The organism is Nocardioides sp. WJ219 (assembly GCF_058559815.1).
In genome coordinates this window covers 55,508-112,709 of sequence record NZ_JBZUJV010000010.1, presented here as the reverse complement: position 1 = coordinate 112,709, position 57,202 = coordinate 55,508, and the positions used below count along the sequence as shown (strand labels likewise).

49 protein-coding genes (1 of these 49 only partly in view) are annotated in these 57,202 nt (G+C 73.6%); 34 read left to right on the top strand and 15 right to left on the bottom strand.

The features are described from left to right. Positions 1-53: 53 nt before the first annotated feature. Both AC4MBH_RS20040 and AC4MBH_RS20035 read left to right on the top strand, forming a co-directional pair. On the top strand, positions 54-1,874 hold the full coding sequence (locus tag AC4MBH_RS20040; protein WP_491797163.1) for a DUF6020 family protein: 1,821 nt from the start codon (positions 54-56) through the stop codon (positions 1,872-1,874). Between the two features lie 54 nt (positions 1,875-1,928). After that, positions 1,929-2,831: an NAD(P)-dependent oxidoreductase gene (locus AC4MBH_RS20035; protein ID WP_491797162.1), complete on the top strand. Its 903-nt coding sequence runs from the start codon at positions 1,929-1,931 to the stop codon at positions 2,829-2,831. A gap of 51 nt (positions 2,832-2,882) precedes the next feature. On the opposite strand, the gene AC4MBH_RS20030 is transcribed toward AC4MBH_RS20035, so the two are convergent. Further along, on the bottom strand, positions 2,883-3,683 hold the full coding sequence (locus AC4MBH_RS20030; protein ID WP_491797161.1) for an alpha/beta fold hydrolase: 801 nt from the start codon (positions 3,681-3,683) through the stop codon (positions 2,883-2,885). Positions 3,684-3,936: 253 nt separating this feature from the next. Between AC4MBH_RS20030 and rimO the strand changes: the two genes are divergently transcribed. From rimO to AC4MBH_RS20000, 6 genes are all read left to right on the top strand, one after another. Then, the gene (rimO, locus tag AC4MBH_RS20025; RefSeq protein ID WP_491797160.1) at positions 3,937-5,328 is read left to right on the top strand and encodes a 30S ribosomal protein S12 methylthiotransferase RimO; all 1,392 of its coding nucleotides are present in this window, start codon (positions 3,937-3,939) and stop codon (positions 5,326-5,328) included. Further along, positions 5,325-5,954: a CDP-diacylglycerol--glycerol-3-phosphate 3-phosphatidyltransferase gene (pgsA, locus tag AC4MBH_RS20020; protein ID WP_491797159.1), complete on the top strand. Its 630-nt coding sequence runs from the start codon at positions 5,325-5,327 to the stop codon at positions 5,952-5,954. Before rimO ends, pgsA begins: the two co-directional genes overlap by 4 nt. A 140-nt stretch (positions 5,955-6,094) precedes the next feature. Then, positions 6,095-12,112 carry an ExeM/NucH family extracellular endonuclease gene (locus AC4MBH_RS20015; RefSeq protein WP_491797158.1) on the top strand — a complete coding sequence of 2,006 codons (6,018 nt, stop codon included), beginning with the start codon at positions 6,095-6,097 and terminating at the stop codon, positions 12,110-12,112. 29 nt (positions 12,113-12,141) lie between these two features. Then, positions 12,142-12,603, top strand: coding sequence for a CinA family protein (locus AC4MBH_RS20010; RefSeq protein ID WP_491797157.1), 462 nt, complete (start codon positions 12,142-12,144; stop codon positions 12,601-12,603). Between the two features lie 147 nt (positions 12,604-12,750). Then, the gene (locus tag AC4MBH_RS20005) at positions 12,751-16,476 is read left to right on the top strand and encodes an ExeM/NucH family extracellular endonuclease (RefSeq protein WP_491797156.1); all 3,726 of its coding nucleotides are present in this window, start codon (positions 12,751-12,753) and stop codon (positions 16,474-16,476) included. A gap of 130 nt (positions 16,477-16,606) precedes the next feature. Beyond that, positions 16,607-16,912: a helix-turn-helix domain-containing protein gene (locus AC4MBH_RS20000; protein WP_491797155.1), complete on the top strand. Its 306-nt coding sequence runs from the start codon at positions 16,607-16,609 to the stop codon at positions 16,910-16,912. A 13-nt stretch (positions 16,913-16,925) separates the two neighbouring features. Here the strand turns inward: AC4MBH_RS20000 and AC4MBH_RS19995 are convergent, their stop codons facing one another. The 5 genes from AC4MBH_RS19995 to AC4MBH_RS19975 form a co-directional block, all read right to left on the bottom strand. Continuing rightward, positions 16,926-17,732, bottom strand: a complete 807-nt coding sequence (locus tag AC4MBH_RS19995) for a DNA-formamidopyrimidine glycosylase family protein (protein ID WP_491797154.1) — start codon at positions 17,730-17,732, stop codon at positions 16,926-16,928. Continuing rightward, complete coding sequence (locus AC4MBH_RS19990) at positions 17,719-22,248, bottom strand: ATP-dependent helicase (protein ID WP_491797153.1); 4,530 nt, start codon at positions 22,246-22,248, stop codon at positions 17,719-17,721. The genes AC4MBH_RS19995 and AC4MBH_RS19990 overlap by 14 nt, the downstream gene beginning before the upstream one ends. Before the next feature lie 281 nt (positions 22,249-22,529). Continuing rightward, positions 22,530-23,246 carry an NUDIX hydrolase gene (locus AC4MBH_RS19985; protein WP_491797152.1) on the bottom strand — a complete coding sequence of 239 codons (717 nt, stop codon included), beginning with the start codon at positions 23,244-23,246 and terminating at the stop codon, positions 22,530-22,532. Further along, complete coding sequence (locus AC4MBH_RS19980; RefSeq protein ID WP_491797151.1) at positions 23,243-23,815, bottom strand: isochorismatase family protein; 573 nt, start codon at positions 23,813-23,815, stop codon at positions 23,243-23,245. The genes AC4MBH_RS19985 and AC4MBH_RS19980 overlap by 4 nt, the downstream gene beginning before the upstream one ends. After that, positions 23,812-25,155 (bottom strand): nicotinate phosphoribosyltransferase, encoded by a 1,344-nt coding sequence (locus AC4MBH_RS19975; protein WP_491797150.1) that lies wholly within the window; start codon positions 25,153-25,155, stop codon positions 23,812-23,814. Before AC4MBH_RS19975 ends, AC4MBH_RS19980 begins: the two co-directional genes overlap by 4 nt. Before the next feature lie 59 nt (positions 25,156-25,214). Here AC4MBH_RS19975 and AC4MBH_RS19970 point away from each other — a divergent pair, with 59 nt between their 5' ends. Beyond that, positions 25,215-26,762: an HsdM family class I SAM-dependent methyltransferase gene (locus tag AC4MBH_RS19970; protein ID WP_491797149.1), complete on the top strand. Its 1,548-nt coding sequence runs from the start codon at positions 25,215-25,217 to the stop codon at positions 26,760-26,762. A 101-nt stretch (positions 26,763-26,863) separates the two neighbouring features. Further along, positions 26,864-27,319, top strand: a complete 456-nt coding sequence (locus tag AC4MBH_RS19965) for an HNH endonuclease (RefSeq protein WP_491797148.1) — start codon at positions 26,864-26,866, stop codon at positions 27,317-27,319. A 228-nt stretch (positions 27,320-27,547) separates the two neighbouring features. Here AC4MBH_RS19965 and AC4MBH_RS19960 read toward each other — a convergent pair whose 3' ends face one another. Beyond that, complete coding sequence (locus AC4MBH_RS19960) at positions 27,548-28,048, bottom strand: hypothetical protein (RefSeq protein WP_491797147.1); 501 nt, start codon at positions 28,046-28,048, stop codon at positions 27,548-27,550. Between the two features lie 84 nt (positions 28,049-28,132). Between AC4MBH_RS19960 and AC4MBH_RS19955 the strand changes: the two genes are divergently transcribed. The 7 genes from AC4MBH_RS19955 (at position 28,133) to AC4MBH_RS19925 (ending at position 33,143) form a co-directional block, all read left to right on the top strand. Then, positions 28,133-28,696 (top strand): DM13 domain-containing protein, encoded by a 564-nt coding sequence (locus tag AC4MBH_RS19955; protein ID WP_491797146.1) that lies wholly within the window; start codon positions 28,133-28,135, stop codon positions 28,694-28,696. A 94-nt stretch (positions 28,697-28,790) separates the two neighbouring features. After that, positions 28,791-29,915 carry a class I SAM-dependent methyltransferase gene (locus tag AC4MBH_RS19950; RefSeq protein WP_491797282.1) on the top strand — a complete coding sequence of 375 codons (1,125 nt, stop codon included), beginning with the start codon at positions 28,791-28,793 and terminating at the stop codon, positions 29,913-29,915. Beyond that, a complete protein-coding gene (locus tag AC4MBH_RS19945) occupies positions 29,912-30,106 on the top strand; it encodes a DUF3046 domain-containing protein (protein WP_491797145.1) in 195 nt (64 codons plus the stop codon). The genes AC4MBH_RS19950 and AC4MBH_RS19945 overlap by 4 nt, the downstream gene beginning before the upstream one ends. Before the next feature lie 36 nt (positions 30,107-30,142). Then, entirely contained in the window at positions 30,143-30,676 is a 534-nt protein-coding gene (locus tag AC4MBH_RS19940; RefSeq protein WP_491797144.1) for a hypothetical protein, read from the top strand. Positions 30,677-30,694: 18 nt separating this feature from the next. Next, entirely contained in the window at positions 30,695-31,495 is an 801-nt protein-coding gene (locus AC4MBH_RS19935; RefSeq protein ID WP_491797143.1) for an S-methyl-5'-thioadenosine phosphorylase, read from the top strand. A gap of 61 nt (positions 31,496-31,556) precedes the next feature. Further along, entirely contained in the window at positions 31,557-32,066 is a 510-nt protein-coding gene (locus AC4MBH_RS19930) for a hypothetical protein (protein WP_491797142.1), read from the top strand. Between the two features lie 24 nt (positions 32,067-32,090). Next, positions 32,091-33,143 (top strand): NAD-dependent epimerase/dehydratase family protein, encoded by a 1,053-nt coding sequence (locus AC4MBH_RS19925; protein ID WP_491797141.1) that lies wholly within the window; start codon positions 32,091-32,093, stop codon positions 33,141-33,143. 6 nt (positions 33,144-33,149) lie between these two features. On the opposite strand, the gene AC4MBH_RS19920 is transcribed toward AC4MBH_RS19925, so the two are convergent. Beyond that, entirely contained in the window at positions 33,150-34,517 is a 1,368-nt protein-coding gene (locus tag AC4MBH_RS19920) for a hypothetical protein (RefSeq protein WP_491797140.1), read from the bottom strand. A 93-nt stretch (positions 34,518-34,610) separates the two neighbouring features. On the opposite strand from AC4MBH_RS19920, the gene AC4MBH_RS19915 reads away from it, so the two are divergent. From AC4MBH_RS19915 to AC4MBH_RS19855, 13 genes are all read left to right on the top strand, one after another. Next, complete coding sequence (locus AC4MBH_RS19915; protein WP_491797139.1) at positions 34,611-35,270, top strand: glycosyltransferase family 2 protein; 660 nt, start codon at positions 34,611-34,613, stop codon at positions 35,268-35,270. Continuing rightward, entirely contained in the window at positions 35,267-35,920 is a 654-nt protein-coding gene (locus tag AC4MBH_RS19910) for a TIGR04282 family arsenosugar biosynthesis glycosyltransferase (RefSeq protein ID WP_491797138.1), read from the top strand. Before AC4MBH_RS19915 ends, AC4MBH_RS19910 begins: the two co-directional genes overlap by 4 nt. Next, positions 35,917-36,564 carry a methyltransferase domain-containing protein gene (locus AC4MBH_RS19905; protein WP_491797137.1) on the top strand — a complete coding sequence of 216 codons (648 nt, stop codon included), beginning with the start codon at positions 35,917-35,919 and terminating at the stop codon, positions 36,562-36,564. The genes AC4MBH_RS19910 and AC4MBH_RS19905 overlap by 4 nt, the downstream gene beginning before the upstream one ends. Continuing rightward, positions 36,561-37,727 carry a molybdopterin-dependent oxidoreductase gene (locus AC4MBH_RS19900; RefSeq protein WP_491797136.1) on the top strand — a complete coding sequence of 389 codons (1,167 nt, stop codon included), beginning with the start codon at positions 36,561-36,563 and terminating at the stop codon, positions 37,725-37,727. The genes AC4MBH_RS19905 and AC4MBH_RS19900 overlap by 4 nt, the downstream gene beginning before the upstream one ends. Next, positions 37,724-38,170 (top strand): hypothetical protein, encoded by a 447-nt coding sequence (locus AC4MBH_RS19895; protein ID WP_491797135.1) that lies wholly within the window; start codon positions 37,724-37,726, stop codon positions 38,168-38,170. Before AC4MBH_RS19900 ends, AC4MBH_RS19895 begins: the two co-directional genes overlap by 4 nt. A 5-nt stretch (positions 38,171-38,175) precedes the next feature. Next, complete coding sequence (locus AC4MBH_RS19890; RefSeq protein ID WP_491797134.1) at positions 38,176-38,886, top strand: response regulator transcription factor; 711 nt, start codon at positions 38,176-38,178, stop codon at positions 38,884-38,886. Beyond that, complete coding sequence (locus AC4MBH_RS19885; protein ID WP_491797133.1) at positions 38,883-40,028, top strand: sensor histidine kinase; 1,146 nt, start codon at positions 38,883-38,885, stop codon at positions 40,026-40,028. The genes AC4MBH_RS19890 and AC4MBH_RS19885 overlap by 4 nt, the downstream gene beginning before the upstream one ends. Before the next feature lie 210 nt (positions 40,029-40,238). After that, positions 40,239-41,291: a recombinase RecA gene (gene recA / locus AC4MBH_RS19880; RefSeq protein WP_491797132.1), complete on the top strand. Its 1,053-nt coding sequence runs from the start codon at positions 40,239-40,241 to the stop codon at positions 41,289-41,291. After that, entirely contained in the window at positions 41,275-41,946 is a 672-nt protein-coding gene (locus AC4MBH_RS19875; protein WP_491797131.1) for a regulatory protein RecX, read from the top strand. The genes recA and AC4MBH_RS19875 overlap by 17 nt, the downstream gene beginning before the upstream one ends. Positions 41,947-42,181: 235 nt before the next feature. Beyond that, complete coding sequence (locus AC4MBH_RS19870) at positions 42,182-42,679, top strand: hypothetical protein (protein WP_491797130.1); 498 nt, start codon at positions 42,182-42,184, stop codon at positions 42,677-42,679. 39 nt (positions 42,680-42,718) lie between these two features. Next, positions 42,719-43,567, top strand: coding sequence for a PPK2 family polyphosphate kinase (locus AC4MBH_RS19865; protein ID WP_491797129.1), 849 nt, complete (start codon positions 42,719-42,721; stop codon positions 43,565-43,567). Next, complete coding sequence (locus AC4MBH_RS19860; protein ID WP_491797128.1) at positions 43,564-44,337, top strand: HipA family kinase; 774 nt, start codon at positions 43,564-43,566, stop codon at positions 44,335-44,337. Before AC4MBH_RS19865 ends, AC4MBH_RS19860 begins: the two co-directional genes overlap by 4 nt. Then, entirely contained in the window at positions 44,334-44,714 is a 381-nt protein-coding gene (locus AC4MBH_RS19855; protein WP_491797127.1) for a DUF3037 domain-containing protein, read from the top strand. Before AC4MBH_RS19860 ends, AC4MBH_RS19855 begins: the two co-directional genes overlap by 4 nt. A gap of 248 nt (positions 44,715-44,962) precedes the next feature. On the opposite strand, the gene AC4MBH_RS19850 is transcribed toward AC4MBH_RS19855, so the two are convergent. Genes AC4MBH_RS19850 through AC4MBH_RS19835 form a run of 4 tightly spaced genes read right to left on the bottom strand, consistent with a single transcriptional unit; the run spans position 44,963 to position 48,387 of the window. Continuing rightward, complete coding sequence (locus AC4MBH_RS19850) at positions 44,963-45,736, bottom strand: sirohydrochlorin chelatase (RefSeq protein WP_491797126.1); 774 nt, start codon at positions 45,734-45,736, stop codon at positions 44,963-44,965. A gap of 34 nt (positions 45,737-45,770) precedes the next feature. Beyond that, the gene (locus AC4MBH_RS19845) at positions 45,771-46,517 is read right to left on the bottom strand and encodes a phosphoadenylyl-sulfate reductase (protein ID WP_491797125.1); all 747 of its coding nucleotides are present in this window, start codon (positions 46,515-46,517) and stop codon (positions 45,771-45,773) included. Next, a complete protein-coding gene (locus AC4MBH_RS19840; protein ID WP_491797124.1) occupies positions 46,514-46,672 on the bottom strand; it encodes a hypothetical protein in 159 nt (52 codons plus the stop codon). The genes AC4MBH_RS19845 and AC4MBH_RS19840 overlap by 4 nt, the downstream gene beginning before the upstream one ends. Beyond that, positions 46,669-48,387, bottom strand: a complete 1,719-nt coding sequence (locus tag AC4MBH_RS19835; protein WP_491797123.1) for a nitrite/sulfite reductase — start codon at positions 48,385-48,387, stop codon at positions 46,669-46,671. The genes AC4MBH_RS19840 and AC4MBH_RS19835 overlap by 4 nt, the downstream gene beginning before the upstream one ends. Before the next feature lie 363 nt (positions 48,388-48,750). On the opposite strand from AC4MBH_RS19835, the gene AC4MBH_RS19830 reads away from it, so the two are divergent. Then, positions 48,751-50,193 carry a glycine hydroxymethyltransferase gene (locus AC4MBH_RS19830; protein WP_491797122.1) on the top strand — a complete coding sequence of 481 codons (1,443 nt, stop codon included), beginning with the start codon at positions 48,751-48,753 and terminating at the stop codon, positions 50,191-50,193. Here the strand turns inward: AC4MBH_RS19830 and AC4MBH_RS19825 are convergent. Beyond that, positions 50,186-52,162, bottom strand: a complete 1,977-nt coding sequence (locus AC4MBH_RS19825; protein ID WP_491797121.1) for a sensor histidine kinase — start codon at positions 52,160-52,162, stop codon at positions 50,186-50,188. The two genes, AC4MBH_RS19830 and AC4MBH_RS19825, sit on opposite strands and share 8 nt — an antisense overlap. 170 nt (positions 52,163-52,332) lie before the next feature. Here AC4MBH_RS19825 and AC4MBH_RS19820 point away from each other — a divergent pair, with 170 nt between their 5' ends. Continuing rightward, complete coding sequence (locus AC4MBH_RS19820; RefSeq protein WP_491797120.1) at positions 52,333-53,301, top strand: YihY/virulence factor BrkB family protein; 969 nt, start codon at positions 52,333-52,335, stop codon at positions 53,299-53,301. After that, positions 53,294-54,397: a potassium channel family protein gene (locus AC4MBH_RS19815; protein ID WP_491797119.1), complete on the top strand. Its 1,104-nt coding sequence runs from the start codon at positions 53,294-53,296 to the stop codon at positions 54,395-54,397. The genes AC4MBH_RS19820 and AC4MBH_RS19815 overlap by 8 nt, the downstream gene beginning before the upstream one ends. 70 nt (positions 54,398-54,467) lie before the next feature. On the opposite strand, the gene AC4MBH_RS19810 is transcribed toward AC4MBH_RS19815, so the two are convergent. Beyond that, positions 54,468-56,285 (bottom strand): sensor histidine kinase, encoded by a 1,818-nt coding sequence (locus tag AC4MBH_RS19810; protein WP_491797118.1) that lies wholly within the window; start codon positions 56,283-56,285, stop codon positions 54,468-54,470. Between the two features lie 72 nt (positions 56,286-56,357). Next, positions 56,358-56,753 carry a DoxX family protein gene (locus AC4MBH_RS19805; RefSeq protein WP_491797117.1) on the bottom strand — a complete coding sequence of 132 codons (396 nt, stop codon included), beginning with the start codon at positions 56,751-56,753 and terminating at the stop codon, positions 56,358-56,360. Positions 56,754-57,091: 338 nt separating this feature from the next. On the opposite strand from AC4MBH_RS19805, the gene AC4MBH_RS19800 reads away from it, so the two are divergent. Beyond that, a protein-coding gene (locus AC4MBH_RS19800; RefSeq protein ID WP_491797116.1) for a thermonuclease family protein crosses the window boundary here: on the top strand, positions 57,092-57,202 show its beginning. It continues 609 nt past the right edge of the window; 111 of the gene's 720 nt are visible here — the first part of the coding sequence; the start codon lies at positions 57,092-57,094; its stop codon lies off the right edge, out of view.

Here is a 57,202-nt window from a genome sequence, read left to right as displayed (position 1 = left end):
CGCCACCCTCGGAGGTCAGGGGCGGTCCTGGCGGCGGAGCGGTGCTCCGCGGCGTGCTCGCTGCGTCGGCGACCTGGGCCTCCCGGGCGGTGGCGTGGCTGACCGTGGCGGCGATCGCCGCGGCCGCCACCGCCGGCCTGCTCGAGCACCGACGGACGTCCGACACGTCGCCGTACCTGATGGTGACGCGGGAGGTCCGCGCCCAGCCTGTCGTCGTGCTGGTGCTGTTCGCCGCCGTCCTGCTGGTGTACGCGGCCGCGTTCAGGTGGGCGGTCCGTCGGGTCGGGGGCTGGCGGGAGGCGGCGTCGGTGGTCCCCGCCCCACGCGTGCTGGCGCGGCTGCCGGTCTTCCTCGACCACGTCTTCGCCAGGTGGTACCGAGTCCTGGCGCTCCTGGCCCTGATGTGGCTGCCCTGGTACGTCACGTCGTTCCCGGGTCAGCCGAGCCCCGACGCCGCCAACATGATGACCGAGTTCCTGCAGGTCCGGTCCGACTTCGCCGGTCCTGCGCTCGGGACGCCGGAGACGACGGCGCCGTTCGAGGACTACCCGACCTCGGCGTACCTGGTGCCCGAGGGGGAGCGCCTGTGGTCCAACCACCACCCGTTCTTCGTGATGCTCCTCTTCGGCTCCTTCGCGTGGCTGAGCATCGAGCTGACCGGCGGCGTCGTGGCCGGCGTCGTCGCTCTCTCGGCTCTCTCCGCGCTGGTGGCGCTGGCGGGGTTCACCCGCGCGTTGTCCGTCCTGGGCCGTCTCGTCACCGACTGGCGCCACCGGGCCCTGGCGCTGGGACTCCTCGGCGCGACGCCGCTCATCCCGCTGTGGAGCATGTCGCTGCACAAGAACCAGCTCTTCGCCGCGGCGTTCGTGTGGTGGCTGGCGCTGCTGGCCCAGCACCTGCACGGGACCGAACCGGTGGGCCGCCGCTGGGTCGCCGAGACGTCCCTGGTCTCGTTGCTGATGGCGGCCAGCGTGCAGTTCGGCTGGATCGTGCTCGTCGCCCAGGCTGCGGCGCTGCTGCTCGTCGGACGGCGTCGGTGGGCGCCGCTCGTCGCCCTCGCGGTGCCGGCCCTGCTGGTGCAGGGCAGCGTCGCGGCGCTCACCGCCACCGGCACCCTCATCCCGTCCGACCCCGTCGAGACCCGGGCGGTGCAGATGCAGACGCTCGCCCTCGTCATCCGTGAGCACCCCGACGCGCTGACCGCCGAGGAACGCGACCAGCTGGCGCCGCTGTTCGACCTCGAGGAGATGGTCGCCGACTTCAACCCCCAGACCTTCGACCCGATGAAGTCCACCGGGCCGGTCAACGGGTACAAGGGTGGGACGTTCCGGTGGCGCACGGTGCGGCCGTCCGACTGGGACGGCTTCGACGGCCTCGTGGCCCGGGTGGCCGCGAGACACCCCGACACCGTGGTCGACTCGCTGTTCCTGAAGTCCTACCGCTACCTCGACCCGCTCGGCGAGGGGACCAACTTCTACCCGCCGTGGTCCCCGTACTACGAGCGGACGATCGGCGACCAGCAGGTCTCCCCGATCGACCTCAACGCTGCGATGCGTTCGCGCGTGCAGACCGTCGGCCACGACTGCTTCGGCTCGCCGCTGTGCCGTCCGACGATGTCGCACACGGTGAAGACCATCGCCGTCGTGGTGCTGCTCGTCGCCGGCATCGCCGCGCGTCGCCGCTTCGCCTGGCTCTGGGCGCTGCCGTTCGCCCTGCAGCTCGCGATCGCCGGCGCCTCTCCGCTCAGTGCCAGCGGTCGCTACGTGCTGCCGTTCACGTTCGCCCTGGCCGTCGTGCTCCTGCTGCTCGCGATCCCCGACCGGCAGCGTGCGGGCTCGCCCGCCGTGGCGGAGGAGAACGGGACCGCTCCGTAGCCGCACACGTGCTGCGCTTGCCCTCAAGTGCGCTTGAAGTTCAAGACTGGTGGCATGACGACAACAGGAGCGAGGGCGGAGAAGGACCGGGCGCTGCCCGTCACGGTGCTCGGACTGGGGGCCATGGGCTCGGCGATGGCCCGAGTCCTCGTCGAGAACGGGCACGCCGTCACCGTCTGGAACCGCACGGTGAGCAAGACCGAGCCCCTGGCCGACCTGGGAGCCTCGGTCGCCGGAGACGCGGCCGAGGCAGTCGCTGCGAGCCCCCTCACGGTGCTGTGCGTCCTCGACCACGAGGCAGTCGAGGCGGTGCTCGCAGCCGTGGGCGCGGCGGTCGAGGGGACGACGCTGGTCAACGTCACCAGCGGCTCACCCGAGCGTGCGCGCGCTGTCCAGCAGTGGGCGACCGAGCACGGCGCGCGCTACCTGGACGGCGGCGTGATGGGCGATCCTCCGGACCTCGGTACCGGACACGTCATGCTCTTCTTCAGCGGCTCCCGGGAGGCGTACGAGACGTACGAACCGGTGCTCCGCGAGCTCGGCACGCCGGCGTACCACGGAGAGGACGCGGGCCTGGCCTCGGTCGAGTTCATGGCACAGGTCGCGGTGGCCTACGAGCTGCTCGTCGGGTTCCTCCACGCCCTGGACCTGGTGCGCAGGGAAGGGGTCGACCCTCTCGCGTTCGCTGCCCGGGTCGCCGACTCGATCGAGGCCTATCCCGCGCTGTTGAAGATGATCGGGCAGGCGGTCCGCGACGGGGAGTACCCGCCCGACCTCGGACCTCTCTCGGTGCAGCTGGCCCTGATGGACGACCTGGTGGACCACCGCGAGTCGTGGGGCGTCGACACGGTCAGGATGCGCGAGGTGCGCGAGCGGATGCGGAGGCGGGTGGCCAGCGGCCACGGTGACCATGGCTTCTCCAGCCTGATCGTCGACATCGAGGACCACGGCGGTTGAGGCCGCCGGTCAGGAGAGGCCGTCGCGCCCGTCCTGTCCCGTGCGGCGCCGTCAGCCGGCGAGGAACGCCCGTACCGGCGGGGCGACGGCCGCCGCGTCGACTGCGTGTCCGGGTGCGTCGATGCGGCGCCTGCTGGCGTGCGGCAGGGCCGTGGCCACGGCCTCGGCTGCTGCCTCGAAGAACTCGAGGGGAAGCGCAGGCATGAAGGGATCGGAGGTCGTCCGCGTGAGGACGAGGGTCTCCTGCCCGATGCGGGCGAAGTGGTCCGGGAGTGGTCCACCGTCACCGAGGACCGCGGCGTCGTGGGCGAGCGTCGGTGCGAGCGGGAGCAACCCGTCCCAGAACGGCGCTTCGCGCGCGCCCCTGAGGTCGTCCTCGCTGGCGCCACCCAGCCGCATGAACGCCGCGAGCGCCTCGTCGGCCCGCCCGTGCGCCAGCGCCTCGTCGAGGTCCTCGCGGTAGGCGCGCCAGCGCGCGGCCGCCTCAGGGCCGACGCTGTACGGCACGTCGTAGACCACGAGGCGACCCACCGGCAGGCCGGCTGCGGCCGCCTCCAGCGCGAGCGCCCCACCGCTCGACGCGCCGAACACGTGCGCCGAGCCGCCGGCTGCGTCGAGCAGCGCCGCCAGGTCCTCGAGCTCACGCTGGACGGCATAAGGCGGCGTGTCCCCGCTGTCGCCGCGTCCGCGGCGTGCGTGGCTGTAGACGGTGAAGTCGTCCGCCAGCCCGGGGATGAGCACGGCGTTCTCCGAGCCGTCGTCGAGCCCGCCCCCGACCAGCACGACCGGCGGCCCTTGTCCGCCTCTCCGGTAGGCGATCTGCGTGCCATCGGCGGACGTCACGGTCTGCATCCCACTGTCCATGCCCACTCCGACCGTCGATGCAGCCGATCCTCATCGCCCCGGGCCCCGCCAGGAGCAGCGCCGACTCGAGCCAGGTGTCGGTCGTCCGAGCCGTCCCCCGTGCGACGAGGGCCGCGAGAAGGCGAACGTCGCTCACGGCACCGCGGCGAACGGCGTCGGCTGCCGCCGCACGGTGAGCGGCAGGCCCCGCGACCGGGGATTCGGGCACCCCCGGCCGCGGCCGTCATACTGGGAGGTAGCCATGACGACCCACACCGCGCCCGCGAACCCCGAGCTCACCGTCGCGATGCTCACCCTCGGGTGCGCACGCAACGAGGTCGACTCCGAGGAGCTCGCGGGTCGGCTGGCCGCCGACGGGTTCCGGCTGGTGAGCAACCCCAGCGACGCCGACACGGTCGTGGTCAACACCTGCGGCTTCGTCGAGCAGGCCAAGAAGGACTCCGTCGACGCGCTCCTGGAGGCGGCCGACCTCAAGGAGTCCGGTCGCCCCCAGGCGGTCGTCGCGGTCGGGTGCCTGGCCGAGCGCTACGGCAAGGACCTCGCCGCGTCGCTGCCCGAGGCCGACGCGGTGCTCGGGTTCGACGACTACCCCGACATCGCCGGGCGGTTGCGCTCGATCGTGGCGGGGGAGACCCACCACCCGCACACGCCGTCCGACCGCCGGTTGCTGCTCCCGATCAGCCCCGCCGAGCGGCAGGCCCCCGAGGTCGCGCCCCGTGCCCGGCTCGAGTCGGGTCCGCTGGCGCCGCTGAAGCTGGCCAGCGGCTGCGACCGGCGCTGCACCTTCTGCGCGATCCCCAGCTTCCGCGGCTCGTTCGTGAGCCGCCGTCCCTCCGACGTGCTGGCCGAGGGGCAGTGGCTGGCGACCCAGGGCGCCCGCGAGCTGTTCCTGGTCTCGGAGAACTCCACCTCCTACGGCAAGGACCTCGGCGACCTGCGGCTCCTCGAGACCCTGCTGCCCGAGCTGAGCGCGATCGACGGCGTCGAGCGGGTCCGCGTGTCCTACCTGCAGCCGGCCGAGACCCGCCCGGGCCTGGTCGAGGCGATCGCCACCACGCCCGGCGTGGCGGCGTACTTCGACCTGTCCTTCCAGCACGCCAGTGCCACCGTGCTGCGCCGGATGCGCCGCTTCGGCGACCCCGAGAGCTTCCTCGGGCTGCTCGAGCAGGTGCGCTCGCACGCCCCGCTGGCCGGCGTCCGCTCCAACGTCATCGTCGGGTTCCCCGGCGAGACCGAGGACGACCTGCAGACGCTGTGCGACTTCCTCGAGGCCGCCCGTCTCGACGTCACCGGGGTCTTCGGCTACTCCGACGAGGACGGCACCGAGGCGGCCTCCTACGACGACAAGCTCGACCCCGACGAGGTGTGGGCCCGCGCCCAGCACGTCACCGCACTCGTCGAGGAGCTCACCGCCCAGCGGGCCGAGGAGCGTCTCGGCGAGGAGGTGCTGGTGCTGGTCGAGTCCGTCGAGGACGGCGTGGCCGAGGGCCGTGCCGCCCACCAGGGCCCCGAGGTCGATGGCACCACCGCTCTCACCGACGCGTCGTACGCCGTCGGCGACCTCGTGCCGGCGCTCGTCGTCGGCACCGACGGGGTCGACCTGGTCGCCCGGCCGACCGGGTCCGCGCGGTGACCGAGCAGCCGGCGCAGCCCGCGCCGGACCGGCAGGTCAGCAACTGGAACCTGCCCAACGCGCTCACCGTGCTGCGGATCGCGCTGGTGCCGGTCTACGGCTGGTTCCTGCTCGGCCACGACCACGACTCCGTGCTGTGGCGCACCCTGGCCTGGGTGGTCTTCGCGATCGCGATGATCACCGACAAGGTCGACGGCGACATCGCCCGCGCCCGCGGCCTGGTCACCGACTTCGGCAAGATCGCCGACCCGATCGCCGACAAGGCGCTGACCGGGATGGCGTTCGTCGCGCTCTCGATCACCGGTGACATCTGGTGGGCGGTGACGATCGTGGTGCTCACCCGCGAGTGGACGGTGACCCTGCTGCGCCTCTCGGTGGCCAAGGACGTCGTGATGGCGGCCTCCCAGAACGGCAAGATCAAGACCACCCTGCAGGCCGGCGCTCTCGGGTTCCTCACCCTGCCGCTGCGCCAGCTCGACGGCTGGGCCGACGTGCCCGGTGACGTGGTGTTCTACGCCGCCCAGGTCCTGCTGGCCGGCGCCGTCGCGATGACCCTGTGGTCGGGCTACGAGTTCTTCCGGGACTTCTGGCGCGCGCGCCACGACCGGACGTCTGCCGCCACCTGAGGCACCCGGCCGGGTGTTTTGAAGTTGTTAGCCCAGAGTCTTCACAATCTGTCGGCGGTCGCGGTTACCGTTCAGTTCTTCCCCCACGCGCTGTGCCATCCTGCTGTGCTCTTTTTCGTCCCTCGAAGGGTCTTCTGTCTGTGTTCAAGCACGTCTCAGCGCGCCGGAGCCTGATCGGCTCCGTCGTCGCCGGCCTCGTGGCCGCTCCTCTCGCTCTCGGGTTCGCTCCCGCCCAAGCCGACGTCTCCACCAAGATCTCGACGTTCCCGTACGTCCAGGACTGGTCCAACGCCGGTCTGATCACCGCCAACGACAGCTGGTCCGGCGTCCCCGGCGTCCAGGGTTACCTCGGCGCCGAGCTCACCGGGGCTACCGGTGTCGACCCCCAGACATTGGTCGCCGACGGAAGCACCACGACTGACGTCGTCGCCAACCAGCCGGCCACCGCGAACAACGGCGGGGTCATCGAGGTCGACGGACAGTCGATCGCCATCCAGGGCAGCGGCTCTGCTGGTGCGCCGCACGTCGTGTTCCACCTCGACCTGACCGGCAAGACCGGGACCACCTTCGCGTTCAACGCCAAGGACCTCGACGTCTCCGTGGACAACGCGATCCAGCAGGTCGCGGTGCAGTACCGCGTCGGTGCCACCGGTGCCTACACCAACCTCCCGGCCGGCTACATCGCCGACGCCACCACCGCGAGCGCCGCGACCCAGGTGACCGCGAAGACGGTGCCGCTCCCGGCGGCCGTCGACAACCAGTCCAGCGTCTTCGTCCGCGTGCTGACCACCAACGCCGTGGGCAACGACGAGCTCGTCGGCATCGACGACATCAACATCACCTCCGGCGGCGGCACCTCCGCCCTGTCGGCCACCGACCCGGGCGACAAGACCCTCGCCGTGAACCAGGCGATCACGCCGTTCACGCTCGCCGCCGCGGGCGGCGCCACGCCGTACACGTGGACCTCCAGCACCCTGCCCGCCGGCCTCACGCTGGCCGGGAACGGCACGGTCTCGGGCACGCCCACCGCCACCGGCACCACCACGGTGACCGCCACGGTCACCGACGGCAGCGGCGCGACGGCGACCACCGAGTTCGTCATCACCGTCAACGAGCCCGCCGCCCCGATCTCGATCGCCCAGGTCCAGGGCACCGGCGCCACCACGCCGCTGCTCGGCCAGACCGTCACCACGCAGGGCGTCGTGACCGCGTCGTTCCCGACCGGCGGCCTCAACGGCTTCTTCATCCAGACCGGCGGCACCACCAACACGCCCGACGCCTCCGACGGCGTCTTCGTCTACGGCGGCCCGAGCGGCTTCGCGTCCTACCCGGCCGTCGGCGACTCGGTGCGGGTGACCGGTGCCGCCGGAGAGTTCTCCGGCGCCACCCAGATCGCGGCGACCAACGTCAGCCCCGTGACGCCCGCCCTGCCGGCCGTCGTCGCGCAGGCCCAGGTGCCGGGCACGACGTGCGCCCTGCCGGGCACCGACTGCCTGACCGGCGCCGCGCTCGACGCCGCCCGTGAGGTCCACGAGGGCGAACTGTTCCAGCCCACCGCCGACTACACCGTCACCGACGTCTACGACGGGTCCCCGTTCCCGAGCACCCGCTCGACGTTCGACGGCGAGATCGGCCTCGCGGCCAACAGCGACGTACCGCTGGTCAACCTCACCGAGGCCGTCGACGCCCAGGACGCCGCCGGCATCGCCGCACGCCGCGCCTACAACGACGCGCACCGGATCATCCTCGACGACGGGTCGAGCACCGACTACACGGCCAACACCGGGCAGCCCTTCCCCTGGCTCACGGCCACCCACTCGGTCCGGGTCGCCGCCGCGGTGACGTTCACCGACCCGGTCGTGCTCAACTTCGGCTTCGGCGTCTGGCGCTTCCTGCCCCAGCAGCAGGTCGTCGGTGACCCGAGCGGCACCATCGACTTCGAGCAGACGCGCGCGCAGAACCTCAAGCCCGCCGACGTCGGCGGCGACCTCACGCTCGCCACGTTCAACGTGCTCAACTACTTCACCACCCTGGGCGCCGACGTCGCGGGCTGCCAGGCCTACAGCGACCGGCAGGGCAACCCGATCAGCACCCGCACGTGCTCGGGCGACAACGGTCCCCGCGGTGCCTGGAACGCGGCCAACCTGGCGCGCCAGCAGGTCAAGATCGTCAACTCGATCAACACCCTCGACGCCGACATCGTCGCGCTCGAGGAGATCGAGAACTCCCGCAAGGTCGACGGCGTCGACCGTGACGAGGCCGTCTCGGCCCTCGTCGACGCGCTGAACGCCGACGCCGGCGGCCCGCCCCGTTGGGCCTTCGTCGACTCGCCCGCCGTGCTGCCGACCGTCGCCGAGGAAGACGTCATCCGTCCGGGCTTCATCTACAACCCGGCCACCGTGTCCCTCGTGGGTGCGTCGCAGGTGCTCGTCGGCTCGGCCCCGTTCAGCAACGCTCGTGAGCCCTTCGCGCAGGTCTTCAAGGCCACCGGCACCGACGACGCCGAGGGCTTCGCCGTGATCGCCAACCACTTCAAGTCCAAGGGCTCCGGCACCAACGATGGCACCGGCCAGGGCAACGCCAACCCCGACCGGGTGGCCCAGGCCGAGGCCCTCGTCGACTTCGCCGACGAGTTCGCCGCCGCGCGCGGCGTCGAGAAGATCTACCTGGCCGGTGACTTCAACGCCTACTCCAAGGAGGACCCGATCCAGGCCCTCGAGGCGGCTGGCTACACCAACCTGGAGTCGACCGTCGAGCCGGGAGAGAAGAGCTACACCTTCGACGGTGGCATCGGCTCGCTCGACCACGTCCTGGTCAACGAGGCCGCCGAGCCCGACGTGACCGGTGTCGACATCTGGGCGACCAACGCCTACGAGTCGGTGTACTACGAGTACAGCCGGTTCAACTACAACGTCACCAACCTCTACACCGAGAGCCCGTTCCGGGCCTCCGACCACAACCCCGAGATCGTCGGCATCAACGTCCCCGACGTCGTCGAGGAGACGGCCACGGTGACCGCCGACGACAAGACGGTGATCCCCGGACGCGACACGACCCTGGCGGTCACCGTGACCGGCACCGGCGCCACGCCGACCGGCACCGTCACGGTCACCAACGGCGCGACCACCCTGGGCACCGCCACGCTGGCCAACGGCACGGCCACCGTCGCCGTCGACAGCTCCGGGCTGGCCGAGGGCACCTACACCCTCACGGTCAGCTACGCCGGTGACGCGACGTACCCCGCCGCGACCGACACCCTGGTCCTGACGGTCCAGGAGCCGGCCACGCGCCAGATCCAGATCCTCGGCATCAACGACTTCCACGGCCGTCTGCTCAACAACGCCGCGGGCGCCCCGGGCAGCGCAACCGGTACGCCGCCGGGCCCGAACACCTCGGTCGACCAGCAGGCCGGAGCCGCGATCCTGTCCGGAGCGGTCAAGCAGCTGCGCGGCCAGAACCCCGACACGGTGTTCGCCGCCGCCGGTGACCTCATCGGTGCCTCGACGTTCGAGTCGTTCATCCAGAACGACGAGCCGACCATCGACGCGCTCAACGAGGCCGGCCTCGAGGTCTCCGCTGCGGGCAACCACGAGTTCGACCAGGGCTACGAGGACCTCGTCGGCCGGGTGCAGAGCCGCGCCGAGTGGGAGTACATCGCCGCCAACATCAACGAGCCCAACGGGCGTGACGAGCTGGCCGAGTCCTGGTTCAAGGACTTCGGCGACGTGCGCGTCGGCTTCGTCGGCGCGGTGACCGAGGACCTCCCGTCCCTGGTCTCGCCCGACGGCATCCAGGGCGTCACGGTCACCAACATCGTGGCCGCGACCAACGCCGAGGCCGACCGCCTCGAGCAGGCCGGCGCCGACGTGATCGTGCTCCTCGTCCACGAGGGTGCGACCAGCACCAACTGCGCGACCATGAACGACGCGTCGACGGCGTTCGGCCGCATCGTCACCGGTGTCAACGACAGGGTCGACGCCATCGTGTCCGGCCACACCCACCTGGCCTACGACTGCTCCTTCCCGGTCGCCGGCTGGTCCGGTCGCCCGGTGACCGAGCGCCCCGTGGTCTCCGCGGGTCAGTACGGCACCAACCTCAACCGGCTGACCTTCACGGTCGACACCGCCACCGGTGCGGTCCAGGCCAAGGGGCAGGCGCTCCTGCCGCTCAAGCTGCCGACGGCCCCGTTCACCCCGCAGTACCAGCCCGACCCGGCCGTCACCGCGATCGTCGCCGACGCCATCACCAAGGCGGAGCCGCTCGGCGCCGTCGAGGTCGGCAAGATCGCGGCACCGTTCTCGCGGGCCAAGTTCGGCGACGGCATCCGTGAGAACCGCGGTGGCGAGTCGACCCTCGGCAACCTGGTCGCCGAGATCCAGCGGTGGGCGACGCGCAGTCCCGAGTCGGGCTCGGCGCAGATCGCGCTGATGAACCCGGGCGGGCTCCGGGCCGACCTGGTCGGCACTGCCGCCGACGGGTCGCGCAGGCTCACCTACCGCGAGGCCGCCAACGTGCAGCCGTTCGCCAACACGCTGGTCAACATGGACCTGACGGGCGCCCAGCTCGAGACGGTCCTCGAGCAGCAGTGGCAGCTGACCGCGGGAGGCACCGTGCCGAGCCGGCCGTTCCTCAAGCTCGGTCAGTCCAACGGGTTCGAGTACACCTACACGACGTCGGTGGTGCCGACGCCGTCGACCACCGACGCCGTCGAGGCGACGTACACGCAGGGTGAGATCACGAGCATGACGCTCAACGGCGTCGAGCTCCTGCCCGCCCAGATCTACTCGGTCACGGTCAACTCGTTCCTCGCCTCCGGTGGCGACAACTTCCGCGAGCTGGCCAACGGCACCGGTCGGCAGGACACCGGCAAGGCCGACCTGCAGGCGCAGGTCGACTACTTCGAGCAGGTCGTCGGCACCACCCCGCTGGTGCCCGACCACTCCCAGCGCGCCGTCGGCGTCGCCTTCCCGGGGCAGGACAGCTCGGTCGCGGCCGGCGAGTCCCTCACCTTCAACCTGACGTCGCTCATCATGACCGGCGTCGCGGGCGGGGTCACCGACCCCAAGGACACCTCGGTCACGGTCAGCCTCGGCGGCACGTCGCTCGGGTCCTTCGAGGTCGACACCACCGTGCCCAACCCGGGCACGGTCGCCGGCCAGGCCGACGCCGCCTCGACGGACGAGTCCGGCAAGGCCACGGTCACCGTCACGATCCCGCGCGGCACCGCTCCGGGTGTCCGCAACCTGACCGTGAGCGGCTCCACCACGGGCACCGAGGTCCTGGTGCCGATCACGGTCGAGCAGGGCGCTCCGGTCGCCTCGACCGTCACGGGCGAGGCCGACCCGGTCACGTTCGGTGAGTCCGCCGCCGTCGACATCACGGTCACCTCCTCCGGTGTCACCGGGGCGTCGCCGACCGGCGCCGTCACCGTGCTCGACGGCACCACCGAGGTGGCCACCGGCGAGGTCGTCGACGGCAAGGTCACCGTCACCATCCCGGCGTCGGCGCTCGAGGTGGGCGACAACACGTTCGGCCTGTCCTACGCGGGCGACCTCAACAACCTGCCGAGCACCGGCTCGGTCACCGTGACCGTCGCCCAGGCCCCGGCCACGGTGACGGCCACCGTCACCCCGGCCCGTCCCGAGGTGAAGAAGGACCGCAGCCGGTTCACCGTCACGGTGAGCGCCGAGGGCCACACCCCGACCGGCAACGTGCTGATCCTGCGCGGCAGCACGCCGATCGCCGCCGGCACCCTCGCCGACGGCAAGGTGACGATCACGACGCCCGCGTGGAGCACGGTCGGCACCCAGTCGCTGCAGGTCCGCTACCTCGGGGACGCCGCCACCACGGCCGCGGCCGTGGGCGTCAGGGTCGTCGTCGTCAAGCAGACCCCGAGCATGACGGTCACCGCACCGGCCAAGGTCAAGAAGAACGCGACCCCGACCGTCAAGGCCACGCTCAAGGCGGTCGGCACGACGGCCACCGGCAAGGTGTCCTTCACCTTTGGCGGCAAGACGGTGACCAGGACGCTCAGCGGGCAGAAGGCGAGCCTGAAGCTGCCCAAGCTGAAGAAGACCACCAAGGTCACGGTCCGGTACCTCGGCAACGGCCTGCTCACCGCGGTGTCCCGCAGCACGACGATCAGGGTCACGAAGTAACCCGCAGGTCCCACGGCCTCCCGGAGCAGGTGCACCACCTGCTCCGGGAGGCTTCCTGCACTCTCGCCACTGCCGAGTCCCTCACCGGAGGGCAGCTGGCGGCGGCGCTCACCGCCGTGCCCGGCGCCTCGGCCACGTTCCGGGGTGGTGTGGTGGCCTACGCCACCGAGCTCAAGGTGCAGCTGCTCGGCGTGCCCGAGGACCTCGTCGCCTCCGTCGGCGTCGTCTCGGCCGAGTGCGCCGCGGCGATGGCCCGAGGCGTGCGGCGGCTCACCGGGGCGACGTACGGCGTCGCGACGACGGGGGTCGCCGGACCGACCGAGCAGGAGGGCAAGCCCGTCGGGACCGTGTACGTCGGCATCGACGGGCCCACCGGTGTGCGGGTGGTGGCGCTGGAGCTGCGCGGACGGCGCGACGAGATCGTGCAGCGCACCTGCACCGAGGCGCTGACGGCGCTCGTCCAGCACCTCGATCCGACGCGCCAGGGCTAAAGCCGGGGTTCCTCCGAGCCGAGGAGATGGTCAGGGACCATCGGCGACCCTTCATTCGCCGACCGGTCCCACCCCCCACCCCCCCTCAGTCGCGGTCCGACGGTGCCCCGGAGCCGTCCGGGCAGCGACGTCCTCTAAGGACGCCCGATGCCCCCACGCTCCTCCGCACGTCGTGCCACGGTGACCGGTCTGACCGCGGCCCTGGTCGCGGGATCCCTGACCGCTGCGATCGGCAGCCCGCTCCCGGCCCGCGCGGCGGAGCCGGGGGGCCCGGACGCCTCGGCCGCGTCGCGGCTGGTCTGCCCGCCGGCGCCGCAGACGATCGCGCAGGTGCAGGGCACCGACTCCCAGTCGCCCTGCGTGGGCACGTCGGTGACGACGGTGGGCGTGGTCACGGCCTCCTACCCCACGGGCGGTCGCGACGGCTTCTTCCTCCAGTCCGGCGGGTCCCCGGACACCCCGGACGCCTCCGACGCCGTCTTCGTGCACAGCGCCGGGGGAACCGGGCTGCCGGAGGCCGGCGAGTCCGTCCGCGTCACGGGTGTCGTCGCCGAGGTCGCGGGCACCACCACCGTCGAGCTCGCCGCGGGTGGCCTGACCCGCGTCGCCGCGCTGCCCGGGGTGGTCCCGCTCAGCACCGTCCCCGGCGCCGACTGCGCCCTCGGGGCGTGCCCCGGTCCGCTGTCCCTCGACGCCGCCCGGGAGGCCCACGAGGGGGAGCTCGTCGAACCGGTCGCCGGCTACACCGTCACCGGTGCCGACAGCTCGCGCTGGCGGCCCGGCCAGGCGTTGGAGATCCGCGGCGAGGTGGTCCTCGCCGCCGACAGCGACGTCCCGCTCGTCGCGCCCACCGAGGTGGCCGACGCCCTCGACCTCGCGGCGATCGCTGCCCGCACGGCGTACAACCGGGCGCACCGGCTCGTGCTCGACGACGGCGCCGCCCTCGACTTCGCCACCCCTGCCCACCGGGACGAGCCGCTGCCCTGGCACGCCGAGGGCTACGCGGTGCGCGTCGGGGCGGCGGTGACGTTCCCGGCGCCGGTCGTCCTCGAGCAGCGGGACGACGCCTGGGTGCTGCAGCCGCGCCAGCAGGTCAGCGGCGCCCCCTTCGGCCACGTCGACTTCGCCCAGCCGCGCCCGCTGCGGCCCGCCGACGTCGGGGGAGACGTCACCCTCGCCAGCGTCGACGCCGCCGGCTACTTCACCACCCTCGGCGCGACCGTCCCCGGCTGCACGTCGTACGACGACCGCTGGGGCGAGCCGGTCGCGGTCGCGCAGTGCCCCGGCACCGGCCCGCAGGGCGCCTGGAACGCCGACGACCTCGCGCGCCAGCAGGTCAAGCTGGTCAACGCGGTCAACGCCCTGGAGGTCGACGTCGTCGCCCTCGAGGGCATCGAGAACAGCGCGACCGTGCGCGGCGCCGGTCGCGACGCCGCCCTGGCCACCCTCGTCGGCGCGCTCAACGCCGACGCCGGCGGCAACGAGGCCCGCTGGGCCCACGTCGCGTCGCCGGCTGACGAGCCGCTGACCGACGACGGCGTGCTGCGCACCGCGTTGCTCTACGACCCCAGCACCGTGCGTCCCGTGGGCGCCTCGGCGTTCCTCGACGACCTGCTGCTCGCCGGCGTCAGCCGCCCGCAGGCCCAGGTGTTCAAGACGCCCGGCACCCTCGACACCGAGGGCTTCGCCGTCGTCGTGGGCGAGCTCACCGGGCGCGACCGCGGCACCCCGGACCCGACCGGCCAGGGCACCGGCAACCTCGAGCGGGTCATGCAGGTCGGCGCGCTCGCGACCCGCGCCCAGGAGTTCGCGGCCCTGCGCGGCGTCCGGCGCACCTTCCTCACCGGTGGGTTCAACGCCCTGTCCCACGAGGACCCGGTGCAGGCGGTCGAGGCCGCCGGCTTCACCCGGCTCGAACCGACCATCGACGACACCCGCCGCACCGACAGCCTCGACGGCACCGTCGGCTCGCTCGGCCACGTCTTCGCCCACGACCTCGCCGTGACCGACGTGACGGGGGTCGACGTGTGGACGGTGGGGGCCTACGAGTCCCTGCACCGCGCCTGGAACCGGCACGAGGCCACGGCCTCCTCCCTGGTCGGCGACGACCCGTCCCGCGCGACCGACCGCAACCCGCTGGTGGTCGGCATCGACGTGCCCGACGCGACCCTGGCGGTCCCCGTGGTGACCGCGCCCGACGTGACCGCCGAGCGCGGCACGGACGCCCTGGTGCCGGTCACCGTCGCCGGTGACGGCACGCCGACCGGCACGGTCGAGGTGCTGCACGGCACGCTGCCGCTGGGCTCGGGCACGCTGACCGACGGCACCGCCACCGTCGTCGTCGACTCCTCCCACCTCCCGCGCGGCGCCCACCCGCTGACCGTCCGCTACAGCGGCGACACCCTGCACGACCGGGCTGCGACCGCCCTCACCCTGACCGTCCGGGCCAGCACCAGCCCCACGCGGCTGCGCGCCACCGCCGCGTCCGTCGAGCAGGGGCGGCCGGCCACGGTGGCGGTGGCCGTCGAGGCCCTCGAGGGCGACGGCGTCCCGAGCGGGGTCGTCACGCTGCGCGACGGCGCCACCATCGTCGGGTCGGCATCGCTGGGGCAGGGCGCTGCCTCGCTCGCCGTTCCCGCCTCCGAGCTGGAGGTCGGCGACAACGTCTTCTCGGTCGGCTACGGGGGCGACGCCACGCACGACCCGAGCACCGGCAGCGTCCTGGTGCGGGTCACCAAGCTGCGCCGGGCCTCCGTCGTCAGCAGCACCGACCGCAGCGTCGTCCTGGGCCAGCCGGCCGACCTCGACGTCGTCGTCGCGGCGGCCGACGGCAGCGGTGAGCCCACCGGCACCGTCACCCTGCGCGAGGGCGCCACCACGGTCGACGTCGTCGAGCTGGCCGGTGGCGCCGGCACCGTCACGGTGCCCGCCTCCGCCCTGGAACCGGGGCCCAACGCCTTCACGCTGGGCTACTCCGGCGACGAGGAGCTCATCGCGAGCACGGCCACGGTCGGAGTCCGCGCCCGGGTCGCGGGGCAGGTCACCGCGTCGTCCCCGGCCGTCGCCTACGGCCGCCCCGGCACCCTGACCGTCACGGTGGGCTCCGCGGCGGGCGCCCCGGCCCCCGCCGGCGAGATCACCGTCAACGCGGGCTCCGTGTCGCTCGACCGCGCCACGCTGGGGACACAGGGCCGCGGGACGCTCGTCGTCCCGGCCCGGAGCCTCCCGCCCGGCACCCACACGCTCGACCTCGGCTACGCCGGGGACGGCGCCCACACCGCCGCGCAGGGCACGGCGGTCCTGGTGGTCACCAAGGCCGCGCCCACCGTGACCCTCACGCTGCCGCCCCGGCCGCCGGCCGTGCTGCGTGATCGCACCACCGTCGGGGTCGGCGTGACCACCGTCGGGTTCACCCCGACCGGCACCGTGACGCTCTACGACGGCGCCACCGCCCTGGGCACCGTGCCCCTGACGAACGGGACGGCGACGTTCGCCCTCGCCCCGTGGCGCCGGACCGGGACGATCGCGCTCCGCGCCGTCTACAGCGGCGACGACCGTGCCGACCCGGCCGAGGCCGGCGGCTCGGTCGCGGTGGCCAAGCAGGCGCCCACGCTCCGGGTCACGGCTCCGACGTCGGCCAGGAAGAGGTCGCGTCCCACCGTCGAGGTCGTCCTCGCCGCCGTCGGCACCGCCGTCACCGGCCGGGTCGTCGTCGTCGCCGGCCGGGCCAAGCCGCTGACCGCGACGCTGGCGGGAGGCAAGGCGGCGGTGCGGCTCGGCAGGCTGATGGCCACCACCAAGGTCACCGTCCGCTACGGCGGCACCGCACTCCTCGCCCCGGTGACCAAGACGGTCACCATCAAGGTCCGGTAGCCGACCGTGCCGGGCACGTGGAGACGAGGCGGTCCACCCCCCGAGGCGGACCCCGGAAGATCCGGGTCTCCGGTAGCGTTGGGACCGCATGACCGTTGCATGGGGGCAACCCAGACCAGGAGGCAGTCAGATGGTGCTCTTCCGACGCCTGCTCGGTGACGTCCTGCGGGAGCGCCGGGTCCAGCGTGGTCTGACCCTGCGCGAGGTCTCCGCCCAGGCCCGGGTGAGCCTGGGCTACATCTCCGAGATCGAGCGCGGTCAGAAGGAGGCCTCCTCCGAGCTGCTCGCCTCGTTGTGCGGCGCCCTCGAGGCCCCGCTGTCCGAGGTGCTGCGCGAGGTCTCCCGCGCCGTCGCCCTCGAGGAGGCCGCGCTGGCCGGGGCCACCCCGATCGCGGGTCACCCGCGTCCCGACCGGGTCGTCGCGCCCGCCGCCTGAGTCGGCCCGTCCGTCAGCCGTCCGAGGGCACCTCGGGCTGGCAGCGCGGGCACCAGTACGTCGCCCGCTCCTGCTCGGCGGGTCCACGCATGGTCACCCGGACCGGGGTGCCGCACCGCCGGCACGGCGACCGGTCGCGGCGGTAGACCCACATCCGCTCGCGCTCGCGCAGGTTGCCGGTGGTCGACTGCACGGCCCGTTCCTTGTTGAGGTCGAGCATCTGCTTGGCCCGGCGCACCACCCGGCGCAGGCCCGGGGTGCTGCCGACCGGTGTGAGCGGGTGGAGGCCGGCCACGAAGCAGAGCTCGGCGGCGTACATGTTGCCGATGCCGGCCAGGTTGCGCTGGTCGAGCAGCGCCTCGACCACGGGCCGGGCGGGGTCGGCCGTGAGCCGGCGCAGCGCCTCCTCCTCGTCCCAGTCGGGGCCGAGCAGGTCGGGCCCGATGTGGCCGACCGCCGACCTCTCCTCGGCGGTGGGGAGCAGCTCGACGATGCCGAGGGAGAAGCCGACGGCCTGCTCGCCGGCGGTGGTGAGGACGACGCGCGCCTGGTGGGCCGGCCGCGGCCAGCGGGCGCCGTGGGGCAGCACCCGCCAGGCACCCTCCATCTTCAGGTGGGTGTGCAGGGTCCAGCGGTCGTCGCCGTGGGCGATGCGGGTGAGCAGGTGCTTGCCGCGCGACACGGTCTCGACGACGGTGCCGCCGGCGAGGTCGGCCGTGGCGTGCTGCGGCACCCGGAAGTCGGTGGCGACCAGGTCGCGGCCGCTCAGGTGGCGGTGGAGGAGGCGGGCGGCGCGGAAGACGGTGTCACCCTCGGGCACGCAGCCTCAGCCCCTGCGGTGTGGTCACGAACCCGGCTGCGCTGAGCGCCCCCCGCAGCGGCGTGCTGCCGCCGCCGAGGAGCGCGGCGCCGTCGGCCTTCTCGACCGTGAGGCGCCCGAGCGCGCCCCGCCGGACCGTCTCGGCGAGCGCCTCGGTCGCGGGCGTGAGGACGTCGGGGTCCTCGGACCAGGTGAGCAGCGTGCGGCCGCCGCGCTCGACGTAGAGCGTCAGCACGCCGTCGACGGTGACGACGATGGCGCCGGCCTTGCGACCGGGCCGGTGGCCGCCGCCGGAGTCGGGCCAGGGGAGCGCGGCGCCAAAGGGGTTGGCGGGGTCGGTGGCCGCCAGCGCGACCGCCGAGGGCTTGGCGTCGACCGGCACCTCGCTGAAGGTGCGCAGCCGGTCGATGGCGCCGGCGGTGCCGAACTGTGCGGCGCCGAGGCCGTCGACGAAGTAGCCGCGCCGGCAGCGCCCGGAGTCCTCGAACGCCGAGAGCACCTTGTAGACCGCGGCGAACCCGCCCGGGACGCGCTCGCTCACCACGGCGCCGCGGATCACCACCCCGTGGCGGTCGAGCAACCGTTCGGCCGTGGTGTGGGCGCGCCGGGTGACGTCGGCGTCGACCTCGGGCAGCACGGCCCAGCGGCCCGCGGTCTCGGGCGGGCCGGTGCGGCTGACGCGTCCGGGACGCGGGGCCGGACGCCGGGTGCGGTGGGTGCCCCGACCGGCGCCGACCAGTGCCCGCAGCGGCACGAGGGTGTCGTTGCCGACGCGCCCGGCCCAGACGAGCTCCCACAGCGCGGCGCTGATGGTGGCGTCGGTGAGCCGCGACTTCTCCAGGGACGTGCGGACCCGGTCGGCCAGCTGGTGGAAGAACCAGGCACCGCCGCCGGCGAGCGCAGCCAGGACGGCCTCCTGCAGCTCGCCGGCCTCGAAGGGGGCGGGCGGCGGGAGGGTGAGGTGGGCCTGGTCGGCGAGGTGCAGCGAGACCCACCCGTCGGACCCCGGCAGCGCGCTGTGCCCGGCCCAGAGCACCTCGCCCGACGCGGTCAGCTCGTCGAGGTAGGACGGCTCGTAGTCGCGCACCCGCGCGGCCAGCACCAGCGGCTCCAGCGCCGACGCCGGCACCGGCGCGCCGGCCAGCTGGTCGATCGCGCTGACCACGCCGTCGACCCCGCGCAGGCCCTTGCCGGTGACGTGCTGCCAGGCGGACAGGAAGCGTCCGAGCGAGGCCGGCTCGACCGGCTCGACCTCCTGCCGCAGCCGCGCCAGCGAGCGGCGGCGCAGGCGGCGCAGCACCTCGGCGTCGCACCACTCCGAGCCCGACCCGGAGGGCCGGAACTCGCCGTCGAGCACCCGGCCCTGGGCGGCGAGGCGCTGCAGGGTGTGTCGGGCGACCGCGGCCCCGAGACCGAGGCGGTCGGCGACGTCGTCGGTGGTGAACGGCCCGTGGGTGCGGGCGAAGCGGGCCACCAGGTCGCCCAGCGGGTCGTCGACGGGCTCGGCGAACACGTCGGGGGTGCCCGGCGGCACCGGCACGCCCAGCGCGTCGCGCAGCCGGGCGACGTCCTCGACGACGGCCCACCGCGGCACCCCGGCCAGCCGCACCTCGACGACCCGTCGTGAGGACGCGAGCGCCTCGAGCCAGTGGTCGACGTCGGCGCCCGCGACGCTGCGGGCGCGGACCTCGTCGACCGACTGGGGCCCGAGCAGCCGGAGCACGTCGACGACGCCCTCGGCGTCGCGGGCCCGACGGTCGGGTGCCAGGCGCTGCAGCTCGGCCTCGACCTCGGTGAGCACGTCGGGGTCGAGCAGCTCGCGCAGCTCGGCGCGGCCGAGCAGCTCGGCGAGCAGACCCTGGTCGAGCGCGAGCGCGGCTGCGCGCCGCTCGGCGATGGGGGAGTCACCCTCGTAGACGAACTGGGCGACGTAGCCGAACAGCAGGCTGCGGGCGTAGGGCGACGGCGACTGGGTCGCGACGTCGGTGACGGTGACCTCGCGCCGGTCGACCGCGCGCATCAGCGCCACCAGGGCCGGCAGGTCGTAGACGTCCTGCAGGCACTCGCGCACGGCCTCGAGGACGATCGGGAACGAGGGGTACTTCGAGGCGACCTCGAGCAGCGCCGCCGCGCGCTGGCGCTGCTGCCACAGCGGCGAGCGGCGTCCGGGGTCGCGGCGCGGCAGCAGCAGGGCGCGGGCGGCGCACTCGCGGAACCGGGCGGCGAACAGGGCGGACCCGCCGACCTCCTGGGTGACCAGCTGCTCGATCTCGTCGGCCTCGAAGACGACGACGTCGCCGGTGGGCGGCTCGGCGTCGGTGTCGGGGATGCGGATCACGATGCCGTCGTCGGAGGCCAGCGCCTGCCCGTCGACGCCGTAGCGCTCGCGCAGCCGGGCGTTGATGGCCAGCGCCCACGGTGCGTGCACCGGCACGCCGTAGGGGGAGTGGACGACCAGCCGCCAGTCGCCGAGCTCGTCGCGGAACCGCTCGACCAGCAGCGTGGTGTCGCTGGGCAGGACGCGGGTGGCCTCGAGCTGCTCGTGCAGGTAGCCGACGAGGTTGCCGGCCGCCCACTCGTCGAGACCGTCGCCGCGGGCCTGGGCCTCGGCCTTGGCGCGCGGCAGCGCCCCGAGCTCGCGGGTGTAGGCGCCGATGGCCGCGCCGAGCTCGGCGGGCCGGCCGAGCGTGTCGCCCTTCCAGAACGGCAGGCGACCGGGGATGCCGGGCGCGGGCGTGACGAGCACGCGGTCGTGGGTGATGTCCTCGATCCGCCAGCTGGTGGCGCCGAGCGCGAAGATGTCGCCGACCCGCGACTCGTAGACCATCTCCTCGTCGAGCTCGCCGACCCGCTTGCCGGGCCCCTCGCCGCCGACCAGGAACACCCCGAACAGGCCGCGGTCGGGGATCGTCCCGCCGCTGGTCACGGCGAGCCGCTGCGCGCCGGGCCGGCCGGTGAGGGTGCCTGTGACGCGGTCCCAGACGATGCGCGGCCGCAGCTCGGCGAACTCGTCGCTGGGGTAGCGGCCGGCGAGCAGGTCGAGCGTGGCGTCGTAGGCCGAGCGCGGCAGCTGGGTGAACGGCGCGCTGCGGCGGACGAGGGCGTAGAGCTCGTCGACGTCGACCGGGTCGAGCGCGGTGGCGGCGACGACCTGCTGCGCCAGGACGTCGAGCGGGTTGGCGGGGATCCGCATCGCCTCGATGCCGCCGGTGCGCATGCGCTGGACGGCGACGGCGGTCTGGGCGAGGTCGCCGCGGTGCTTGGGGTAGAGGACGCCGCGGGAGGTCTCGCCGACCTGGTGACCGGCGCGGCCGACGCGCTGCAGCGCGCTCGCCACCGACGGCGGCGACTCGATCTGGACGACGAGGTCGACCGCACCCATGTCGATGCCGAGCTCGAGGCTGCTGGTGGCGACCACCGCCGGCAGTCGGCCGCGCTTGAGGTCGTCCTCGATCAGCGCGCGCTGCTCCTTGCTGACCGAGCCGTGGTGGGCCTTGGCGATGACGGTCTCGGCACCCTTGGTGGCACCGGACTGCGCCATCACCTCGGCGGGCTGTCGGTCGCTCTCGGGCAGCGCCGCCTCGGCGCGGGTGGTGGCGATCTCGTTGAGCCGCGCGGTCAGGCGCTCGGCCAGGCGGCGGGAGTTGGCGAAGACGATGGTCGAGGTGTGCTTCTCGATGAGGTCGACCACGCTCTCCTCGACGTGGGGCCAGATGCTGCCGGTGCGGCCGTCGTCGGCGTCGGAGTCGACGTCGACGTCGCCGTCGGGGGCGGTCATGTCCTCGACCGGGACGACGACCTTGAGGTCCCACGACTTCGACGCCGGCGGCGCCACGATGTCGACCGGCGCGCTGCCGCCGAGGAAGCGGGCCACCTCCTCCAGCGGGCGGACGGTGGCCGACAGGCCGATGCGCTGCACCGGTCGCTCCAGCAGCGCGTCGAGGCGCTCGAGGCTGAGCGCGAGGTGGGCGCCGCGCTTGGACCCGGCGACCGCGTGGACCTCGTCGACGATCACCGTCTCGACCCCGCGCAGCGACTCGCGGGCCTGGCTGGTGAGCATCAGGAACAGCGACTCGGGAGTGGTGATGAGGATGTCGGGGGGAGCGGTGGTGAGCTTGCGCCGGTCGGCGGCGACGGTGTCACCCGACCGGACGCCGACCGTGACCTCGGGCACCGAGGCCCCGAGCCGGTCTGCGGTGTGGCGGATGCCGGTGAGCGGGGCCCGCAGGTTGCGCTCGACGTCGACACCGAGGGCCTTGAGCGGGCTGATGTAGAGAACCCGGGTGCGGTGCTTCTTCTCCTCCGGCGGCGGCGAGGTGAGCAGCCGGTCGATCGACCACAGGAAGGCGCTGAGGGTCTTGCCCGACCCGGTGGGGGCGACGACCAGCGCGTGCCGCCCGGCCGCGATCGCCTCCCACGCCCCGACCTGCGCCGGCGTCGGCTCGGCGAACGCCGCCCCGAACCAGGTGCGGGTGGGCTCGCTGAACTGCGCGAGCGGGGCGGGGGTCTTCGACACCGAGCCAGTCTTGCCTACGGCACCGACAGTCCTGCTCGCCCGGACGGAGGGGCGTTGGTGGTCTGGGGGCGGGGGGTGGCGTGGGTTGCCGTTGCCGCGCGATCGCGCGGGAACGACAGATTTTGGGGCCCTGGATCTGCCATTGCCGTTCGATCGCGCGGCAATGGCAGTTTTCCCGGTCGCGATCTGCCGTTCCCGTTCGATCGCGCGGGAACGACAGATCCGCCGGCGTTCGATCTGCCGTTGCCGTTCGATCGCGCGGCAACGACAGATCGAGCAGCTCAGTCGCCGGCGGTACGCAGCATCGGCGGCTGGATGGCGCGTGCGTCGCCGCGGCGGTAGAGCAGGGCCGGGCGGCCGCCGGACTCGCCGCTGCCGTGGCCGTCGGTGGGGACGACGAAGCCGTCGGTGCTGAGGACCTTGCGGCGGAAGTTGCCGAGGTCGGGCGCGACGCCCCAGACGGCGGCGTACACGCGGCGCAGCTCGGGGAGGGTGAACGGCTCGGCGACGAAGTCCAGCGCCAGCGTCGTGTACTCGAGCTTGGCGCGCACCCGCTCGAGCGCGTCGCGCAGGATCTCGGCGTGGTCGAAGGCCAGCGACGGGGAGTCGGGGCCGTCACCGAGGACGTCGTCGACCGCCCACCACCGGGCGCCGGCCGCGTCGGAGCCGGCCTCGGGCTCGGGCAGGTCGGGCGCGAACGCCACGTGGGCGACCGAGACGACGCGCATCCGCGGGTCGCGGTCGGGGGCGGAGTAGGTGCGCAGCTGCTCGAGGTGGCCCTCGAACCGCTCGACGCCGGTCTCCTCGACGAGCTCGCGCCAGGCGGCGGTCTCGGCGTCCTCCTGGGGCTCGACGAACCCGCCCGGCAGCGCCCACGAGCCGGCGTAGGGGTCGGCCCCGCGCTCGACGAGCAGCACGGCCAGGGCGCCGTCGCGGATCGTGAAGACGGCGAGGTCGACCGTGACCGCGAACGGCGGGTGCTCGGTCGTGTACGTCATACCGAGACCCCCGCCTCGGTCATCTCGTCGACGGCGGCCGCGCTCGTCTCCGGCGCGACCCCGGCGTGCATCCCGTCGAGCAGCCGGACGGCGAGCCCGGCGCGCCGCGCGTCGAGCACGGAGGCGCGGACGCAGTAGTCGGTGGCGATGCCGGCGACGTCGAGCTCGGTGACCCCGAGGTCCTGCAGCAGCGCCTCGAGGGTGGCGCCGTCGTCGGTCACGCCCTCGAAGGCGCTGTAGGCCGCGACCCCCATGCCCTTGCGGACGTGGTGGGTCACGCGCGTGGTGTCGAGCTCGGGTGCGTAGTCGCTGCCGCCGGTGGTCGAGACGCAGTGGACCGGCCAGGTGCTGACGTAGTCGGGGTCGGTGCCCGGCTCGGCGAAGTGGCCGTCGTTGGTGCCGTGGGCGTCGTGCCAGTCGCGGGAGGCCACGACGGCGGCGTAGTCGTCGGCGTGCGTGGCGAGGTGCTCGCTGATCCGGGTGGCGACGTCGCGGCCGCCGGTGACGGCGAGCGACCCGCCCTCGACGAAGTCGTTCTGGACGTCGACCACGAGAAGTGCGCGTGTCATGCGGGTGCTCCTTCGGTTGCTGCGGGTGCTGCTGCGGGTTGGACCTTGAGATACGCGCTGCCGCCGCTGATGGCGAGCGCCGACGGCGCCAGGGTGGCGAGCGCGGCGGCGCAGTGCTCGCGCACCTCCGCGAGCGTGGGGGAGTGCACGGTGTCGCCGGCGCGGACCACCGGCACCTGGACCGGGACGCCGTCGTGCGGCGGCTCGTCGTCGGCGCTGGTGAACCACTCCTCGACGAGCACGCCCTGGTCGTCGTGACGGCGGTAGGCGGTCTTGCGCCCACCGACCGAGATCTTGTCGTGCGACTTCTTCGCCACCGGGCGAAGCGCGCCGTCGAGGGAGTCGGCGACCGCGACGAGCTTGTAGACCATCTGGGCCGTCGGGTGTCCCGACCCGGTCGCGACGCGCGTGCCGACGCCGTAGCCGTCGATCGGGGCGTCGGCGAGTGCGGCGATGACGTACTCGTCGAGGTCGCTGGTGGCGACGATCCGGGTGCTGGTGGCGCCGAGCTCGTCGAGCAGCCGGCGGGCGGCGTGGGCCTCGTCGGCGAGGTCACCGGAGTCGATCCGGACCGCGCCGAGCGCTGGCCCGGCCACCTCGACGGCGTTGCGGATGCCCTGCGGGGTGTCGTAGGTGTCGACCAGCAGCGTCGTACCGGGGCCTTGAGCGGCGACCTGGCTGCGGAACGCGTCGAGCTCGCTGCGGTGAGCGAGGGTGAAGGCGTGCGCCGCGGTGCCGACCGTCGGTACGCCGTGCAGCCGCCCGGCGGCGAGGTTGCTCGAGGAAGCGAACCCGGCGACGTACGCCGCCCGCGCCACGGCCACCGCGGCCTGCTCGTGCGTGCGCCGGCTGCCCATCTCGATCAGCGGCCGGCCCTGGGCCGCGGTGACCATCCGGGCGGCGGCCGAGGCGATCGCGCTGTCGTGGTTGAGCACGCTGAGCACCAGCGTCTCCAGCAGCACGCCCTCGCCGAGGGTGCTGCGCACGGTGAGCACCGGGCTGCCGGGGAAGTAGAGGTCGCCCTCGGGGTAGGCGTCGATGTCGCCGGTGAAGCGGAAGTCGCGCAGGTAGTCGGCGGTGGGCTCGTCGACGACGCCCTCGGCGAGCAGCCAGTCGACCTCGTCGGGGTCGAAGCGGAACCGCTCGACCTGGTCGAGCAGCCGGCCCAGGCCGGCCAGGACGCCGTAGCGTCGGCCCTCGGGGAGACGCCGGGCGAACGCCTCGAAGACGGCGGGGTGGTGCACGCTGCCGTCCTTGACGAACGAGGCCAGCATGGTCAGCTCGTAGCGGTCGGTGAGCAGGCTGGGTGAGACCCGGTCGGGGATCGTGCTGTCGGCCATCAGGCCCTCCTGTTTGTAGTCATGTTGACTATAACACGTGAGCCCTAGGCTCACACCCCGTGGACGCACTTCGTCACGCGGTGCGTGCCGCCGGCTGGGACGCCGTCCTCGCCACGGTCTCCGCCGCCCACGGGTGGGGCCCGTCGCCGACGGGCTCGGTGGTGGCTCCCTGGCGCGACCCGGCCGCCGCCGCCCACCTCGGCGAGGTCCACGAGTCGCTGCTGGTCGACCGGCAGGGCAGCGGGTCGTTCTACACGCCACCGGTGCTGGTCGACTGGGTGCTCGAGCGGGTGCTCGACCGGCCCGACCTCACCGTGCTCGACCCCGCCTGCGGCACCGGCAACTTCCTGGTCGCAGCCCTGCGCCGGCTCGGGCCGGGGGCGGTCGGGCGGCTGCACGGCGTCGACCTCGACCCGGTGGCGGTGGCGATCACCCGGCTGCGGCTGCGCCTCGAGGCGCCCGATGTCGACCCGCGCGTGCTCGAGCGCACGATCCGGGTCGGTGACGGGCTCGGCGAGCACCCCGGGGCGCCGTACGACGTGGTGGTCGGCAACCCGCCGTTCGGGGGACGGCTGCGCTCGCGCGGCCCGGTCGCGAGGCGGGCGCCGGCGGCGTACACGGACACGAGCGCGGTGTTCCTGGCCCACGCGCTCGACCTGGTGCGACCCGGCGGGGCGGTGGCGCTGGTGCAGCCGCTGTCGTTCCTCGCCGCGCGCGACGCCGCACCGGTGCGCGAGGCGGTGCGGGAGGCCGGGGCCGTCACCGACTTCTGGTCGTCGGCGACGCCGGTCTTCACCGGCACGCCCGTGCTGACCTGCGTGCCGGTGGTGCGGCTCGGCGCGGCGCCGTCGGACGGGATCGCGCTGCCCGAGGGCGAGTGGGGCGCGCTGGCCGCGCCGGCGCTGGGCATCCCGGCCGTGGCGCCGCGCACCGACGGCGTGCTCGGCGACCTCGGTCCGTGCACGGCCGACTTCCGCGACCAGTACTACGGGCTGGTGCCGCACGTGCGCGAGGGCGGCGAGGGGGCCGTCGGCGTGCCGCTGGTCACGGCCGGCCTGGTCGACCCGGCGCGGTGCCGGTGGGGCGAGACGCCGACCCGTTTCGCCAAGCAGGACTGGGCTTCACCCGTCGTCGACCTCGACTCGCTGCGCGCCGACGGCCGGCTGTCGTCCTGGGCCGACGCGCGCCTGGTGCCCAAGGTGCTGGTCGCCCCGCAGGGTCGGGTCATCGAGGCCGTCGTCGACGCCGACGGCGCCTGGCTCCCGTCGGTGCCGGTGGTGACGCTGGCCGTCGAGCCGGCGCGGCTGTGGCACGCGCTCGCCGTCCTGCTCGCGCCGCCGGTGGTCGCGCTGGCCGCCGCGAGGTACGCCGGCACGGCCCTGACCGCGACCGCGATCAAGCTGAGCGCCCGCCAGGTGGCCGCGCTCCCGCTGCCCGCCGACCGGTCCGCCTGGGACGCCGGCGCCGCGCTCGCCCGTGCCGCGCAGGAGGTCTCCGACGCCGACCGCCCTGCCGCGCTGCGCGCCTGCGCCGAGGCGATGTGCACGGCGTACGACGACCGCGCGGCGCTGGCGTGGTGGGAAACCCGCGTGCGCCCCACGCGTTGACTCCCTACCTTCTTCGGGGCGCCACCGGGCGTTCACGCGCAGACAATCGAGACGGAATCGCCGGCTCGGAGTCTAGGATTCCGCACAGAAGGGAGCAGCCCATGACCACCTTGACGGGAACGGTGCTGCTCTACAACGCGTCCTTCGAGCCGCTCGGCAAGGTCAGCTTCAAGCACGCGGTCAAGATGCTGGTGCGCGAGGTCGCGGTCGTCCACGAGGCCCACCCCGAGCGGATGATCGGCCCCTACCAGTGGCCACGGGCGCTCCGGCTGGTCCGGTACGTCGCGACGAAGTGGCTCTACCGGCCGGCCGGCTACACGCGCCACGGCGTCCTCGCCCGCGACCGCCACCGCTGCGCCTACTGCGGCACCCCCGCCGACACCATCGACCACCTGCTCCCGCGCTCGCGTGGCGGCACCTGGACCTGGCTCAACACCGTCGCCGCCTGCGGCCCGTGCAACGAGCGCAAGGGCAACCGGACCCCCGCCGAGGCCGGCATGCGACTGCGCGTCGACCCCTGGCACCCGACCCGGGCGCAGGTCGCGGCCTGGTCGTGACGTCGGGTTGGTGGGGCTGGGGTTGCGGGGCCGGGCCGGGGCCGAGATTTCACCGGTCCACCGGGGAAGTCTGAACTTCCCGGGCAATGCATTGCCCGGGAAGTTCAGGTATTGCCTGGGGAGTGGTGCCGCTGGGTCCCGTGTGACGGGTGGTGCCAGGCTGGTGCGGATCTCCCCGGTTCACCGGTGAAATCCGAACTTCCCAGGCAAACCCCCACGCCCCACCCGTCACCCACCCGCCGCCGCCGTCACCACCCCCACCAACGGCACCGGAGCGGCGTCGAGCGGCACGACGCCGGCGAGCAGGTCGGCGTACGTCGCCTTGTGGCCGCTGCGGGCGCCGAACCACCGGCGCAGGCGCTGGGCGTCGGGGCGGTCGCGCTGGGCGGGCTGCTGCGCCATCAGCTGGTACGCCGGCCGCTCGCCCTGGGCGTCGACCACCGCGAGGACGCCGGGCACCCCCACGGCGCGGACCAGCTCGTCCTCGAGGTCGGCGTCGCAGACGAAGCACGACACCTCGACGGGAGAGTCGGCGAGCACCCGGGCGACGTAGCGGGTCTCGGGGGCGTCGTGCAGGAGCAGGGCGGTACCGGGCGTCCGGGCCAGGTGGGCGCGCAGGTTGGTGATGCCGTTCATCACCGTCACGTCGGGCACGGGCAGCCCGAGCCGCGGGGCGAGGGCCACCAGCGCGCGGCGGTCGCTCTCGCCCTCCACCAGCACCGTGGTCACGCCGGTGACGGTAGCCGTGGACCCGTAAGGGACTCGACACACTTCCGGGCTGGGCGCCGACGCCGGCGCCGATAGGTTCGAGCCATGGTGAGGTGGATCGTCGGCGGGCTCGCCCTCCTGGTCGTCGCGGCGGGGTCGTGGGCCTTCGAGCCGTGGCGGCTCGTGACCTCCAGCACGCTCGACGAGCCGGTGCCCGGCGCCGGCAGCCGGGCCGGGGAGGACTCGATCCTCGACGTCGCGACCACGCCTGGTCCGCGACCCGGCACCGCCGCCCCCGACGAGCCCGAGCCGAGGAGGCCCCGGCTGACGATCCTCGGCCGGGGCGACCTCGAGGCCGCCGAGCACGAGACCCGCGGTCTCGCCGTCGTGGTGGAACAGGCCGACGGCTCACGCTTCCTGCGGATCGAGGACCTCGCCACCTCCGACGGCCCCGACCTCCACGTGGGGCTCTCCGACGCCCCGAGCGGCGGCGACTGGGGTTCCTACGACGACGGCCGCTACGTCCGGCTCGACGACCTCAAGGCCACCCACGGCAACCACAACTACGACATCCCCGACGACGTCGACCTCGACGGCCTCACCACGGTCGTCATCTGGTGCGACCGGTTCGACGTCGCCTTCGGCACCGCCGACGTCACCGCCGCCTGATCACCGAACGATCCTGGCGGCATCGCCACCAAGAGTGGCCGGATCTCGGGCGACGGCCGACGCCACGACCGGCGAGACTCCCGCCGTGGACACCATGATCGAGCCCGACACCAAGGACTGGACCTGGGTGCTCGAGCGCCCCTGCGGCGACTGCGGGTTCGACGCCGCCGACGCCGACGTGACCCGCGTGGGTGACGAGATCCGTGCCAACGCGACGCTGTGGGAGGTGGTGCTCACCGGGCCCGCGCCGTCGCAGCGGCCCCGGCCCGCGGTGTGGTCGGCCACCGAGTACGCCTGCCACGTGCGCGACGTCCACACCATCTTCACCGAGCGCGTCGCTCTGATGCTCGACCAGGACGCACCGCACTTCGCCAGCTGGGACCAGGACGCCACCGCCGTCGAGCAGCGCTACGACCTCGCCGACCCGGCGGAGGTCGCCCGCGAGCTGCGGGCGGCGGCCGAGACCGTCGCCGCCGTGTACGACGCCGTCCCCGACGAGGCGCGGGGCCGCACCGGCCGGCGCAGCGACGGCAGCGCGTTCACCGTCGACACGATCGCCCGCTACCACCTGCACGACGTCGTCCACCACGTCTGGGACGTACGCCGCCAGCTCACCGTCGCCGCCTACGACCGGCACGCCGCCGACTACCGCGACGCCTCCGCGCCGCTCGGCGACGCGGTCCGCGAGGGCCTCGACGACCTCGCCGCACGCGTCGGCCCGGGCGCGCGGGTGCTCGAGATCGGCAGTGCCGGTGGCCGCGACGCGCTCGAGCTCGAGGCGCGCGGGCTGCGGGTCCGGCGCACCGACGTGTCGCCGGGGTTCGTGGCCCTGCTGCGCGGGGCCGGGCACGAGGCCGACGTCCTCGACCCGCTGGTCGACCCGCTCGACGACCCGGCCACCGAGGGGCCCTACGACGCCGTGTGGGCCAACGCCAGCCTGCTCCACGTCGCCCGCGAGGACCTCGCCGTCGTGCTCGCCAGGCTCGCCGGCGCCACCCGGCCCGGGGGAGTGCTGCGGCTCTCGCTCAAGGAGGGCGACGGCGAGGGCTGGTCGACGCACGGCAGCGTCGGCGTACCCCGTGCCTTCACCTACTGGCGGCGGGCCGACCTCGAGGCCGTGCTGGCGGAGTCGGGCTGGACCGTCGAGCGGGTCGACCGCGCCGACGGCCGACGCGGTGAGCACTGGCTTGCCGCGGTCGCCTACCGTTCGGCTGCGTGAGGCACACCGAGCTCTGGTCGCGGATGGAGCACGCGCTCGGCACCGCCTACTACCGCGTGTGGGCCGACTCCGTCGTGATGTCCGACCTCGGCGGTCGGACGGCGCAGCAGGCGCTCGACGACGGCGTCGCGCCCAAGCAGGTGTGGGCCGCGGTCTGGCGCCAGCTCGAGCTGCCCGACCGCGACCGCTGACCCCGGCGAGCGACGGGCGTCCGTAGGGTGGCCGCCATGATGCTCCCGACCACCGTCACGACCCCCGACTCGAGCCCCGTCCCGAGCCGCGTCCCGACCCGCGGCCGCCGGCTCGCGCTCACCGTCCCCTCCCTGCTGCTGGCCCTCACGCTCGCCGCGTGCGGTGGCGACGAGGGCGACGACGGAGGCGACGGCGGAGGGAGTGCCAGCGAGGGGGCCCCGGAGATCAGCAAGGACGACTTCGTCACCCAGGCCAACGAGATCTGCGCCGAGGGCAACCGCGACCTCGAGGCGGCCGGTCAGGAGGTCGACCCCACCGACCCCGACGCGATCCCGATGTTCGCCACCGAGGTGCTGGTGCCCAACATCCGCGGCCAGCTCGACGACATCCGCGCGCTCGGGTTCCCCGAGGCCGACGCCGACACGCTCGACGGCACCCTGCAGGACGCCTCCGCCGCCCTCGACGAGATCGAGTCCGACCCCAGCGTGCTCGCCAAGGGACCCAACCCGTTCGAGGACGTCAACGTCGTGCTCACCGACTACGGCCTCACCGAGTGCGGCTCGGAGTGACCCGGCATGCCCCCCGCGATGCCTGAGGCGGTCGCCGACGTCGCGGTCATCGGCGGCACCGGCTTCTACTCCTTCCTCGACGGCGACGTCACCGAGCACGCCGTCACCACGCCGTACGGCTACCCGTCGGCGCCGGTGTCCGTCGGCGAGGTCGCCGGACGCCGGGTCGCGTTCCTGCCCCGGCACGGACCGCACCACGAGCACCCGCCGCACGCCATCCCCTACCGCGCCAACGCCTGGGCGCTGCGCTCGCTCGGCGTCCGGCAGGTGCTGGCGCCGTGCGCGGTCGGGGGTCTGTCCACCCAGGTCGAGCCGGGCGACGTCGTCGTCCCCGACCAGCTCGTCGACCGCACCCACCGACGGGTCGGGTCCTTCGTCGAGCGGGGCGCGGTCCACCTGCCGTTCGCCGACCCCTACTGCCCGGGGGTCTCGGACGCCGCGGCCGGGGCCGCGCCGGTCGTGCGCCGCGGCGGCACCATGGTGGTCGTCGAGGGGCCGCGGTTCTCGACCCGCGCCGAGTCGCAGCACTACGCGGCGCAGGGCTGGGACCTGATCAACATGACCGGCGCCCCCGAGGCCGCCCTGGCCCGCGAGATGCTCCAGTGCTACGCGCCGATCGCCCTGGTCACCGACATGGACGCCGGCGCCGAGTCGGGGCAGGGCGTCGGCCAGGACGAGGTCTTCGCGCTGTTCCGCGCCAACCTGGAGCGGCTCACCGGCATGCTCACCGCCGCGATCGGCGCCCTGCCCGACCCCGACGGCTGCACCTGCTCGACCTGGGCCGACGGGGTCGAGCTCACGTACGACGCGCCCGGCTGAGCGTCGCGCCTGACCCGTTCGAGCCATTCTCCCCGCCTTCTCGCGGGGTTACGTTGCCGACATGCGCCAGCGTCTCTCACCCTCGTTCATCGTCGCCGTCCTCGCCCTCGTGCTGCTCGCCGGCGGCACCGGCTACGCCGCAGGCAAGATCACCTCGCAGCAGATCAAGGACGGCACCATCCAGTCCCGCGACGTCCGCGACGGCGGCCTCACCGGCAAGGACGTGCGCAACGGCTCGCTCCCGCGCACCAAGCTCGCCCGGGGGTGCGCGGTGGGCGAGGTCGGGGCCTTCGGAGGCTGCGTGCGCCGCACCGCGAGCGGCCCGTCGGGCTACCAGGCCGCCATCGAGGACTGCAGCAAGCGCAACGGCCGGCTGCCCACCACCGCCGAGCTGAGGCACATCGCCCTCCGCAGCGTCTTCTCCTGGGCCGACGGCAACGTGAGCCAGTACGAGTTCACCGGTGACTACACGTCGGTCAACCCGCACACGCCCATCTCCTTCGACCGCGCCGGCAACGCGATCACCGACTCCACCCCCAACCTCTTCTGGCACCACTGCGTCACCTACTGACCGCCGCCCTCCTACGTTGGAGGGGTGCGCGTCCTCCTCACCGGCTCCGCCGGCTTCATCGGCACCGCGATCGGCACGGCGCTGGAGACCGGCGGGCACGAGGTCGTGCGCGTCGACCTGATGCTCTCGCAGGCCCACGGCGAGACCGCGCCACCGCCCGGCACCCACCACCTCGACGTGCGCGAGGCCGGCGACGACGAGCGGTGGGCGCCGCTGCTCGACGGCGTCGACGCGGTGTGCCACCAGGCGGCCGTGGTCGGCGCGGGCGTCACCGTCGCCGACCTGCCGGCGTACGCCGCCCACAACGACCTCGGCACCGCCGCCCTGCTCGCCGCCGTGCACCGTGCGGGCGTCGACCGGCTGGTGCTGGCGAGCTCGATGGTCGTCTACGGCGAGGGCCGCTACACCTGCGCGACCCACGGCGACCAGGCCCCGCCGCCGCGCGCCGTGGCCGCCCTCGAGGCCGGCGACTTCGACAACCACTGCCCGGTCTGCGGCGAGCCGCTGGGGTGGGCCACCGTCGACGAGGACGCCCGCCTCGACCCCCGCAGCTCCTACGCCGCCAGCAAGCTCGCCCAGGAGCACTACGCCGCCGCCTGGGTGCGCCAGGCCGACGCCGCGGCCGTGGCGCTGCGCTACCACAACGTCTACGGGCCCGGGATGCCGCGGGACACGCCGTACTCCGGGGTCGCGGCGATGTTCCGCTCCTCCCTCGAGCGCGGCGAGCGGCCGCGCGTCTTCGAGGACGGCGCGCAGGCGCGCGACTTCGTGCACGTCGACGACGTGGCCCGGGCCAACGTGCTCGCGCTCGAGGCCGTCGGGTCGGGGGAGTCCCCGGCGTACGCCGCCTACAACGTCGCGTCGGGCCACCCGGTGTCGATCCTCGACGTCGCGCGGCTGGTGGCGCGGGGCACCGGTGCCGGCGTGGAGCCCGAGGTCACCGGTGCCTACCGGCTCGGCGACGTGCGGCACGTCGTCGCCTCGCCCGAGCGCGCCGCCCGCGCGCTGGGGTTCACCGCCGCGGTGCTGCCGGAGGACGGGTTGCCGGCGTTCGCGACCGCGCCGCTACGGGCCTGACGACTGCTACCACTGGGTGAAGACCAGCTGCTGCAGCAGCACCGCCGTCACCACCTGCACCCCCAGCGCCGGCCGCTGCCACCGCTCGGGCAGCAGCGCCGCGGAGACCAGCAGCCACGGCATCCACGGCAGCCAGATCCGCTCGACCTCCGACTTGCTCATCCGCGACAGGTCGGCCGCCAGCACCGCGGCGGCGGCCGAGAGCGCCAGCAGCACCGCCGTACGCCGCTCGCCCACCGGGCCGAGCACGGTCGCCCGGACTCGCGGCACCGCGCAGGCGACGCCGACGCCCACCACCGGCCCGGCCGCGACGAGCAGCGCGGCGAGGTTGCCCCACACCCAGTAGGACTGCGGCCGCACGCCGCCGAGGCCGGCGAAGTAGCGGTCGGACAGCGGTCCGAGGGCCTCCCACCACCAGAACCCCAGGCCCCCGAACGCGGTCACCACGACGAGCGCGCCCGCGACGGCCCACGGCAGCGGACGCCACGACCGGGCAGCGGCGAGCACCGCGAGGGCGACGGGACCCATCAGCAGGAGCCCGTAGGACAGGAAGATGCCGAGCCCCAGCACCACCCCCGCCGCCAGCGCCCACACCACCATCCGGCGCCGCGACGCCGACGTCGCCGCCAGCGCGAGCAGGGCCAGCCCCCAGGCGGCCACGGTCGCGAACACCGCGTCGGCCGAGACCGCCATCAGCACCGCCGCCGGCGTCAGCACCAGGAACGGCACGACGCGCCGCGCGAGCCCCTCGGCGTCGAGCGCCCGCAGCGCGACCAGCACGGCCGGCACCGCGGCGGCCGCCACCAGGGCGATCGTCAGGCCGACGCCGTAGGAGGAGTCGATCCCGAGCCGCACCAGCAGCACGAAGACGAGCAGCGCCGCCGGAGGGTGGCCGGCGACGTGGGTCGGCCAGCTGTCGCGCTCGCCGTAGGTGATCCCGCCGACGAACCCGTCGATGGTGGCCGGCACGTCGTCGACGGTGCGGGCGGTCTCGAGGTACTCCCCGGGCATCTCCTCGACCCGTGAGATCCCCTCCGAGCCGTCGACGTGGGCGAGCGCGAGCAGCCACAGCACGCCCACGGCGTACGACGCGCCGAGCAGGACGGGCCAGCGCACCGCCGCCCCGAGCCGGGGGAGCACCAGCCACGCCAGCAGACCCAGCAGCGCCACCCGGGTTGTGGCCAGGCCCCAGGTCTTGACCTCGACGTAGCCGCGCAGCGGCGGCACCGGGTCCTCGCCGGGGTAGCGACGCCGCGACCAGGTCTCCCACGAGAGCAGGTCGGGCAGCGTGAACGCCAGCACCACCAGCACGACCGTGAGCCCTGCTCCGACGTACGCCGCCCGCAGCACGGCGCGATCGGTCGGGGCGGTCATCGTGGTGAGCCTAGGCGCACCGGTGCGACGTCATCAGGTCGTAAGCCTTCGGGTGTGGGCGGGGCCTCCCCGTGCACCTAACGTCGAAGGACCATGCCTGACTGCGACCTCATCCTCCCGTGTCGCGACGAGGCCGCGGCCCTGCGAGACCTGCTGCCGCGGGTGCCGGACGCGCTCCACGTGATCGTCGTCGACAACGGCTCCACCGACGGCACCGCCGACGTCGCTCGCAGCCTCGGCGCGCAGGTGGTGGTCGAGCCGACGCCCGGCTACGGCGCCGCCGTGCAATCCGGGCTGCTCGCAGCGACGAACTCCTACGTGGCGTTCATGGATGGGGACGGGTCGTTCGACCCGACCGAGGTGCCGGCGCTGCTCGCCGAGGTGCGGGACGGACGCGCCGACCTCGCGGTCGGACGACGCCGCCCCAGCGCCCGCGGTGTGTGGCCCTGGCACGCCCGCGCCGGCAACGCGCTGGTCGTGGCCTGGCTCCGGCGCCGCATCGACCTCGACGCCCACGACATCGCCCCGCTGCGGGTGTGCCGCCGCGCGGACCTGCTCGCCCTCGACGTGCGCGACCGCCGTTTCGGCTACCCCGTCGAGCTGCTGCAGAAGGCCACCGCCGCGGGGTGGCGGTTCAGCGAGCACGACGTCGCCTACCACCCACGTGCCGAGGGCACCCGCTCCAAGGTCTCCGGGTCGGTCCGCGGCACGGCGCGCACCGCCCGCGACTTCGCGCGGGTGCTCTCACGATGACCTGGACCGCGCTGGTCGTCGCCAAGGCCCCGGTCGCCGGGATCGCCAAGACCCGTCTCGCCGCGAGCGTGGGGGAGCGGGCCGCGGCCGACGTCGCCGCGGCAGCGCTCCTCGACACCCTCGCCGCCTGCGCGTCCGCACCCCGCCGCGTCGTGGCCCTCACCGGCGACCTCGACTCCGCCGAGCGTCCGGCCGACCTGCGCGCCGCGCTCGCCGGGTGCGTGGTGGTGCCGCAGCGCGGTGACGGGTTCGACGAGCGGCTGGCCGCCGCGCACGCCGACGCCGGACCGGGCCCGGTGGTCCAGGTCGGCATGGACACCCCGCAGCTGACGTCCGCGCTCCTCGACCGGGTGGCGGCCGGGCTGGCCGACCACGACGCCGTCCTCGGCGCCGCCGACGACGGCGGGTGGTGGGTGCTGGCCCTGCGCGACCCCTCCGTGGCGCGCGCGCTGCTCGGCGTACCGATGTCGTCGCCCACGACGTACGTCGCCACGCTCACCGCGCTGCGCGCCGCGGGTCTCGACGTCGGCGACGCCCCGGTCCTGACCGACGTCGACACCGCCGCCGACGCCGACCTGGTCGCCGACCGCGCGCCCGTCACCCGCTTCGCCCGCACGTGGGGCGACCTGCGCGCGGCGGTGCCGCGATGACCGACCAGATCGAGGAGCTGTCCTTCTCCGACGTCTTCTCCCACGCCCTGCGCGGCCACCCGTGCCGGGTGACCGGTCTCGACGACGTGCCCGAGCGCCTCCCGATGGACACCTGGTCCCGCATCGCCGACGTCCACGACCACGCGCTGCTCGACCTCTGCACGGGACCCACGCTCGACATCGGCTGCGGGCCGGGGCGGATGACGGCCGAGCTGACGGAGCGTGGGGTCCTCGTGCTCGGCATCGACGTCGTCGCCGAGGCCGTCGACCAGACCGTGGTGCGTGGGGGCTCGGCGCTGCAGCGCGACGTGTTCGACCGGCTCCCCGGGGAGGGACGGTGGCAGACCGCCCTGCTCGCCGACGGCAACGTCGGCATCGGCGGCGACCCGGTCGCGCTCCTGCGTCGCGTGCGCGAGCTGCTCCACCCGCTCGGCCGCATCGTGGTCGAGGTGGCGGGGCGCGGCGTACCGGCCAAGACCGCGTGGGCGGCGCTCGAGTGCGACGGGGTGCGGAGCCGTCCCTTCCGCTGGTCGGTCCTCGGCGTCGACGACGTCGCTGCCGTGGCTGCCAGCGCCGGCCTGCGGGTGGTCGACGCCGTCCGCTACGGCGGCCGGTGGGCCGCCGTCCTCGAGGGAGCGACATGAGGGCGGTCCCGGTCCCGCGACCGGAGCACTTCACCTCGGCGCTGCGCAGTCCAGCGGTCGCTGCCCGGGTGGGGCTGTGGCTCGGCATCTCGTTCGGCGTGTGCTTCCTCACCGGGATCCTGAGCCACTACGCCCAGAGCCCGTCGCAGCCGGTCCCGTTCCCGGCGAGCCCGTCGTGGGGCTACCGGGTCACCCAGGGCCTGCACGTGGTCAGCGGCACCGTCGGCGTGCCGCTGCTGCTGGTCAAGCTCTGGACGGTCTACCCACGCCTGTTCGACCGGCTGCCGTCGTTCCGTCCGCGGGCGCTGCTGCTGACCGGGCTCGAGCGCGTCTCCATCGCGGTGCTGGTCGCCGGTGCGGTCTTCCAGCTCGCGACCGGGTTGGCCAACACCGCCCAGTGGTACCCGTGGACCTTCGGCTTCCGCACCTCCCACTACGCGATGGCCTGGGTCACGATCGGTGCGCTCGTGGTGCACATCGCGGTCAAGCTGCCCGTGATCCGCGACGTGCTGCGCGGCGACGTCGACGACACCACCCACGACCGTCCCGAGGCCGTGGAGCACACGGTGCTCAGCCGCCGCGGCCTGCTCCGCGCGACGTGGCTCGCCGCCGGCGTCGCGGCGCTGGCCACGGCGGGGCAGAGCGTGCCCTGGCTGCGCGACGTGTCCGTCCTCGGCGTGCGGTCCGGCGACGGGCCCCAGGGCGTCCCGGTCAACAAGTCGGCCGAAGCCGCCGGCGTGACCGAGGCGGCCACCAGCGACTCCTGGCGCCTGACCGTCACCGGGCCCGACCGCTCGGTCGAGCTCAGCCGCGCCGACCTGCTCGCGATGACCCAGCACACCGAGACCCTGCCGATCGCCTGCGTCGAGGGCTGGAGCGCCAGCGGCGACTGGTCGGGCGTGCGGCTGGTCGACGTGCTGGCCCTGGTCGGCGCACCGCCCGAGAGCGACGTCACGGTGGCCTCGTTCGAGGAGGACGGCGCCTACTACACGACCAACACGCTGCAGAAGAGCTTCACCTCCGACGCCCGCACGCTGCTCGCGCTGGGGCTCGGTGGCGAGGCGCTCGACCTCGACCACGGCTACCCCTGCCGGCTGATCGCACCCAACCGCCCCGGGGTGCTGCAGACCAAGTGGCTCGGCTCGATCGAGGTGCAGGCGTGACCGGGACGACCGCGGTGCGGGCGGGGCTCGGCGCCGTCGGTGTCCTGGTCGGCCTCTACGGCGCGTGGCTGATCTGGGACCGGCAGACCCCCGACCAGCTGGTCACGGTCGCGACCTGGCTGGTCGTCGGTGTCGTGCTCCACGACGTCGTGCTCGCCCTGGTGGTGCTGGTCGGCGGGGTGGTCGTCGTACGGGTGCTGCCCGCGGCGGCTCGGGCGCCGGTGACCGTCGGCGCGGTGGTGCTGGGGTCGGTGACGCTGCTCGCCGTACCGGTGCTCCTGGCCTACGGACGCAAGCCGGACAACCCCACGGTGCTCGACCGCGACTACGGTCAGGGCTGGCTCCTGCTCGCCGCGACGGTCGTGGTGGCCGTGGTCGTCGCCACCGTGGTCGCCACGGCGCGGCACCGGGCGGCGGGGGCGAGGACCCCGGAGGAGGGCTGAGGCGGATGGCACGGGTGCTGGTGGTCGACGACGACCCGACGGTGCGCGAGGTCGCCGCGTCCTACCTGCGCGCGGCCGGCCACGAGGTCGACGAGGCCGGCGACGGCGTGGCCGGGCTCGACCTGATGCGGCACCGGCCGGCCGACCTGGTGGTGCTCGACCTGATGATGCCGGCGATGGACGGCCGCGAGGTGTGCCGTCGGTTGCGCTCGGCCGGTGACGTGCCGGTGATCATGCTGAGCGCGCTGGCGGGGGAGGAGCAGCGGGTCGACGGTCTCGAGCTGGGCGCCGACGACTACGTCACCAAGCCGTTCAGCCCGCGTGAGCTGGTGCTGCGCGTCGACGCCCTGCTGCGGCGTGCCGGTCGCCACGGGTCCGGCCTGCCCGACGTCGTCGCCGACGGCGACCTGGTGGTCGACGGCGTACGCCGCGAGGCCACGCGCGGCGGGCGGCCGCTGCCGCTGACCGGGCGCGAGTTCGACCTGCTGCGGCACTTCCTGGCCCACCCGGGCGTCGCCTGGTCGCGCGACGAGCTGCTCGAGCAGGTGTGGGGCTGGACCATCGGCGACCAGTCGACGGTGACCGTGCACGTGCGGCGGCTGCGCGAGAAGGTCGAGGACGACCCGGCCCGGCCGGTGCGGCTGGTGACGGTGTGGGGCGTCGGCTACCGGTGGGAGCCGGTGCCGGACGAGGCGAGCGGGACGCCGGGCCCGTGAACGACCAGACCGAGATCCTGCTGCTGGCCGGTGCGGCCGCCACGGCGGTCGGCCTGGTCGGGCTGGCCGTCGGCTACCTGCTGCGACGCCGGTCGCTGCGCTGGCAGCTCGGCCTGGTCGCGGTGGTCGCGGTCGGGTCGGTGCTCGCGGGCGTGCTCGCCGTCTCGCGCCGGATGCTCATCTCCGACCACGACCTCGGGGTGGTCACGCTCGTCACCGTCGGCGCGGCGGTGATCGCGCTGGTGGTGGCGATGGCGCTGGCCGCGGCGCTGTCGCGGTTCTCGGCCGCGCTGCGCGACGACGTACGCCGGGTGGGGGCCGGGGGGCCGTCGGAGGCCTCGGTGGCCTCGGTGGCCTCGCAGCCGAGCGGGCCGTCGGAGTTCCGGGCGCTGGCCGCCGAGCTCGACGACATGCAGACCCGGCTGGCCGAGTCGCGCGCCCGGGCGGAGCGGGTGGAGGGCTCGCGCCGCGAGCTGGTCTCGTGGGTCTCCCACGACCTCCGCACCCCGCTGGCGGGGCTGCGCGCGATGACCGAGGCGCTCGAGGACGGCGTCGCGCCCGACCCCGCGCGCTACCACCGCCGGATCCGGGCCGAGGTCGACCGCATGTCGCGGATGGTCGACGACCTCTTCGAGCTCTCCCGCATCCATGCCGGCGTCCTGCCGATGGCGCCCGAGCAGCTGCCGCTCAACGACCTGGTCAGCGAGGCGATCGCGGCCGCCGAGCCCGTGGCGCGCGGCAAGGGCGTGGCGCTCGACGGCCGCGTGGAGCCGGGGCTGGTGGTCCGCGTCGACCCCGCCGGGCTGACCCGGGTGCTGGCCAACCTGGTCGCCAACGCCGTGCGCCACACCCCGCCCAGCGGCGTCGTGGAGGTCGTGGCGGCGTCCCGCTCCGGTGCGGTCGAGCTGAGCATCACCGACGCGTGCGGCGGGATCGCCGATGCCGACCTCGACCGCGTCTTCGACATCGCCTGGACCGGGTCGGTGGCGCGCACCCCCGACGTCGACGCCGCCGACGCCCGCGCGGGGCTCGGCCTGGCCATCGTCAAGGGGATCGTGGAGGCCCACGACGGCGAGGTCAGCGTGGCCAACCACGGCGCCGTCGGGTGCCGGTTCCTGGTGCGGCTGCCCCTCCCGGTCTGAGCGACCGGGGCGGCCGACGGCGTGTCGAGTTGGTTCGAACACCTGTTCGTCCTAGGTTCGTGGGTGTCGTGGGAAGCACCTCCCGCAGGCGGTCATCCACAGGCAGCCGGCTCTCCGGAGCGGACTGTCGGTGGTCGCCCCTAGCGTCTCGGCGAGACAGACCAGGGACGACGACCCACACCCGACACACACGACGTAAGGACAAAGACCATGGCTGGTGGAGACCGCGACAAGGCCCTCGACTCTGCGCTGCTCAACATCGAGAAGCAGTTCGGCAAGGGCTCGGTGATGCGCCTGGGCGACGAGACCCGCGCCCCCCTCGAGATCATCCCGACCGGATCGATCGCCCTCGACGTGGCCCTGGGCCTGGGCGGCCTGCCGCGCGGCCGGGTCGTCGAGATCTACGGGCCGGAGTCCTCCGGCAAGACGACGGTCGCCCTGCACGCGGTGGCCAACGCCCAGGCCCGCGGCGGCATCGTGGCGTTCATCGACGCCGAGCACGCCCTCGACCCCGACTACGCCGCCGCCCTCGGCGTCGACACCGACGCGCTGCTGGTCTCCCAGCCCGACTCCGGTGAGCAGGCGCTCGAGATCGCCGACATGCTCATCCGCTCCGGCGCGCTCGACCTCATCGTCATCGACTCGGTCGCCGCGCTCGTGCCGCGGGCCGAGATCGAGGGCGAGATGGGCGACAGCCACGTCGGCCTCCAGGCGCGGCTGATGAGCCAGGCGCTGCGCAAGATGACCGGTGCCCTCAACAACTCCGGCACCACCGCGATCTTCATCAACCAGCTACGCGAGAAGATCGGCGTCATGTTCGGCTCGCCCGAGACCACCACCGGTGGCCGGGCGCTGAAGTTCTACTCCTCGGTCCGCCTCGACGTGCGACGCATCGAGACCCTCAAGGACGGCACCGACATGGTCGGCAACCGCACCCGGGTCAAGGTCGTGAAGAACAAGGTCGCCCCGCCGTTCAAGCAGGCCGAGTTCGACATCATGTACGGCAAGGGCATCAGCCGCGAGGGTGGCCTGATCGACGTCGGCGTCGAGGCCGGCATCGTCCGCAAGGCCGGCGCCTGGTACACCTACGACGGCGACCAGCTCGGCCAGGGCAAGGAGAACTCCCGCACCTTCCTCAAGGACAACCCCGACCTGGCCAACGAGCTGGAGAAGAAGATCCTCGAGAAGCTCGGCGTCGGACCCAGCGTCCAGGAGCCCGCCGAGGAGCTCTCCGACAAGCCGATCGGTGTCGACGACTTCTGAGCCGGGTTGGCGCGGCGACGTCCACGACGGCGTCGCCGCGTGGACCCGCTCCGCCCCCACGGTGGTCGAGCCGTCCGAGCCCCTGGGCGAGGACGAGTCGAGACCCCGCAAGCGACGCACCCGCGGCGGTCCCCGACCGCACGACCCGGTAGCCCTCGGCCCCCCGGCCGACCCCGAGTCGGTCGCCCGCACGATCCTGCTCGACCAGCTCACCGGCCGCTCCCGCTCGCGCCACGAGCTCGCCGACAAGCTCGCCGCGCGCCACGTCCCCGACGACGTCGCGACCCGTCTCCTCGACCGGTTCGAGGAGGTCGGGCTGATCGACGACGAGGCCTTCGCCCGGGCCTGGATCGCCGGGCGCCAGTCCGGCAAGGGCCTGGCCCGCCGGGCCCTGGCCCAGGAGCTGCGCCGCAAGGGCGTCGACGACGAGGTCGCCCGCGACGCCCTCGACGAGGTCGACCCCGCGCAGGAGGAGGAGGCGGCCCGTGCCCTGGTCCGCAAGAAGCTCCGTTCCCTGACCCGCGTCGACGACACCACCGCCACCCGACGCCTGGTCGGCATGCTCGCCCGCAAGGGCTACGGCTCCGGCCTCGCCTACGCCGTCGTCCGCGACGAGCTCGCCGCTGCCGACCGCACCGCCCCCGACCCCGACTGACCCCCACGTCGGTCGAGGAGGCCGGCCACGGCCGTCTCGAGACCCGGCGGGCATGGGCAGGACGGTGACTGACGCCGGTCGAGGAGGCCGGCCACGGCCGTCTCGAGACCCGGCGAGAAAGGGCACCCACGCTGCGCCGTACGGCGTCCCGGCGCGCCGGGGCCCCTCGACGCCCCGGGCCGCCCATACTCACCCCGGCGGACCACCGCGGCCACCGCCCGATCGGAGTGCTCCCGTGTCCTTCTCCTCCTCCTCGCCCCAGCCCGGCCAGTCCGGCCAGTCGGGCCAGCCGACGTACGGCTACCAGCAGCCGACCGAGCGGGTGGGTCGTGGCCTGCTGGCGGCGGCGGCCGCGGTCGTGGGCGGCATCGTCCTGACCGTGGTGATCTTCCGGCTCGGCTACGTCGCCTCGATCACCAGCCTGGTGATCGCGTTCGGGGCGGCCTACCTCTACGAGGCCGCGGCCGGACGTTCACCGCGCAAGGGCCTGGTGCCGCTCCTGGTCCTCGTCGTGGTCGGGGTGCTCGTGGCCTTCCTGGCGATGGTCGCCAGCGACGCCTGGACCGTCTACGACGACTTCGGCGTCACCGAGGTCTCCCGGGCCACCTTCATCCGCGAGGCGGTGCTCGACCCGGAGATTCTCCAGGAGTACGGCAAGGACCTCGCGCTGTTCCTCGTCTTCGCGGTCGTCGGCATCGTCGCCGTCGGGCGCCGGCTGTTCGCCGCGCGCTGACGCAGCGTTGATGGGGAGGCGCGCCCTAGGGTGTCGGTCATGAGCAGCATCTCCGACGCCCTCCGCCTGACCCCGGGTCCCGTCGACCTCCAGGCGATCGAGACCGACGCCGCTCCCGGCTACGACGGCGACAAGACCTCCGGCAAGGACGACCTCGCCGCGATGGGCGACGAGCTGGCCGACCTCCAGGAGCGGCTCTTCGCGGAGGGCATCGCCGGCGGGCGACGCTCGGTGTTGTTGGTCCTGCAGGGCATGGACACCTCGGGCAAGGGCGGCACGCTGCGCCACACGGTGGGTCTCGTCGACCCCCAGGGGCTGCGGATCACCTCGTTCAAGGCCCCCACCGAGGAGGAGCGCTCCCACGACTTCCTGTGGCGCATCGAGCGTGCCCTGCCGACGCCCGGCTACCTCGGCGTCTTCGACCGCTCCCACTACGAGGACGTGCTGATCGCCCGGGTCCGCGACCTCGCCCCGCCCGAGGAGATCGAGCGCCGCTACACCGCGATCAACGAGCTCGAGCAGCGCCTGGTCGACGGCGGTACGACGGTCCTCAAGTGCATGCTGCACATCTCGGCCGACGAGCAGCGCGACCGGCTCCTGGCCCGGCTCGACGACCCGACGAAGTTCTGGAAGTTCAACCCCGGCGACATCGACGAGCGGTCGCAGTGGCCGGCGTACCGGGAGGCCTACCAGGTCGCCCTGGAGCGCACCCACACCGACGCCGCGCCCTGGCACGTCGTACCGGCGGACAAGAAGTGGTACCGCAACCTCGCCATCGGCACGCTGCTCCTCGACGCCCTGCGCGCCCTCGACCCGCAGTGGCCCGCCGCCGACTTCGACATCGCGGCGGAGAGGAAGCGCCTGCTCGACGAAGACCCGATCGCGTGAACCAGCCGCTGGAGACCGTCGCCGTCACCCGCTACGTCACGCCGCTGCGCGAGGGCGGCAGCATGCCGGGCGTCGTGGAGGGCGAGGACCTGGGCACCTACGTCTGCAAGTTCCGCGGTGCCGGGCAGGGTCCCCGGGTGCTGGTGGCCGAGGTGATCGTCGGTGAGCTCGCGCGGCGGATCGGGCTCGACACGCCCCGCCAGGTGGTCCTCGACCTCGACGCCGAGATCGCGCGCTACGAGGCCGACGAGGAGGTCCAGGACCTGCTCACGGCCAGCGTCGGGCTCAACCTGGGCATCGACTTCCTCCCGGGCTCGTTCGGGTTCGACGGCGACACCGGCACCACGGCGGAGGTCGCCGGCGCGGTGGTCTGGCTCGACGCGTTCTGCGCCAACGTCGACCGCTCCTGGCGCAACCCCAACCTGCTGCTGTGGGGTGACGGGCTCTGGGTCATCGACCACGGCGCGGCGCTGTACTTCCACCACGCCTGGCCGGGCGGCGTCGGCGACCCGGCCCGCTTCGCCGCCCAGCCCTGGGACCCCAGCGACCACGTGCTGCGCCACCGCGCCGGCAACCTGGGCGCGGTCGACGCCCGGCTGACGCAGGTCGTCACGCCCGACCTGCTCGCCGAGGTGGTCGCGCTCGTGCCCGACGCCTGGCTCGACCCGGTGCCGGGAGCCGACTCGCCCGAGGCGCTGCGCACGGCGTACGTCGCCTTCCTCACCGCCCGGCTCGGCACCCGGCAGTGGCTGCCCGAGGGCGCGGCGTGACCCGCCGCGCCTACCAGTACGTCGCGCTGCGCTGCGTCCCGCGCGTCGACCGCGAGGAGTTCGTCAACGTCGGCGTCGTCCTCTACTGCCACGCCACCGACTACCTCGAGGCGGCCTGGCGCGTCGACCCCTCCCGCCTCGGTGCCCTGGACGCCCTCGTCGACCCCGACCAGGTCCGCGAGGCCCTCGCCTTCGTCGACGCCGTCTGCGCCGGCGACGACCGCGCCGGCAGCGCCGGCAGCGCCCCGATCAGCCAGCGCTTCGGCTTCCTCAAGGCCCCCCGCAGCACCGTCCTCCAACCCGGACCCGTCCACGGCGGCCTCACCACCGACCCCCCACGCCAGCTCGAGCACCTCCTCCACCACCTCCTCGGCTGACCCGTCGCATCGTGGCGACGGGTCACCGCGAAAACGACGCGACCCGTCGCATCGTGGCGACGGGTCACCGCGAAAACGACGCTGACCCGTCGCACCGTGGCGACGGGTCACCGCGAAAACGACGCTGACCCGTCGCATCGTGGCGACGGGTCACCGCGAAAACGACGCTGACCCGTCGCATCGTGGCGACGGGTCACCGCGAAAACGACGCTGACCCGTCGCATCGTGGCGACGGGTCAGCGCGCGGGTCAGACGGGGACGAGCTCGACGGCGCCGACGGCGTAGCGGGCGAGGATGACGCGGGCGACCTCGGGGTGGGCGCCGAGGGGGGCGGAGACGGCGACGGCGCCGGCCTCGAGGGCGAGCTCGGCGGCACGGTCGGTGAGGTCGCCGGGGGTGAGGAACAGCGAGGCGACGGCGATGTGGCGCCGGCCCTCGCCGCGGAAGGCGCGCACGGCCTCGCCGGTGGCGGGCGGGGCGCTGGCGGCGTACGCCGCGGTCACCGGCAGCTTGTGGTGGTTGCCCCACAGCCGGGCGAGACGGGCCACGGACTGGTTGGCCAGCGGGTCGGTGGAGCCGGCGGCGGCGAGCACCAGGGCGTCGAGCTCGCGGCACCGGGCGTCGCGCAGGGCCTCGCGCAGCCGCTCGTCGAGCACCTCGAGGAAGCAGGCCTCGAGGCCGAGCGGCGCGCCGAGGCGCACCTGGAGGCCGGGGTGGCGGCTGGTGGCGGCCGCGACCGCCTCGGGGAGGCCGGCCAGTCCGCCGAACGCCTCGGAGAGCACGAGCGGGACCACGACGATCTCGTCGTACCCGGCCTTGACCAGCCGGTCGACGACCGACTGCAGCTCGGGTCGCGTCCAGCGTCCGCCGACGCCGCCGTGGGCGCTGGCGTCGAGGTGGGCACGCTCGACGCGGAGGTCCGGGCGCTGGGCCTTGACCTCGTCGACGAGGGCGCTGATCGTCTTGGTGGTCCGGGGGTCACGGCTGGCCGGAGCCAGCGCCACCAGTGCGGGAGCAGCCATCAGAGCCGCCTCCTTCCATGCTCACGAGCCGGGGTCACGCGTGGATCCCGCACTCGGTCTTGTTGGTGCCGGCCCAGCGCCCGCTGCGCGGGTCCTCGCCGGGAGCGACGCGTCGGGTGCAGGGAGCGCACCCGATCGAGGGGTACCCGTCGTAGACGAGCGGGTTGACCAGGACGCCGTTGTCGGCGATGTAGCGCTCGACCTGCTCGTCGCTCCAGCGGGCGAGCGGCGAGACCTTGACCTTGCCCTTCTTGGCGTCCCAGCCGATGACCGGCGCGATGACGCGGTTGTGGGTCTCGGCGCGGCGCAGCCCCGTCGCCCAGGCGTCGTACGACGCGAGCGCGTCGGCCAGGGGGGCGACCTTGCGCAGCGCGCAGCACCGGTCGGGGTCGGTCTTGTAGAGGTCCTTGCCGTGGGTCGCGTCCTGCTCGGCCACGGTCTGCTTCGGCGTGATCGAGAGCAGGGTGACGTCCATCGTGTGCTGGACGGCGTCGCGGGTGCCGATGGTCTCGGCGAAGTGGTAGCCGGTGTCGAGGAAGACGACGTCGATGCCGGGCACCACCTGGGCGGCGACGTGGGCCAGGACGGCGTCGCCCATCGAGGAGGTGATCGCGAACCGGTCGCCGAACGTCGCGGCGGCCCACTCGATGATCGTCTCGGCGGGGGCGAGCTCGAGCTCGGCGCCCCAGTGGGAGACCAGGTCGCGCAGCTCCTCGGAGGAGCGTCCCTCGGTGGCGATGCCGCGCATGTCGCGCGCGGTCTGCGTGGTCAGCGTGGTCATCGGACCACGCCCTCGGGGCGCAGGGTGCCGAGCATCTTGACCAAGAACACGCGCTGGCAGTCGCGGCACTCCCACGCGCCGTGCGTCGCCTCGTGCGGCCACAGGTTGGTGTCGCCGCAGTAGGGGCAGTGGAACGGGACGGCGCGTTCGCTCATAGCGAGGACAACACCTTCTCGCCCCGGAGTAGTTCCTCCTCGGCGCGGGCGACCCACGCGGCGAAGCTCTCCGAGGCGTCGGTGCGGTCGATGAGGTAGTTGGTGACGATCGCGGTGACGTAGTCGTCGAGACCGGCGCTGGTGACCTTGTGGGCCCGCAGCTTGCGACCGAAGTTGGCGCCGAGGCCGGTCGCCCCGCCCAGGTGCACCTGGAAGCCCTCGACCTGCTGCCCCTCGTGCATCACGAGCTGGCCCTTGAGGCCGATGTCGGCGACCTGGGTGCGGGCGCAGGCGTTGGGGCAGCCGTTGACGTTGACGGTGATCGGGGTGTCGAGGTCGGGGAAGCGCTGCTCGAGCTCGGCGACGAGCCGGCGCGAGCGCTCCTTGGTGTCGACGATCGCAAGCTTGCAGAACTCGATGCCGGTGCAGGCCATCGTGTTGCGCCGCCAGTTGGACGGCCGGGCCGAGAGACCGATCGTGTCGAGCCGGCCGATGAGCTCCTCGACGACCTCGGGCCGGACCCCGATCAGCACGATCTTCTGGTAGGGCGTGAGCCGGGCGCCGGCGACGCCGTACTCCTCGATCAGGTCGGCGAGCTGCACCAGCAGCGTGCCGGAGACGCGGCCGGCGACCGGCGCGACGCCGACGTACTTCAGGCCGTCCTTCTGCTCGTGGACGCCGATGTGGTCGCGGTGGCCGACGGGGGAGGGCGGCGACTCGCACGAGACGAGCTCGCGGCCGAGGTACTCCTTCTCCATCACCTCGCGGAACTTCTCCACGCCCCAGTCGGCGACGAGGTACTTCAGCCGCGCCCGCGAGCGCAGCCGGCGGTAGCCGTAGTCGCGGAAGATCGAGGCGACGGCCGCCCACGCGTCGGCGACCTCGTCGAGCGGGATCCACACACCCATCCGGGCCGCGAGCATCGGGTTGGTCGACAGCCCGCCACCGACCCAGAGGTCGAAGCCGGGGCCGTGCTCGGGGTGGACGGTGCCGACGAAGGCGACGTCGTTGACCTCGGGCACCACGTCGTGGCCGGGGTGGCCGGTCACGGCGGTCTTGAACTTGCGCGGGAAGTTGGAGAAGGCCGGGTCGCCGATGAAGCGGTCGTAGATCTCCTCGAGCGCGGGGGTGCCGTCGATGATCTCGTCGACGGAGACACCGGCCACGGGGGAGCCGAGGAACGGGCGCGGCGAGTCGCCGCACGCCTCGAGGCTGCTCAGCCCGGCGGCGTCGAGCCGGTCCCAGATCTCGGGGACGTCCTCGACCCGGATCCAGTGGTACTGGATGTTCTCGCGGTCGGTGACGTCGGCGGTGTCGCGGGCGAAGTCGACGCCGATCTCGCCCAGCGCGCGCACCGCGGAGTGGGAGAGCAGCCGGCCGTCGGAGCGGACCCGGAGCATGAAGTAGCGGTCGTCGAGCTCCTCCTCGGCCAGCGTCGCGGTCTTGCCGCCGTCGAAGCCGGGTGCGCGCTGGGTGTAGAGGCCCATCCACCGGAAGCGGCCGCGCAGGTCGGCGGGGTCGATGGAGTCGAAGCCGCGCTTGGAGTAGATGTTGATGATCCGGGCCCGGACGTTGAGCGGGTCGTCGTCCTTCTTGGACTGCTCGTTCTTGTTCAGCGGCTCGGTGAAGCCGAGCGCCCACTGGCCCTCGGCACGCTTGGGCCGCGGGATCTCGGTGTGCTTCGCCTTCTGGGACTGGAAGCGCAGGTCGGGCATGAGCAGGTGGTCCTTCGCTGTTCGCTGGCTGCGCCGCTCGGGCCGGTCGGCCGGGGCGCGGGGGAGGGTCTGGTCAGCGGTAGCGACACATGCTGCTGCGCGTGCGCCCGAAGTCCACGTGGCGACGTACCACGAGGAAGGCGTGCGTCTCAGCTGTGACCATGGAGTGGAGTCTCACGGCGTGGACGCGCTGTCCACAAACACCAATCTCGTGATGTGAGATGCGTGTCCAGCATCCGGACGTGGCGGGCCGGCCTCCCGCCTCGGAGGACGGCGGGGTGCGAGGTACGTCACACCGACCGGCGTCCGCGCGGCCGCCGTGACGAATCGGTACGTCGCGCACGCGCTACTAGTCTGCGACCCATGGCCGACCTGAACGCCCTGACCAGCTCCGCGTACTCCCAGGCCCTCGAGGTCATCGCCTCGGTCGAGCCCCGGATCGCCGAGGCGACCCGGCAGGAGCTCGCCGACCAGCGCGGATCGCTCAAGCTCATCGCCAGCGAGAACTACGCCTCGCCCGCGGTGCTGCTGACCATGGGCACCTGGTTCAGCGACAAGTACGCCGAGGGCACCATCGGCCACCGCTTCTACGCCGGCTGCCAGAACGTCGACACCGTCGAGGCGCTCGCCGCCGAGCACGCCCGGGAGCTGTTCGGCGCCGAGTACGCCTACGCCCAGCCCCACTCCGGCATCGACGCCAACCTGGTCGCCTTCTGGTCGATCCTGGCCCACCGGGTCGAGGGTCCCTGGCTGGAGAAGGCGGAGAAGAAGAACATCAACGACCTCACAGACGCCGACTGGGAGTCGCTGCGCCACGAGCTCGGCAACCAGCGCCTGCTCGGCATGAGCCTCGACGCCGGCGGCCACCTCACCCACGGCTTCCGCCCCAACATCAGCGGCAAGATGTTCCACCAGCAGCAGTACGGCACCGACCCGGAGACCGGCCTGCTCGACTACGACGCCCTCGCCGCCAAGGCGCGCGAGTTCAAGCCGCTGATCCTGGTGGCCGGCTACTCCGCCTACCCGCGCCGGGTCGACTTCGCCAAGATGCGCGAGATCGCCGACGAGGTCGGCGCGACCCTGATGGTCGACATGGCCCACTTCGCCGGCCTGGTGGCCGGCAAGGTGTTCACCGGCGACGAGGACCCGGTGCCGCACGCCCACGTCGTCACCACGACCACCCACAAGAGCCTGCGCGGCCCGCGCGGCGGCATGGTGCTGGCCACCGAGGAGTACGCCCCCTCGGTCGACCGCGGCTGCCCGATGGTGCTCGGCGGCCCGCTCTCGCACGTGATGGCCGCCAAGGCCGTGGCGCTCGCCGAGGCCCGCCAGCCGGCGTTCCAGACCTACGCCCAGCAGGTCGCCGACAACGCCAAGTCGCTCGCCGAGGGCTTCCTCAAGCGCGACGCCCGGCTCGTCACCGGAGGCACCGACAACCACCTCGTGCTGCTCGACGTCTCGGGCTTCGGGCTCACCGGCCGTCAGGCCGAGTCGGCGCTGCTCGACGCCGGCGTGGTCACCAACCGCAACTCGGTGCCGGCCGACGCCAACGGCGCCTGGTACACCTCCGGCATCCGCCTCGGTACGCCGGCGCTCACCACCCGCGGCTTCGGCCACGACGAGTTCGACACGGTCGCCGAGCTCGTCGTCCAGGTCCTGCAGAACACCGAGGCCGGCACGACCAAGGCCGGTGGGCCGTCGAAGGCGTCGTACACGCTGGCCGAGGGCGTCGCTGCCAAGGTCAAGGACGCCTCCGCCGAGATGCTCGACAAGCACCCGCTCTACCCGGGGCTCGAGCTCAGCTAGCCAGCGGGAGCAGCACCGTCATCGTCGTCCCGGCGCCGGCGGTGGAGGCGACCTCGATCCGGCCGCCGTGCTCCTCGACGACGGCCTTGGCGATCGGCAGCCCGAGCCCGGAGCCCGGGATCGCCCTCGTCGCGGCCTCCTGGGCCCGGAAGAACCGGTCGAAGAGCTGGTCGCGGTCGGCCTCGGCGATGCCGATGCCGGTGTCGGCGACGACCAGCCGCGCCTGCCCGGCCCCGTCCGTCGTGGCCTCGACCCGCACGGTCAGCTCTCCGGGGTCGGGGGTGAACTTCACCGCGTTGCCCACCAGGTTGGCCAGGACCCGGTGCAGGCCGGAGAGGTCACCGAGGACCCAGACCGGCGCGTCGGCGAGCTCGAGGGCCAGCGTGTGGCCGTGCTTGTCGAGCAGCGGCGCGATCTCGTCGAGGTAGGACGTGACGACCTCGCGCAGGTCGAGGCGGCGGCGGTCGAGCCCGAGCGGCACGTGCTCGGCCCGGTCGAGGGTGAGCAGGTCGTCGACGATGCGGCTGAGCCGGGCGGCGCTGCCGCGGACCTTGCCGACGGCGGCGCACTGCTCGGTGGTGAGGTCGCCGAAGTCGCCCTCGACCATCAGCTCGGTGTAGCCCAGGATGCTGGCGATCGGCGTCCGCAGCTCGTGGCTGACGGTCGAGACCACCGCTCGCTTCAGCCCGTCGGCCTCGCGCAGCCGCGCGAGCGACCCCTTCTCGATCTCCAGCGCCGACTGGAGCGCCATCTCGGTCTCGAGCCGCTCGGTGATGTCGACGCCGGCGACGACGTAGCCCACGAGCCGGCCGTCGACCCGGACCTCGGTCACGCTCAGCGAGACCACCAGCCGCTCGTCGTCGCCGACGACGTGCTCCCAGTCGTAGCGGTCGTCGGTGGCGGCCTGGGCCCGCACCACGGCACCGAAGTCGTCGGCCACGCCCAGCTCGGCCGCGTGCCGCGAGATCTCGGCCCGGGAGAGGAACAGCGTGGGGGAGCGACCCAGCACCGACTCGCGGCTGCGGCCCAGGAGCCGCTCGGCGCCGGCGTTGAAGGCGGTGATGTCGAGGTCGGGGTCGAGGCCGACGAGCAGGGTGTCGGTGGCGGCGTCGAGGATCGTGCTGACGGTCGCGGTCGCGTGGACGGCGTCCTGGTCGCTGCGCACGAGCCGCTCGCGCTGCTCGGCGAGCTCGGCCTGCTGGTGGTCGATGCGGTCGAGCAGCTCGTCGCGGGTGACGTGCAGCAGGTGGCGCAGGTGCAGGTTGGCGCCCTCGAACCCGCGCACGGCGGGGCGGTAGCAGAGCACGAAGACGAGCAGCGGCACGGCGAAGGCCGCGGCCAGCACCAGCTTGGAGAGCACCTGGTCGTGGATCAGGTCGCCGAGTCCGGTCTCGGGCCGCAGCGCGACCAGCGGGAACAGCACGCCGTCGAGGGCGAGGATGCCGACGTAGGTCACCAGGTAGACCGGGACCATCGACCGGGTGCCCACGCGGGCCTTCGCCCGGTCGAGCACGGCGACGAGCAGCAGCAGCTCGAGGATGATCAGCAGCCCGCCGGTCACCACGGTGTCGACGGACCGGTCGAAGACCTCGGGGGAGGTGCCGGCGACGTTGACGACGTCGCTGCTCTCCAGCGCGGACTGGCTGATGTTGAACACCGCCCACACCATCACGTTGACCGTCACCGAGAGCACCACGATGCCGCGCACGACCTGGATGTCACGCCCGACGACGACCGCGATCAGGGTGGAGTACATGAACGCGCCGTAGGAGACCTGCCCGGCCAGCAGCGCCACGTCACCGCCCAGCGGCAGCACGTAGACCGCGCCCAGCAGGCCGCCCAGCGTGAGCACGCTGGCGATGTAGACGTAGAAGAGCATGAAGCGGTAGCGCGGCGGCGCGAGGGCGAGCACCAGGGGGATCGCGGCGTACGCCACCACGCTGAGGGCGAACAGTGTTCGTGCGTCCACAGCTCTACCTCCAGGTGGTTGCCGATGGTTGCACACCTGGAGGCCGCGTGTGACGACAGTCACCTCACCCCGAACGGCGACGGGAGCCCGACGAGCCGCCCCCGATCTCACCTCGGCGGACGGCCCCCGGTTCCCCGAACCACCCGCCGTACCGCCGTAGCGTGGGGGGCATGACCTCGGAGGCGACGGACCCGCCGGGTGGGTCACCCGTCGGTCTCGCCGAGAGGGGTCGCCGGCTCGGGCACACGATCTGGCGCCTCGTGGTCACCACCGTCGGCTCGTGCATGCGCTACCGCGTCACCGGGCTCGCCGCCGAGGGCGCCTTCTTCGCGGTCGTCTCGGTGCCGCCGCTGATCTTCGCGCTGGCGGGGGCGGTCGGCTACGTCTCCGACCGGTTCAGCGAGGCGCAGGTCGAGGAGGTACGCCGCGCCGTCGTCGACCTGTGCTCGAAGTTCCTCACCGACCGCGCCGTCGAGCAGGTCATCTCGCCGACCATGGAGGAGGTGCTCGACGGGGGGCGCCTCGACGTCATCTCGCTCGGCTTCGTGCTGGCGCTCTGGTCGGGCTCGCGCGCGCTCAACGTCTTTGTCGACACCATCACGATCATGCACGGCCTCGGCGGGCACCGCGGGATCGTCAAGACCCGGGCCCTGGCGTTCGTGCTCTACCTGCTGGCCATGGTGACCGGGGCGATCTCGCTGCCGCTCGTGGTCGCCGGTCCGCGCCTGGTGCGCGACGCGCTGCCCGAGCGGCTCGACGTGCTGATGTCCTTCTACTGGCCGATCGTCATCGCCGTGTGCATCTGCTTCCTCGCCACGCTCTACCACGTGTCGGTGCCGGTGCGGACCAACTGGAGCTTCAACCTGCCGGGGGCGACGTTCTCGCTGATCGCCTGGATCCTCGGCTCCTACGTGTTGCGCTGGTTCCTCACCGTCACCGCGGCCGACTCCAAGTCGATCTACGGGCCGCTGGCGGCGCCGATCGCCGTCCTGCTGTGGCTCTACCTGCTGGCCCTCGCGGTGCTGATCGGGGCGGCGGTGAACGCGGCGTTCGACGAGGTGTTCCCGCAGAAGAACACCGTCCGGGCGAGGCTGGAGCTGATGACGCGGCTGCGTGCCCTAGGTTCGCACCGTGGATGAGCACCTGACCGGGACGGCGGCCCACCACGGCCGGGGCAAGGTCAACCTGCCCGAGCGCGCCCGCTCTCCGCTGTGGGTGCTCGGCCAGCGCCTGTTGGCCGCGATCGGGATCCTGGTCGGCACCACCCTGCTGGTCTACTTCGACGGCGACGGCTACCGCGACGGCAACGACCCGGACAACTACATCAGCCTGATCGACGCGCTGTACTACACGACCGTCACGCTCAGCACGACCGGGTACGGCGACATCGCGCCGGTCACCGACACCGCGCGCCTGGTCAACGCGTTCGTCATCACCCCCGCCCGCATCGCGTTCCTGGTGCTGCTCATCGGCACGACCCTCGAGGTGCTCGCCTCGCAGGGCCGCGAGGTCATCCGCATCGCTCGTTGGAGGAAGAACGTGGGCAAGCACATCGTCGTCGTCGGCTACGGCACCAAGGGGCGCAGCGCCGTCGAGACGCTGATCACCAACGGGTTCAGCCGCGAGGGCATCATCATCGTCGACCCCAGCAGCACCGCCCTCGCGGAGGCGCACGCCGACGGCCTGGCCGTCGTGACGGGCGACGCCACGCGGCGCGAGGTGCTCCGCCGGGCCGGTGTCGACGAGGCCGACCAGGTCATCATCACCACCGACCGCGACGACTCCAACGTGCTCGCCACCCTCACCGTGCGCCAGCTCAACCCCGACGCCTGGATCGTGGCGGCCGTGCGTGAGCAGGAGAACGCGCCCCTGATGCGCCAGTCCGGCGCCGACTCGGTGATCACCTCCTCCGACGCCGTCGGCCGGCTCCTCGGCCTCTCGTCGATCTCGCCGCCGCTCGGCACCGTGATGGAGGACCTGCTGTCCTCCGGCGACGGCCTCGAGGTCGCCGAGCGCGAGCTGCTGGTCTCCGAGGTCGGCAAGCAGCCCCAGTCGCTGCCCGACCAGGTGATCGCGGTCGTGCGCGACGAGAAGGTCTACCGCTACTTCGACCCGGTCGTCGCCCTGCTCGCCCGCGGCGACCGGCTGATCGTCGTACGCCCCGCCAAGGAGCTGCCCTGGGCCCCTCGCCCCGGCACCCACAACGAGGACTTCGCCGTCGACGAGGACGACTGACGACGGTGGTCGAACCGGGCGAGCGCCGGCGAGCCCGAGTCGAGACCCCGCAGGTCGACGCCGAGTCGGTCTAGCGGACGGCGAGCGCCTGCAGCGGTAGCCGCACCGTGAACGTCGTGCCCTCGCCCAGACGCGAGGTCACCCGCACCGTGCCGGCGTGCCGCTCGACGATGGTCGCCACGATGCCCAGGCCGAGGCCGGTGCCGGGCTCGCGCAGGGCGTCGGGGTTGGTGGTGCGGAAGAAGGCGCGGAACAGCCCGACCTGGTCCTCCTCGGAGATGCCGAGGCCGTCGTCGGTGACCTCGATGACGACGTCGCCGGCCTCGCGCCGGGCGGTGACGACGACGGTGCCGCCGGCGGGGGTGTACTTGACGGCGTTGCTGACCAGGTTGCCGAGCATCCGATCGAGCTCGACCGGGTCGCCGGCGACCTGACCGATGGGCGGGCCAGACGGCTCGAGGTCGAGGCGCAGCGTGATGCCCTTGGCGCGGGCGGTGGTGTCGATGAGGGCGACGGCGTCGCGGGCCAGCGCCCGCAGGTCGACCGCCTCGCGGGCCAACGGGTGGCGGGGGTCGCTGACCTGGGCGAGCAGCAGCAGGTCGTCGACGACCTTCTGCATCCGGGTCGCGCCGCGCGCCATCGCGCGCTGCAGGTGGGCGGCGACGTCCTCGAGGTCGAGCTCGCCGAGCAGCTCGAGGTTGCCGGAGATGACCGTGAGCGGGGTCCGCAGCTCGTGGGACAGGGTGGTGATCAGCTGGCTGCGGTAGTCGTCGAGCTGCTGCAGCTCGCGCACCAGGTCGCGCTCGCTCTCCAGGGCGCGGGCCGTCATCAGGGCGGCGCCGAGGTCGTGACCGATCTCCAACGCCGACTCGGTCTCCAGCGGCGACCAGTGCGGGTCGTCGACGCCGCGGGTGAGCACCAGGAAGCCGAGGCAGTCGGAGCCGGTGCCCAGCGGCACCGCCATCGCCGAGCCCAGCCGCAGCTCGCGCAGCTGCTGGCGGGCGGCGTCGAGCAGCGCCGTGGTCGCGTCGGGCTCGCGGTCGGTGTCGGTCTCGACCACCAGCACCCGCTGCTCGTCCCAGAGCCGGGGGGCCAGCGCGCGCGCCAGGTCGCGCATCCGCGGCTCGACGCTGGCCGGGTCGCCGTCCCGGGTGCGGGCGTGACCGGGGCCGGAGCCCAGCGGGTCGAGCACCTCGATCCACGACCCCGCCGCGCCGAACCCGTCGACCAGCGGTCGGTGGGTCGAGCGCAGCACCGAGGCCAGCGACGAGTGCGCCGGACGGGACGCCGCCCGGACCATCCGCCGCGCCGCCTCCGCGTGGGCGATCTGCTGGGCCATGGCCTCGCGCTCGAAGGCGGTGAGAACCGCGCGCTCGGAGTGGGCGGCGTACTTCTCCAGGATCGTGTGCAGCGACGGGTCGGGACGGCGTCCCGACAGCGGCTTGTCGAGCGAGAGCGCCCCCACCAGCCGGCCGTCGTCGTCGGTCAGCAGCGCCATCAGCACGTCCATCGGGTGCCAGGCGTCGGGATCATCGCTCTGCTCCTCGGCGACCACGAACCAGTGACCGTCGAGGTCACCGGGCTCGTACTTCTCCGCAGCGAGGAACTTGAAGCGGCCCCAGCTCTCGCCGCGGTCGACGATCGGCTCGAGGATGGTGATCGGGTCGGCGTGCTCGAAGACGTCGTGGCGGAACTCGTCGGGGCCGGTGTAGGCCATCGTGACGAGCTCGTCCTCCAGCACGACCGACAGCGCCGCGACCTCGAACCCGGCCATCTCGGCGACCGACTCGACCATCAGCTGCAGCGCCGAGCGCGCCGCGGAGTCGGACCACCCGGTGTGGTCGGGGTGGCCGGACGCAGGGGAGGCGTCGCGCTCGACGGCGGTCATCGGCAAGGTCCTTCCGTCGGTCCGACCTGCATTATCGTCCGCGCCGGCGATCTTGCAGGCGATCTGGTGACGTCAGTCCTCGCGGCGCCGCAGCACCCCGCCGCCGAACAGGGCGACGAGCACCAGCACCGGCTGGAAGAACAGCCGGACGAACCGCTTGCGGTCGGTGTCGAGGCCGAACGCGTCGGTGCCCTCGACGTACTGCGCGACGTTGCCGGGGAAGATCACCACGAAGAACGCCGCCAGCAGGGCGCCGACCAGGCGCTGGTGGCGGGGGAGCGCCACGAACGCCGCCCCGAGCCCGATCTCGACGCCCCCCGAGGCCAGCACGGTGACGTCCTCGTCGATCGGGAACCAGCTCGGCACCTGCGCCTGGAACTCCTCGCGCTGCGTGGTCAGGTGCAGCACCCCCGCCCCGACCATCGCGGAGCCGAGCAGGAGGCGGGCGGCGGTGCGGGCGGCGCTCATGGGCCCACCCTAGGACCACCCGTCCGCCACCCACGCTGGTCGAGGAGGGCGGTCACGCCGCACCCCGGTGGTCTCGAGACGGTTGCTAGCGCAACCTCCTCGACCAGCGTCGGTCAGGGCAGGCGGCGGTACCGCAACCCACGCTGGTCGAGGAGGGCGGCCACGCCCGTCTCGAGACCATCCTCCTCGACCAGCGTCGGTCAGGGGAGGCGGCGATCGCGGCAACCCGCGCTGGTCGAGGAGGGCGGCCACGCCCGTCTCGAGACCATCCTCAGCCGATCGGTCAGACCTCCGCCGTTCCCCAGCGGGGGAGCGCCACGCGCCCTACGGTCCGCAGCATGACCCCCCGCCTCCTCGTCCTCGCGGTCCTGGCCGCGCTGCTCCTCGGCGTCGCGCCGGCCACCGCGAGCAGCACCGCCCCGGCCCCGCGTCCCGACCTCGACTGCGCC

Bases quoted from the DNA above. Each gene is read 5' to 3' on its own strand.
- AC4MBH_RS20035 (WP_491797162.1), top strand. From the start codon at position 1,929: ATGACGACAACAGGAGCGAGGGCGGAGAAGGACCGGGCGCTGCCCGTC.
- AC4MBH_RS20030 (WP_491797161.1), bottom strand. From the start codon at position 3,683: ATGCAGACCGTGACGTCCGCCGATGGCACGCAGATCGCCTACCGGAGA.
- rimO (WP_491797160.1), top strand. From the start codon at position 3,937: ATGACGACCCACACCGCGCCCGCGAACCCCGAGCTCACCGTCGCGATG.
- AC4MBH_RS20005 (WP_491797156.1), top strand. From the start codon at position 12,751: ATGCCCCCACGCTCCTCCGCACGTCGTGCCACGGTGACCGGTCTGACC.
- AC4MBH_RS20000 (WP_491797155.1), top strand. From the start codon at position 16,607: ATGGTGCTCTTCCGACGCCTGCTCGGTGACGTCCTGCGGGAGCGCCGG.
- AC4MBH_RS19985 (WP_491797152.1), bottom strand. From the start codon at position 23,246: ATGACGTACACGACCGAGCACCCGCCGTTCGCGGTCACGGTCGACCTC.
- AC4MBH_RS19980 (WP_491797151.1), bottom strand. From the start codon at position 23,815: ATGACACGCGCACTTCTCGTGGTCGACGTCCAGAACGACTTCGTCGAG.
- AC4MBH_RS19975 (WP_491797150.1), bottom strand. From the start codon at position 25,155: ATGGCCGACAGCACGATCCCCGACCGGGTCTCACCCAGCCTGCTCACC.
- AC4MBH_RS19965 (WP_491797148.1), top strand. From the start codon at position 26,864: ATGACCACCTTGACGGGAACGGTGCTGCTCTACAACGCGTCCTTCGAG.
- AC4MBH_RS19955 (WP_491797146.1), top strand. From the start codon at position 28,133: ATGGTGAGGTGGATCGTCGGCGGGCTCGCCCTCCTGGTCGTCGCGGCG.
- AC4MBH_RS19950 (WP_491797282.1), top strand. From the start codon at position 28,791: ATGATCGAGCCCGACACCAAGGACTGGACCTGGGTGCTCGAGCGCCCC.
- AC4MBH_RS19940 (WP_491797144.1), top strand. From the start codon at position 30,143: ATGATGCTCCCGACCACCGTCACGACCCCCGACTCGAGCCCCGTCCCG.
- AC4MBH_RS19935 (WP_491797143.1), top strand. From the start codon at position 30,695: ATGCCTGAGGCGGTCGCCGACGTCGCGGTCATCGGCGGCACCGGCTTC.
- AC4MBH_RS19930 (WP_491797142.1), top strand. From the start codon at position 31,557: ATGCGCCAGCGTCTCTCACCCTCGTTCATCGTCGCCGTCCTCGCCCTC.
- AC4MBH_RS19920 (WP_491797140.1), bottom strand. From the start codon at position 34,517: ATGACCGCCCCGACCGATCGCGCCGTGCTGCGGGCGGCGTACGTCGGA.
- AC4MBH_RS19915 (WP_491797139.1), top strand. From the start codon at position 34,611: ATGCCTGACTGCGACCTCATCCTCCCGTGTCGCGACGAGGCCGCGGCC.
- AC4MBH_RS19910 (WP_491797138.1), top strand. From the start codon at position 35,267: ATGACCTGGACCGCGCTGGTCGTCGCCAAGGCCCCGGTCGCCGGGATC.
- AC4MBH_RS19905 (WP_491797137.1), top strand. From the start codon at position 35,917: ATGACCGACCAGATCGAGGAGCTGTCCTTCTCCGACGTCTTCTCCCAC.
- AC4MBH_RS19900 (WP_491797136.1), top strand. From the start codon at position 36,561: ATGAGGGCGGTCCCGGTCCCGCGACCGGAGCACTTCACCTCGGCGCTG.
- AC4MBH_RS19890 (WP_491797134.1), top strand. From the start codon at position 38,176: ATGGCACGGGTGCTGGTGGTCGACGACGACCCGACGGTGCGCGAGGTC.
- recA (WP_491797132.1), top strand. From the start codon at position 40,239: ATGGCTGGTGGAGACCGCGACAAGGCCCTCGACTCTGCGCTGCTCAAC.
- AC4MBH_RS19865 (WP_491797129.1), top strand. From the start codon at position 42,719: ATGAGCAGCATCTCCGACGCCCTCCGCCTGACCCCGGGTCCCGTCGAC.
- AC4MBH_RS19850 (WP_491797126.1), bottom strand. From the start codon at position 45,736: ATGGCTGCTCCCGCACTGGTGGCGCTGGCTCCGGCCAGCCGTGACCCC.
- AC4MBH_RS19845 (WP_491797125.1), bottom strand. From the start codon at position 46,517: ATGACCACGCTGACCACGCAGACCGCGCGCGACATGCGCGGCATCGCC.
- AC4MBH_RS19840 (WP_491797124.1), bottom strand. From the start codon at position 46,672: ATGAGCGAACGCGCCGTCCCGTTCCACTGCCCCTACTGCGGCGACACC.
- AC4MBH_RS19835 (WP_491797123.1), bottom strand. From the start codon at position 48,387: ATGCCCGACCTGCGCTTCCAGTCCCAGAAGGCGAAGCACACCGAGATC.
- AC4MBH_RS19830 (WP_491797122.1), top strand. From the start codon at position 48,751: ATGGCCGACCTGAACGCCCTGACCAGCTCCGCGTACTCCCAGGCCCTC.
- AC4MBH_RS19820 (WP_491797120.1), top strand. From the start codon at position 52,333: ATGACCTCGGAGGCGACGGACCCGCCGGGTGGGTCACCCGTCGGTCTC.
- AC4MBH_RS19810 (WP_491797118.1), bottom strand. From the start codon at position 56,285: ATGACCGCCGTCGAGCGCGACGCCTCCCCTGCGTCCGGCCACCCCGAC.
- AC4MBH_RS19805 (WP_491797117.1), bottom strand. From the start codon at position 56,753: ATGAGCGCCGCCCGCACCGCCGCCCGCCTCCTGCTCGGCTCCGCGATG.